This is a genomic window from Streptomyces sp. SID8352 (assembly GCF_009862265.1).
GTDB lineage: Bacteria > Actinomycetota > Actinomycetes > Streptomycetales > Streptomycetaceae > Streptomyces.
In genome coordinates this window covers 1-57671 of sequence record NZ_WWGX01000068.1, presented here as the reverse complement: position 1 = coordinate 57671, position 57671 = coordinate 1, and the positions used below count along the sequence as shown (strand labels likewise).

General features: G+C 75.2%; 42 protein-coding genes and 3 pseudogenes (1 of these 45 running past the window's edge). 21 read left to right on the top strand and 24 right to left on the bottom strand.

What is annotated here, in order from left to right; translation table 11 throughout:
* Window positions 1-1437, bottom strand: partial view of an alpha/beta hydrolase gene (locus GTY84_RS20980; protein WP_161227855.1) — the 5' portion only. Its footprint begins 171 nt before the window's first position; only the first 1437 of its 1608 coding nucleotides appear in the window; it begins with the start codon at window positions 1435-1437; its stop codon lies off the left edge, out of view.
* A 678-nt stretch (window positions 1438-2115) separates the two neighbouring features.
* Between GTY84_RS20980 and GTY84_RS20975 the strand changes: the two genes are divergently transcribed.
* Entirely contained in the window at window positions 2116-2730 is a 615-nt protein-coding gene (locus GTY84_RS20975; protein ID WP_345943492.1) for a YdeI/OmpD-associated family protein, read from the top strand.
* Between the two features lie 34 nt (window positions 2731-2764).
* Here the strand turns inward: GTY84_RS20975 and GTY84_RS34050 are convergent.
* From GTY84_RS34050 to zapE, 11 genes and pseudogenes are all read right to left on the bottom strand, one after another.
* Window positions 2765-3661 (bottom strand): annotated as a pseudogene (locus tag GTY84_RS34050) (WYL domain-containing protein); the annotation flags it as partial.
* Between the two features lie 117 nt (window positions 3662-3778).
* Window positions 3779-4333: a hypothetical protein gene (locus GTY84_RS20965; protein WP_161227853.1), complete on the bottom strand. Its 555-nt coding sequence runs from the start codon at window positions 4331-4333 to the stop codon at window positions 3779-3781.
* Window positions 4334-4454: 121 nt separating this feature from the next.
* Window positions 4455-6011 carry a DUF692 domain-containing protein gene (locus GTY84_RS20960; RefSeq protein WP_161227852.1) on the bottom strand — a complete coding sequence of 519 codons (1557 nt, stop codon included), beginning with the start codon at window positions 6009-6011 and terminating at the stop codon, window positions 4455-4457.
* A 434-nt stretch (window positions 6012-6445) separates the two neighbouring features.
* Window positions 6446-7168, bottom strand: a complete 723-nt coding sequence (locus GTY84_RS20955) for a peptidyl-tRNA hydrolase (protein WP_161227851.1) — start codon at window positions 7166-7168, stop codon at window positions 6446-6448.
* 268 nt (window positions 7169-7436) lie between these two features.
* The gene (locus GTY84_RS20950) at window positions 7437-7634 is read right to left on the bottom strand and encodes a hypothetical protein (protein ID WP_161227850.1); all 198 of its coding nucleotides are present in this window, start codon (window positions 7632-7634) and stop codon (window positions 7437-7439) included.
* 18 nt (window positions 7635-7652) lie between these two features.
* Complete coding sequence (locus GTY84_RS20945; RefSeq protein ID WP_161227849.1) at window positions 7653-8516, bottom strand: polysaccharide deacetylase family protein; 864 nt, start codon at window positions 8514-8516, stop codon at window positions 7653-7655.
* Window positions 8517-8872: 356 nt separating this feature from the next.
* Window positions 8873-9409: a GNAT family N-acetyltransferase gene (locus GTY84_RS20940; protein WP_161227848.1), complete on the bottom strand. Its 537-nt coding sequence runs from the start codon at window positions 9407-9409 to the stop codon at window positions 8873-8875.
* 430 nt (window positions 9410-9839) lie between these two features.
* The gene (locus GTY84_RS20935; protein WP_161227847.1) at window positions 9840-10391 is read right to left on the bottom strand and encodes a hypothetical protein; all 552 of its coding nucleotides are present in this window, start codon (window positions 10389-10391) and stop codon (window positions 9840-9842) included.
* Window positions 10392-10955: 564 nt separating this feature from the next.
* The gene (locus GTY84_RS20930) at window positions 10956-12335 is read right to left on the bottom strand and encodes an alkaline phosphatase PhoX (protein ID WP_161227846.1); all 1380 of its coding nucleotides are present in this window, start codon (window positions 12333-12335) and stop codon (window positions 10956-10958) included.
* 191 nt (window positions 12336-12526) lie between these two features.
* Complete coding sequence (locus GTY84_RS20925) at window positions 12527-13324, bottom strand: slipin family protein (protein WP_161227845.1); 798 nt, start codon at window positions 13322-13324, stop codon at window positions 12527-12529.
* Window positions 13325-13429: 105 nt separating this feature from the next.
* Window positions 13430-14536 (bottom strand): cell division protein ZapE, encoded by a 1107-nt coding sequence (gene zapE / locus GTY84_RS20920; RefSeq protein WP_161227844.1) that lies wholly within the window; start codon window positions 14534-14536, stop codon window positions 13430-13432.
* A 505-nt stretch (window positions 14537-15041) separates the two neighbouring features.
* Here zapE and GTY84_RS20915 point away from each other — a divergent pair.
* The 13 genes and pseudogenes from GTY84_RS20915 to GTY84_RS20855 all read left to right on the top strand — a co-directional run bounded on the left by GTY84_RS20915 (window position 15042) and on the right by GTY84_RS20855 (window position 30754).
* Window positions 15042-15818, top strand: coding sequence for a pyrimidine reductase family protein (locus tag GTY84_RS20915; protein ID WP_161227843.1), 777 nt, complete (start codon window positions 15042-15044; stop codon window positions 15816-15818).
* Between the two features lie 852 nt (window positions 15819-16670).
* Entirely contained in the window at window positions 16671-17144 is a 474-nt protein-coding gene (locus GTY84_RS20910; RefSeq protein ID WP_265294940.1) for an indole-3-glycerol phosphate synthase, read from the top strand.
* 122 nt (window positions 17145-17266) lie between these two features.
* A complete protein-coding gene (murC, locus tag GTY84_RS20905) occupies window positions 17267-18664 on the top strand; it encodes a UDP-N-acetylmuramate--L-alanine ligase (RefSeq protein WP_161227842.1) in 1398 nt (465 codons plus the stop codon).
* Between the two features lie 31 nt (window positions 18665-18695).
* Entirely contained in the window at window positions 18696-19103 is a 408-nt protein-coding gene (msrB, locus tag GTY84_RS20900) for a peptide-methionine (R)-S-oxide reductase MsrB (RefSeq protein WP_161227888.1), read from the top strand.
* 246 nt (window positions 19104-19349) lie between these two features.
* Window positions 19350-20450 (top strand): annotated as a pseudogene (locus GTY84_RS20895) (ABC transporter ATP-binding protein); the annotation flags it as partial.
* Window positions 20451-20770: 320 nt separating this feature from the next.
* On the top strand, window positions 20771-21475 hold the full coding sequence (locus GTY84_RS20890) for an ABC transporter permease subunit (RefSeq protein ID WP_161227841.1): 705 nt from the start codon (window positions 20771-20773) through the stop codon (window positions 21473-21475).
* Window positions 21472-22137, top strand: a complete 666-nt coding sequence (locus tag GTY84_RS20885) for an ABC transporter permease (RefSeq protein ID WP_161227840.1) — start codon at window positions 21472-21474, stop codon at window positions 22135-22137. The genes GTY84_RS20890 and GTY84_RS20885 overlap by 4 nt, the downstream gene beginning before the upstream one ends.
* 121 nt (window positions 22138-22258) lie before the next feature.
* Window positions 22259-23215, top strand: a complete 957-nt coding sequence (locus tag GTY84_RS20880; protein WP_161227839.1) for an ABC transporter substrate-binding protein — start codon at window positions 22259-22261, stop codon at window positions 23213-23215.
* Window positions 23216-23661: 446 nt separating this feature from the next.
* The gene (locus GTY84_RS20875; protein WP_161227838.1) at window positions 23662-24303 is read left to right on the top strand and encodes a ScbR family autoregulator-binding transcription factor; all 642 of its coding nucleotides are present in this window, start codon (window positions 23662-23664) and stop codon (window positions 24301-24303) included.
* A gap of 369 nt (window positions 24304-24672) precedes the next feature.
* Window positions 24673-26889, top strand: a complete 2217-nt coding sequence (gene cyc2, locus GTY84_RS20870; protein WP_161227837.1) for a germacradienol/geosmin synthase Cyc2 — start codon at window positions 24673-24675, stop codon at window positions 26887-26889.
* A gap of 87 nt (window positions 26890-26976) precedes the next feature.
* Window positions 26977-27606, top strand: coding sequence for a PDZ domain-containing protein (locus GTY84_RS20865; RefSeq protein WP_161227836.1), 630 nt, complete (start codon window positions 26977-26979; stop codon window positions 27604-27606).
* Window positions 27607-28504: 898 nt separating this feature from the next.
* Window positions 28505-29635 (top strand): aminopeptidase P family protein, encoded by a 1131-nt coding sequence (locus tag GTY84_RS20860; protein ID WP_161227835.1) that lies wholly within the window; start codon window positions 28505-28507, stop codon window positions 29633-29635.
* 51 nt (window positions 29636-29686) lie between these two features.
* The gene (locus tag GTY84_RS20855; RefSeq protein ID WP_161227834.1) at window positions 29687-30754 is read left to right on the top strand and encodes an aminoglycoside phosphotransferase family protein; all 1068 of its coding nucleotides are present in this window, start codon (window positions 29687-29689) and stop codon (window positions 30752-30754) included.
* A 114-nt stretch (window positions 30755-30868) separates the two neighbouring features.
* Here GTY84_RS20855 and treZ read toward each other — a convergent pair whose 3' ends face one another.
* Complete coding sequence (gene treZ / locus GTY84_RS20850; RefSeq protein ID WP_161227833.1) at window positions 30869-32614, bottom strand: malto-oligosyltrehalose trehalohydrolase; 1746 nt, start codon at window positions 32612-32614, stop codon at window positions 30869-30871.
* A 418-nt stretch (window positions 32615-33032) separates the two neighbouring features.
* Between treZ and GTY84_RS20845 the strand changes: the two genes are divergently transcribed.
* Complete coding sequence (locus GTY84_RS20845) at window positions 33033-33584, top strand: FHA domain-containing protein (protein WP_161227832.1); 552 nt, start codon at window positions 33033-33035, stop codon at window positions 33582-33584.
* A gap of 905 nt (window positions 33585-34489) precedes the next feature.
* Entirely contained in the window at window positions 34490-35815 is a 1326-nt protein-coding gene (locus GTY84_RS20840) for a M14 family zinc carboxypeptidase (RefSeq protein WP_161227887.1), read from the top strand.
* A gap of 298 nt (window positions 35816-36113) precedes the next feature.
* On the opposite strand, the gene lpdA is transcribed toward GTY84_RS20840, so the two are convergent.
* Window positions 36114-37553, bottom strand: a complete 1440-nt coding sequence (lpdA, locus tag GTY84_RS20835; protein WP_161227831.1) for a dihydrolipoyl dehydrogenase — start codon at window positions 37551-37553, stop codon at window positions 36114-36116.
* A 131-nt stretch (window positions 37554-37684) separates the two neighbouring features.
* On the opposite strand from lpdA, the gene GTY84_RS20830 reads away from it, so the two are divergent.
* A complete protein-coding gene (locus GTY84_RS20830) occupies window positions 37685-38644 on the top strand; it encodes a LysR family transcriptional regulator (RefSeq protein WP_161227830.1) in 960 nt (319 codons plus the stop codon).
* Between the two features lie 6 nt (window positions 38645-38650).
* On the opposite strand, the gene treY is transcribed toward GTY84_RS20830, so the two are convergent.
* Window positions 38651-41059 carry a malto-oligosyltrehalose synthase gene (treY, locus tag GTY84_RS20825; RefSeq protein ID WP_161227829.1) on the bottom strand — a complete coding sequence of 803 codons (2409 nt, stop codon included), beginning with the start codon at window positions 41057-41059 and terminating at the stop codon, window positions 38651-38653.
* A gap of 384 nt (window positions 41060-41443) precedes the next feature.
* Window positions 41444-43642 (bottom strand): glycogen debranching protein GlgX, encoded by a 2199-nt coding sequence (glgX, locus tag GTY84_RS20820; RefSeq protein WP_161227828.1) that lies wholly within the window; start codon window positions 43640-43642, stop codon window positions 41444-41446.
* Window positions 43643-43993: 351 nt separating this feature from the next.
* Here glgX and GTY84_RS20815 point away from each other — a divergent pair, with 351 nt between their 5' ends.
* Together GTY84_RS20815 and GTY84_RS20810 are read left to right on the top strand one after the other, a co-directional pair.
* Window positions 43994-45241 (top strand): SAV2148 family HEPN domain-containing protein, encoded by a 1248-nt coding sequence (locus GTY84_RS20815; protein WP_161227827.1) that lies wholly within the window; start codon window positions 43994-43996, stop codon window positions 45239-45241.
* 117 nt (window positions 45242-45358) lie between these two features.
* Complete coding sequence (locus GTY84_RS20810; protein ID WP_161227826.1) at window positions 45359-46081, top strand: 3'-5' exonuclease; 723 nt, start codon at window positions 45359-45361, stop codon at window positions 46079-46081.
* 42 nt (window positions 46082-46123) lie between these two features.
* Here the strand turns inward: GTY84_RS20810 and GTY84_RS20805 are convergent, their stop codons facing one another.
* The gene (locus GTY84_RS20805; RefSeq protein WP_161227825.1) at window positions 46124-46990 is read right to left on the bottom strand and encodes an aminoglycoside phosphotransferase family protein; all 867 of its coding nucleotides are present in this window, start codon (window positions 46988-46990) and stop codon (window positions 46124-46126) included.
* Window positions 46991-47217: 227 nt separating this feature from the next.
* On the opposite strand from GTY84_RS20805, the gene mgt reads away from it, so the two are divergent.
* Window positions 47218-48420: a macrolide-inactivating glycosyltransferase gene (mgt, locus tag GTY84_RS20800; protein ID WP_161227824.1), complete on the top strand. Its 1203-nt coding sequence runs from the start codon at window positions 47218-47220 to the stop codon at window positions 48418-48420.
* Between the two features lie 459 nt (window positions 48421-48879).
* Here the strand turns inward: mgt and GTY84_RS20795 are convergent, their stop codons facing one another.
* Window positions 48880-51141: an MMPL family transporter gene (locus GTY84_RS20795; protein ID WP_161227823.1), complete on the bottom strand. Its 2262-nt coding sequence runs from the start codon at window positions 51139-51141 to the stop codon at window positions 48880-48882.
* A gap of 430 nt (window positions 51142-51571) precedes the next feature.
* Here GTY84_RS20795 and GTY84_RS20790 point away from each other — a divergent pair, with 430 nt between their 5' ends.
* Window positions 51572-52120, top strand: coding sequence for a DUF1697 domain-containing protein (locus GTY84_RS20790; protein ID WP_161227822.1), 549 nt, complete (start codon window positions 51572-51574; stop codon window positions 52118-52120).
* A 283-nt stretch (window positions 52121-52403) separates the two neighbouring features.
* On the opposite strand, the gene GTY84_RS20785 is transcribed toward GTY84_RS20790, so the two are convergent.
* The 6 genes and pseudogenes from GTY84_RS20785 to GTY84_RS20755 form a co-directional block, all read right to left on the bottom strand.
* Window positions 52404-53150, bottom strand: coding sequence for a sirohydrochlorin chelatase (locus tag GTY84_RS20785; protein WP_161227821.1), 747 nt, complete (start codon window positions 53148-53150; stop codon window positions 52404-52406).
* Window positions 53151-53156: 6 nt separating this feature from the next.
* Window positions 53157-54068 carry an ABC transporter permease gene (locus tag GTY84_RS20780; RefSeq protein WP_161227820.1) on the bottom strand — a complete coding sequence of 304 codons (912 nt, stop codon included), beginning with the start codon at window positions 54066-54068 and terminating at the stop codon, window positions 53157-53159.
* Window positions 54055-54843 (bottom strand): ABC transporter ATP-binding protein, encoded by a 789-nt coding sequence (locus GTY84_RS20775; RefSeq protein ID WP_161227819.1) that lies wholly within the window; start codon window positions 54841-54843, stop codon window positions 54055-54057. The genes GTY84_RS20780 and GTY84_RS20775 overlap by 14 nt, the downstream gene beginning before the upstream one ends.
* A gap of 34 nt (window positions 54844-54877) precedes the next feature.
* Window positions 54878-55981 (bottom strand): aliphatic sulfonate ABC transporter substrate-binding protein, encoded by a 1104-nt coding sequence (locus tag GTY84_RS20770; protein WP_161227818.1) that lies wholly within the window; start codon window positions 55979-55981, stop codon window positions 54878-54880.
* 240 nt (window positions 55982-56221) lie between these two features.
* Window positions 56222-57553: a GTP-binding protein gene (locus GTY84_RS20760; RefSeq protein ID WP_161227817.1), complete on the bottom strand. Its 1332-nt coding sequence runs from the start codon at window positions 57551-57553 to the stop codon at window positions 56222-56224.
* Between the two features lie 2 nt (window positions 57554-57555).
* Window positions 57556-57671: pseudogene (locus GTY84_RS20755) on the bottom strand (sulfate adenylyltransferase small subunit); the annotation flags it as partial.

Genomic DNA, 57671 nt, shown 5'->3' with positions numbered 1-57671 from the left:
GGTCACCAGCACCGAGCCCGCCAGCCTCCGGCGCAGCTCCAGCGCCCCGGTGTACGGGGCGGCCGCGTCCCGCTCCGCCGCCAGGATCAGCGTCGGCGGCAGCTCACCGGGCGCGGTGCGCACGTCGAGGGGGAGCTGCCGGGGCGCCCGCCAGAAGGCGCACGGCAGGTTCGTCCACACGTTGTCCCAGGTCTCGAAGGGCGCGGTGCGGGCCAGCCGGGTGTTGTCCCGGTCCCAGACCCGGAAGTCCGTGGGCCAGGGCGCGTCGTTGCACTCGACGGCCGTGTAGACCGCGCCGGCGTTCTCCGCCCCGGCCGCCGCCTCCGGGGGCCGGGTCCCCGCCTGGTCGATCAGCGGCTGTGGATCCCCCCTCAGATACGCCGACAGCGCCTCGGCGCGGTGGGGCCAGTAGTCGTCGTAGTACCCGGCCCCGAGGAACGTGCCCTGCAACTGCGCCGGGCCGACCGTGCCGCCCGCGGGCTCCCGGGCCAGGGCCGCCGCCGCCCGCTCGTAGGAGCCCTGCACCTCGCGCGGGGTGTCGCCGAGCCCGTAGACCGCGTCGTGCCGGGCGATCCACCGCTTGACGTCGGACCAGCGGCGCTCGAAGGCGGCCGACTGGGCCAGGTTGACGCCGTACCAGACGTGCTCCGGGCGCGGGTCCACCGCCGAGTCGAACACCATCCGCCGCACCCGGGAGGGGAACAGTCCGGCGTAGAGGGTGCCCAGGTAGGTCCCGTAGGAGGCGCCCATGAAGGTCAGCCGCCGCTCGCCCAGCGCGGCCCGGATCACCTCCAGGTCGCGGGCGTTGTTCAGGGAGTGGTAGTGGCGCAGGGCGTCCCCGGCCCGCTCGGCGCAGTCCCGCGCGTACCGCTCCGCCTCGGCGGCCCGCTGCCGCTTGTACGCCGCCGAGGGATGCGCCGGGGCGGGGTGGGGCCCCTTGAAGTACTCCTCGGGCCGTTGGCAGGACAGCGGTGCGGACGGGGCGACCCCGCGCGGGGCGTAGCCGACGAGGTCGTAGGCGGCGGCGAGGCGCTTCCAGGCGGGCACCATCCCGGCCAGCGGGAAGTACAGCCCGGAGGCGCCGGGGCCGCCGGGGTTGAAGACGAGGGCGCCCTGGCCGGGGACCTCGCCCCCGCCGTCCGGGTCCCGGCCGGTCGCCGCCGCGCGGCTGACGGTGAGCCGGAGGCGCTCGCCGTCCGGGTGTGCGTAGTCCAGGGGCACGGTGACCGTGCCGCAGCGCACGGAGGCGGGCAGCCCCTCCGTCTCCGGGCAGTTCCCGAAGGCGATCCGGGCCGCCGCCGCGCGCCGTGCGGCCAGGGCGGTGCCGCGCGCCTCGGCGGCGCCCGGGGGCTCCTGGGCCCGGGCGGCGGGCGCGGCGACGAGGGAGGCCAGGAGCAGGAGGGCCGCGGTGGCCCGGCGGAGGACGGCGGCTCGCATCGCGGAGGGTCCCTTCGGTGCACGGCGGCGACACCAGGGATGGTTCGTGGGCGCGGAGGGCGGGGCAAGCACCGCCGGCGGGTGTCGCCCCGAGTGCGCCCGTACGCCCCCTGGGGCGGCCTCGGGGGTGGGGTGAGGGAGGCGGGGGCGGGGGTGCGCGGGTGCGCGGGGCGCGGCGGGCCGGTGGGACCGGTGCGCGGGGTGGACCGGGGTGGACCGGGGTCCGGCGGGCTCGGCGGGCGGTGCCGGACGGCCCCGTGGCTTGTCGACATTCCGTGGGCTGCCCCGAGCCCCCCTGAGTCCTCGGCCTCGGTACTGGTGGGCTCGCCCGCTCCACTGTCGCCAGTTCCGCCCGGGGCCCGGCCTGCTGGTGACCGTACGTGGTCGTCGGCGTAGCGACTCCGGTCTTCTCCGACCTCGGATGCGAGGCGGGTCGCGATGACGCCGCGGTGGCCGAGGGCGTCGACGACGACGGGGCGGGCATCCCCAGGACCCACTGTGGCGGATCGCTCCGGTCCGGGCGGCGGCTGCGGGGACGCCGAGGTCGTTGAGCCGACCGGAGAGGGCAGCCGTTCTTCACGGTGGCGTCGGCGAGGGCGAGCCGGGCCGACGCCGACGCCGCAGGCTCGACGAGTCACCCCGACAGGTCGCGACACCTGGTTGCGGCACTAACCTGCGGTGGTGACCGGAACCGAGCTGGATGAGTTGATCGTCGCCGACGGCGCGGCGCTGCGCGCGTGGCTGCTGGACAACCACACCGCCTCTCCTGGGGTGTGGCTCGCGCTGACCAGGAAGGGCGGCACCGTTACCACGCTGACCTGGCAGCAGGCGGTCGACGAGGCACTGTGCTTCGGCTGGATCGACGGGCAGGCCCGCAAGCGCGACGAGGAGAGCTCCTGGCGGCGGTTCACCCCGCGCCGGCCCCGCAGCATCTGGTCCCAGCGCAACGTCGCCAACGTGGCCCGGTTGGAGGCGGCCGGCCTGATGCGGCCCGCCGGCCGCGCCGCGGTCGACGCCGCGAAGGCCGACGGGCGGTGGACGGCCGCCTATGCGCCGTCATCGGAAGCGGAGGTGCCGGCCGACCTGCGCGTCGCGATCGCCGCCGACCCAGCGGCGCAGGCGATGTTCGAGGTACTCACCAAGACCAACCGCTTCGCCCTCATCAACCGGGTCAATGCGGTCAAGCGGGCCGAGACGCGAACCCGGAAGATCGCCGAGTGCGTGGCGATGCTGGTCCGGCACGAGACGATCCACCCGCAGAGAGCCAGGCCGGCGGACCCGACGGCGTCGTGACCGGGCTCCTGCCGGAACGGACGAACCCGGCCTATTTGACCTCCAGCGGCGTTCGTCTGCGATCGACCTCTTCGGCGATCTCATTCCAGCTCTCGGCAAGGTCGAAGTCCCCGGGTCGGTGCACAGGGTCGCCGGTCGGGTCGGCGGACGACACGCGGTCGATCCGGAAGATCCGTCGGCCGGCCTCGGTGTCGGAGACGAGGTACCACACAGGACCTTTGGCGACGATGCCCAGCGGGTGGACGGTCCTCCGGGTTTCGACGCCTTTGCTGTCGACGTGGCCGAGGGACACCTGGACGCCGCTGATCACCGCGTCCTGGAGCTCGTCGAGGAAGCGAGGCGGCTCACCAAGTCGTAGCGGCACGGCGTCACCCTCGCGGATGACGTCGTCAAGGGTGCGCCGGACGACGCAGCTCAGCGGTTGTGCGTGGAGGAGAACGATGACTCCGGCGACGCGGAGTCGCATCGGTATCTCCGTGTCGATCAGAAGTCTGCCCAGTGCGGCGAGGCGTTCGTCTTCGCTCAGTGCGGGCCGGCGGGAGATCTTCATTGCGGGGATGGCCGAGGAACGTCGGCAGTGACGGCTCTGCATGGCCCAGTTGAGGAAGCCTCTCAGCCGGGTGCGGGCGTTCTCGGCGAACCAGGCGTCGATGTCGACCTGGCCGCACGACGCGAGGGTGGTGTTCCGCTCGCCGGGCCATCGCAGGAAGGCGGCTGCGTACTTGGTCTGTTCGCTGGCGAAGCGGCGGATGCTGGGTGTGATGTGGCTCCGCTCGGCTCGGGCTCGTAGTCCGGGGAGGACGTGCCAGATCGCGAAGAGCCTGATCGTCTTGGTGTGCTCGGGTTCGGCGATGTCGGAGAGACGGCCGGGGAGCCAGCGCTGGAAGGAACGGATGTGCTTGTCGACCGCGGGCGGGACTCCGCAGGCCATGAGGAGCTCTTCCAGGAGGGAGGCCGCCCGCCAGGGCTGGAGTTCGTGGAACGCATCGTGGGTCAGCGGAATCTCGCCCAGGGCCGAGTCGACGAAGCAGCTGCGAGCGCCGCATGCTCAGTCGCGCCTGCTCGACGGAAGTGCTGTGTCGTCCAGGGCGGCCCGAGCCGCCGACGTGAAGCTGCCGAGGCGCTCGGAGACCATGGTCACCTCGACGGCGTGACGTTCGACGAAGTTGACGTTGCGATCGGGGGAGCCCGAGGAGTCCCGCCAGGCCAGGAGAGTCGTATGCATCGAGTGGAGCCCCAGGTGGACGCCGTGGGCGGCTTGCTCCACCGACTCGGGCCCCTCGACTGCGAGGCCGGCCCAAGCCGCCTGCACCAGAACCAACTGATCCTGCGCGATCCGGAGCCGCCGGTCGGCCTCCGCCACATCCGGGGCGTCGCCCACCAGCGCTCGGGCAGCCATCTTCAGAGCGCCGCGCGACTCGTTGGCCGGAGCGAGGAAGGCGCTGTACGCGTCTCGCCGCAGTTGTCTGCGCCACTGGGAGTGCTCAGCTTTGGCCTGCCCTTCCATCTGCCGCCGTGCCGATCCGCTGGAGATCGCCGACGCCACGACCGTGCCGACGACGCCCACCGTCGCACCCAGTAACGCAGCAAGTCCCTGGTCCATAAAGGTGATTGTCCTGCTCGTGGCCACGTACGGTCACCGGTGTGGCGGGCTTCACTGGGAACTTGCGGGAGTTGAACACGCGAGCCCGCCAGGACCAAGGGGGCTTCGCGGTCCGGCGGGTTCAGCGGCGGAGCAGGGCCCGGCGGGTCGCGCGGGCCAGCCGTGCCGCCGGGTGACGCCCAGGGGGGACCGGCCCCGACCGCTCCAGCCACCAGCGCCGCAGCTCCCGGCGGGTCCGCGGGTCGCCGGGGCCGCGGGAGAGCAGGTGGCCCGCGAAGTCCAGGGCGTCCCGGCGGTGGCTCCCGCGCATCGGGCGGCCACGGGCGTAGGCGGCGAAGGCGGACCGGTAGCCCGCGCCCAGGATCAGCGGCAGCTCCGGTGCGACTTTGGCGACGACGTCCGCCCGCTTCCCGGCGAGGGCCCGCGCCTGCACCCCCAGCCGGACACGGTCGAACCCCTCGGGCGCCGGCGTCCCGGCGACCAGCGCGGACAGCAGCGCGACCTGCGCGAGGGCGAGCCGCTGCCGCGCCCCGGCGGTCCCGTCGCCCGTGGGCTCCGCGTGGTCCGTGCGGTGCGTGGGCTCGGTGCCGTCCGCACCGTTCGTGGGCTCCGCGTCGTCCGTACCGTACGGGTTTCCGGCGTCGGCGTCTCCGCTGCCCGGGGTCCCGCCCTCCGCGGGCCCGCCGTCCGTGCCGTCCGTGCCGTCCGCGTCGAGGCCGGCCCTCGCCGTCCGGGTCCCGCCGCCGTCCGGGGCCGTCCCCGTCACCTTCCCGCCGGGAGCTTCGGCGGTGGCCGTCTCCGGGGCGGCGGCCGGGCCCGCCGCCGGGAAGCCCTCCGTGTCCGGGGCGCCCGCGCGGCCCTTCGCCACCGCGGTCCGGACCGCCTCCAGCTCCTCGCGCAGTTCCTCCTCCGCCGGGAAGTTCTCGTCCCGCTCCAGCAGGACGCCCGGCGGCGCCACCCGCGCGGCGAGGCCGGTGAGGATCTCCAGCACGGCGGAGGGCACGGGATGGGCGTGGCTGTCGTGCCAGACGCCGTCGCGCGCGAAGCCGCCCGCGACGTGCACGTAGGCCACGGCCTCCACCGGCAGCGCGGCCAGCGCCGCCGCGGCGTCCTCGCCCCGGTTGACCTGGTTGGTGTACAGGTTCGCCACGTCGACCAGCAGCCGCACGCCGGTCCGCTCGACCAGCTCGGTGAGGAACTGCCCCTCGGTCATCTCCTCGTCGGGCCAGGAGAGCAGCGCCGCGATGTTCTCCACCGCCAGCGGCACCGGCAGCGAGTCCTGGGCGACGCGGACGTTCTCGCAGAGCACGTCGAGGGCGTCCCGGGTGCGCGGCACGGGCAGCAGATGGCCCGCCTCCAGCCGGGCGGTGGCGGTCAGCGGCCCGCCCGCGCGGACGAACGCGATGTGCTCGGTGACCAGCGGCGACCCCAGTGCCTCCGCCCGCGCGGCCAGCGCCGACAGCCGCTCCGGGCCGGGCCGTTCGGCGCCGCCGAGGCCGAGGGAGACCCCGTGCGGCACGACGGTGACGCCGCGGGCGCGCAGCCGGAGCAGCGAGTCCGGCAGGTGGTCCGGGCAGAGGTTCTCCGAGACGGCCTCGACCCACTCGACGCCGGGCATCCGCTCCACGGCGTCCGCGATCTCCGGCCGCCAGCCGATGCCCGTCCCCAGTCGTCCCATGCCCGTACCCTCCCGTCGGCGCGCACCCGGCCAACCGCCCCCGCCGGGGATATGGCCGGTGCGGTCCCGGCCGAATCCCCTGGGGGCGTCTTCAGAGCTACATCTGAGGTTCGCGGCACCCCGGCGCGGCACCCCGGCGCGGCGCACCGCCCGCTCCGGCGCCGCCCGCTCCGGCGCCGCCCGCTCCGGTGGCGGGAACAGGAGCGCTGGGTGCCCGCGGAAGCCCCCCCCCGGCGCCGAAGCCGAGGGCCGCGGCCAGGTGCTCCAGGGATGGGACATCAGATGATGACCCCGACCCCGACCCCGACCCCGACCCCGGACCCCGGACCGCGGCCGGGCCCCGCCCGGGGACTTCCCTCCCGCGCCGGGCCCCGTCCGGGGCGGGGTGCCGCGGTCCCCGCCGCGACGCGGCCGGTCAGCGCAGCCCAGGGTGGTCAGCGCAGCGCCGGGTGGTCAGCGACGACGGTGCAGGAGCCGGGGGCGATCTCGGTGTACCCGGCGTCCCGTACGACGGGCAGGCCCCCGGTGGTGAGGGCGGTCCAGCGGGCCGGGTCGGCGGGGCGGACGGCGAGCGGGAACCCGGCGTCGCGCCAGGCGGCCCGCTCCCCGTCGGACAGCGCCCACCAGGCGAGCTGCGCGCCGTGCCCGGCCTGGGCCATGGCCTTGCCCGCCGACATGCCGAGGTCCGGGTTCAGCCAGAGCACGGGCGCCGAGGGGTCCGCCGCCGCCGGGGGCGCGGGGTCGTCCAGGTCGGTGCCGGAGACCTGGAGGCGAGCCAGGTCCTTGGGCCAGCCGTCCAGCGGAACCGGCGGGAAGACCCGCACCTCGGCGCCGCCCCCGGTGACCGTGATGCCCTCCAGGGCCTCCGCCCGCCGCCACTCGGCGCCGCGCGCCCGGCGGACCACCTTGCGGATGCGGGCGTCCTGCCAGTCGCGTACCGCCCGCGCCCAGACGCCGTCGCCGGTGGACCGCTCGTCGTCGAGCATCAGCAGCACCGCCCGCGCGGCCGTCTCCAGCGCGTCGGTGCGGGCGGGGGGCGCGGCCCGTTCGATGCGGACCACGAGGGGCAGCACGAACTGCGGGGCCAGGTCGCGGTCGTCGGGGGGCCGGGGAGCGGCGGGGGCGTCGGGGACGGGAGTCGTCGGATCGTTGCTCACGCGCACAGTCTGCCAACCCGCCGGCCCCGGCCCCGCCTCCCACGGGCGGTCGTTCCGCGGCCCCGATGGCACCGGCGGCACTCCTGGCCCCGGCGGCACCGGGGTCCGAGCGCGGGGTCCGTTCCCGAGGCCCGGTGGTCCGTCGCGTCGCCCTCCCGGCGTCGGGCGGGGCCCGTGGTGCTCGGTCGGGGGCCGTGGTGCCCCGCCCCGGCCGGTCCGCGGGGGAGGGACACCGCCCGTCGCTCCGCGTCCCGTCCCGGTGGCGGCGTCAGCCGGAGCAGGCGGTCCGCCGGGCCTCCAGCCACTCGCAGCGCGGGCAGAGCGTGATTCCCTCGTGGGACTCCGGGTGTTCCGTGGGCTCCCGGCACAACACGCACTCCGCGTCCTGCGGTCCGCCGGTCTCCGGCGGGCCCTCTTCGTGCGCCCCGGCCGCTCCGGCGGGGCAGTGGTGGCCGTCGTCGCTCATGCCCCCGGCGTGGATCCGTCAGGCACGGCCGCGGGCGGCGCCGATCAGTTCGGAGACCCGGACGAGGCGGTAGCCCTGGCGGCGCAGTTCGGGCACGACGGCGCGGACCGCCCGCTCGGTGGCGGGGGCGGCGCTGCGGGTGCAGTGCAGGACGACGACCGAGCCCGGCCGCACCCCGTCGAGGACCTGCCGCGCCACGGCGTCGGAGTCGGTGGCGAAGGCGTCTCCGCCCACCACGTCCCACTGCACGGCGGTGACGCCGGTGGCGGCCAGCGCCTTCAGGGCCGTGCGGTCGTAGCAGCCGCCGGGGAAGCGGAAGTACGGCATCGGGTCGGGCACCCCGGCCTTTCCGAAGGCGGAGTAGGCCCGCTCCAGGTCGGAGCGCATCCGGTCGCCGGGGACGGTCGGCAGCCCGTAGCAGTCGTCGGTGTAGGCGTAGTGGCTGTAGGAGTGGTTGGCGATCTCGAACAGGGGGTCGCGGCCGATGGACCGCGCCTCCTCGGGGTACTCCTCGGCCCAGCGCCCGGTCATGAACACGGTGGCCGGTACCTTCAGCCGCCGCAGCGTCGCGATCAGCTCGGGGTTGTCGAACCGCTCCCCGGCCGCCGCGCGCGGCCCCTCGTCGGCGGTCATGTCGGCGTCGAAGGTCAGCGCGACGGTCCGGTCCTCGCCGGTGCGCGGTCCGTGCTCGAAGACGGGGGTGAGCCCGGCGGGGCCCGGGGCGAGCGTGGGAGGCGGGGAGGGCGCGGCGGCGGCCGGGGAGGCGGGGGTGGCCGACGGGCCGGGGCCGGGTGCCCGGGGGGAGGACCCGGTGGTGCCGCAGGCGGCGAGGGCGGCGCCCAGGGCGCACAGGACGGTGGCACGGCGTACGAGAGCGATCACCGCACGAACGTATGAGTGGAATGTCCTACTTAGATGGGTGCGCGGGGTGACGTGCCGGGGGCGTCACCCGGCCGGGCCAGGCCGCGTCCCGCGCCGCGAGCGCGCCCCCGGCCGGGGGTGGGGCGTTCAAGCGCCGGTGGTGTGGACGGGAGACCGCCCGTCGGCCGGGGGCGGGCGCTCCGGGGCGGGATGCCTTCGTCGGCGGCCGCTTCCCGGCGGAGCGGGCGGCCGGTGCCTGGGCGCCCTTCTGGCAGGTGGGCGGCCCGGGTGCCATCGACGGGGCCTCCGCCGCACTGTCCGTGGAGGGTGCAGGCGGGCCGTCGCTTTCCTCGTCCGCCTCCGGTTCCGGCCCGGGATCAGTGGGGCGTGCCGTCGCCCGGGTGCTGGGTGTCGCCGAGTTCGCGGCGCATGCACATGCGGGGCCAGCGGTCCAGACCGTGCTCGGCCTCGGCCCTGCGCAGCGCGCGCAGCCCCGGGGTGACCTCCGTGTCCGGCAGCCGCCGGAACCCGAGGCGCAGGTAGTACGGCCCGTTCCACGGCACCTCGGTGAAGGTGGTGAGGGTGAGCGCGGCTGCTCCGCTCCGGGCCGCCCACGCGTCGACGTGGTCGACGAGGCGCGCGCCGAGGCGGCGGCGGGCGTGGTCGGGCCGGACGGAGAGCTGCTCGATGTGCGCGCACCCGTCGATCGGGTCGACGAGCACATAGGCGACCGGCGCCCCCTCGTGGTCGTGGACCCAGGCCCGCCCGTCCCGGACGTAGCCGCGCAGGGTCCCGGCGGACGGCGGCTCGTCCTCGGCGACCTCTCGCATGCCGATCTCCGCGAACGCCGCTCCGGCCCGTCGTTCGATGTCCCGCAGGGCCGGGATGTCCCGCTCCTGTGCCGGACGAATCATGCCGCCCCCTCGGTCCGGCGCGTGTTCCGTTCCCTGCCCGTGCGACCGCGCGGCCGTGAGTCCGGTTCCGCTCGGGCGTTCCCGGATGGTACCGCCCGCCGTTCCGGGCGCGCGGGGGCGGGGCGGCCGCCTCCGCCGTCTCCGCCCGGACGCCGCTTCCGCCCGGACGCCGTCTCCGCACGGACGGTGGCGGTGACGGTGCCGACTCCGGGGCCGACCCGCGCGGACGACTCGGGCGGTGGCGGTGACGACGGGCCCCACCACCATCGTCACCGCCCCGCCCCGCCCCCGCCTCCGCTTTCGCCCCCGCCTCCGCTTCGGGACCGCCGTCCCGTCGGAGTCACGGACTGGCGGGCTGCCGCGCTGCCGGACCGCCGTCCCGTCGGAGTACCGGATCGCCGGGCCGGTGGGCGGGGCCGCGCCGTGGTGGTTACAGCAGGGCGATCGAGCTGGCCCGGTCGTTCATCGCGTCCCCGACGTACGAGGTCGACTGCTGGTACTCCTGGTGGGTGCCGGAGGTGTTGGGCGCGTCCCACAGCTCCAGCCAGCAGGCCAGTGTGGTCAGCGAGCTGACGGAGTTGTTGAAGACGCCGTCGAGATTGACCTGGCTGTCCCGGCCGTTGCCGCTCAGGCAGCCGCGCTCGCCGGTCAGGACGAGGGTGGAGCCGCCGTAGTTGGAGTCCGTGTAGACGACGCCGAGTTGCACGGACAGTGTCCCCGTGGGGGCCGGCGACTCCATCAGGCGGTCGGCCAGCCTCCGGTCGATGTGCTTCCCCGACAGCGGGGCGTCGGTGATCCGGCCGTCGGTGGAGGCGGCGATGGCCTCGCGGAACGTGCCGAAGCACTGTGTGCTGCCGGAGTCGACGTCGAGCACACAGTTCCTCGGGGCGGCGGGCGCCGCGCTCGCCGTGGCGGCGCCCGCCCCCAGTACGAGCATGGTGGCTGTCGTGGCGACCGCGATGCGTGAGGTGCGAGAGAACATGGACCATCCCTGTCTCGTGGGTGTTTCGCCGACACCGTGGATGCTTCCGTCCCGGTCCGGGGGGAGCCAGGGGCTCATCCGGCCATGTCGGTGTATGAGACACGCGTTTCCGTGCCGGCGCGGGCGGACCCGCCCCGCCGTCCGCCGTGGCTGACCTGCCCGGGCCCGCGCGATGACTTGCGGACAGGACCTGTGAAAGGCACCCCGGGAGGCGACGCGAACTGTTCGGAACCGCGCCCTCCCGACTCGCACGCCCCCGGCCCGTGCCCTCACCGGCCCGCCCCGGTGCGCGACCGGCGGACAGCCCCGCGGTCGGGCCGATCGGGGCGGGGGCTCACTCAACCGGCGTCGTGCCGTCGCCCCTCGCCCCGCCGTCGTCCGGGCCCCGGGGCAGGGGGCGGACCGGGGCCTCTCGTTCGGATCGTGCCGGGCCCGCGGGCCCTGGCGCCGCACCTCGCCGCGTTGTCCTCGGTCGCCGGGGCTCCGCCCTGACTCCCTCCTCCGCCTTGCGACGCACGGCGCCGGACCCCGCTCCCTGATCCGGCCTGATCCGGACGAAAGACCCTAGCCGGTCCAGGGGCCGGTGACGGCGAAGGTGGTGCCCGGCATGTAGCAGTTGACGTACAGGGTGGTGCCGTCGGGGGAGAGGGTGACCCCGGCGAACTCGCCCCACTCCGGCCGCTCGGGCGTGCCGATGTTCTGCCGCCCCCGGGCCATCGCGTACACCTCGCCGCCCCGGGTCAGGCCGAAGACGTGCTGGGCGCCCTCGCCGTCCTCGCAGACCATCAGCCCGCCGCCGGGCGCCAGGCAGATGTTGTCGGGGGCCTCCCCGGGCAGTCGTACATCGGTGTCCGGGCCGAAGGCGATCACCAGGGTCAGCCGCCGCGCCTCGGGGTCGTAGCGCCAGACCTGCCCCTGGTGGTCGGCCCCGGAACCCTCCGCGCTGCGGGCGAAGGACGACACGAAGTAGACGCACCGCCCGCCCCAGTAGCAGCCCTCCAGCTTCTGCGCGTGGGTGATCCCGGCGGGGCCGAAGTCCTGGTGGCGGACGGGGACGGTGGCGGCCGACGGGTCGGGGACGTCGATCCACTCGACGCCGTCGAAGCGGGTTCCGGTCTCCCGCACCGTGGACAGGTCGCGCACCCCGGGCACCCGCATCGCCTGGAGCCGCCCGCCCGCGCGCAGCGAGCCGGTGCCGCCCAGCGGCCTGTCGGGCAGGAAGCGGTAGAAGAGGCCGAAGGGCCGCTCGAAGGCGTCCTCGGTCTCGTAGAGCACCCCCCGCACCGGGTCCACGGCGACGGCCTCGTGCTGGAAGCGGCCCAGCGCGGTCAGTGGGACGGCGCCGGTGCGGTGCGGGTCGGCGGGGTCGACCTCGAAGACGAAGCCGTGGTCCTTCCCGTATCCGTTGGTGCCGGCCCGGTCCTCGGTCTCCTCGCAGGTCAGCCAGGTGTGCCAGGGGGTGGGGCCGCCCGCGCAGTTCCACGCCGTGCCCGCGAGGGCGACCCGCTCGGACAGCACCCCGCCGTCGGCGTCCAGCGCCAGGACGGTGCAGCCGCCCTTGCCTCCGGGGTCGTACGTCAGCCCCTCGACGTGGGGGACGGGGAGCCGGGCGTCGGCGCGGTTCTCGTGGTTGCGGACCAGGAAGGTGTGGGCCGGGTGGCCGGGGCGGGCCGGGAAGGCCGACATCCCGTCATGGCGGGAGGGGACCCGGCCCTCGCCCGAGCGCAGCGCGTCGCCCTCCCGGGACAGCACCCGGTAGCGGAAGCCCCGGGGCAGGTCGAGCAGGCCGTCCGGGTCGGGGACCAGGGGCCCGTACCCGGCGTTCCCCAGGGTCCGGGCGGCGGGGGAGTCGGCGAGGAACAGCTCGCCCAGCGCCCCGGTGAAGACGAGGGCCGCGCCGAGGGCTCCGGTACGGGTGAGGACCTGACGTCGGGTCGCGGGCATCGGGCGGGCCCTCCTGCTGGGGGGACAGGACAGTGACCCGCCGTGTCTATCACCTGCCGGGTGCGCCCGGAACGACGTCCGCCGACGTGTCCCGGCCCGGGCCGACCAGGGCCGTCTTCCGGGCGCGCCCGGCGCCGGACCCGTCCGCCGCCGGGCGGGGGTGCGGAGGACGCCCCCCGGCGCGCCCCGCCCTATTCCGGACGTGGGGCGTTGCCCTTCGCCGGGCCACCGCCCTGCGCCCGCTCCAGGAAGCGCAGCAGCTCCACCGGGAAGGGGAGCACCAGGGTGGAGTTCTTCTCGGCCGCGACCGCGACCATGGTCTGGAGCAGCCGCAGTTGCAGCGCGGCAGGCTGCTGGGACATCTCGGCCGCCGCGCCCGCGAGCTTCTTGGACGCCTGCAACTCGGCGTCGGCGTTGATGATCCGGGCCCGCCGCTCACGGTCGGCCTCGGCCTGCCGGGCCATCGACCGCTTCATCGTGTCGGGGAGCGACACGTCCTTGATCTCGACCCGGTCGATCTGCACGCCCCAGCCCACCGCCGGGCTGTCGATCATCAGCTCCAGCCCTTCGTTGAGCTTCTCGCGGTTGGAGAGCAGGTCGTCCAGGTCGCTCTTGCCGATGATGGAGCGCAGCGAGGTCTGCGCCATCTGGGAGACGGCGAACCGGTAGTCCTCGACCTTGACCAGCGCGCTGGCCGCGTCGACGACCCGGAAGTAGACCACCGCGTCCACCCGGACCGTGACGTTGTCGCGGGTGATGCCCTCCTGGGCGGGCACCGGGAGCGTGACGATCTGGAGGTTCACCTTGTGCAGGCGGTCCATGAAGGGGACCACCAGGGTGAGGCCCGGTGGGCGGGCCCCGCCCGCGAGCCGCCCGAGCCGGAAGACCACCCCGCGTTCGTACTGCTTGACGATCCGCGCCGCCGAGACGACGTAGAGCAAACCGGCACCGATCGCGGCGGCGATCACGATCAGGAGGATCTGGAGCATCGCGGCCCCCTCGCTCAGAGGTTCGTTCCGTCCGCTCTTCTCACGATATGCCCGATCGCGGGGACGGGGCCACGGCCGCGCCTCCGCACCCCCGCGCGGGGCGGATCAGGGGGCGCCGACCAGGCGGGCCGCGTCGCGGGCGAGGGCGGTGAGGCGGGAGATCGCCCGGAAGTACTTCTTGCGGTAGCCGCCCTTCAGCATCTCCTCGCCGAACAGCTGGTCGAAGGGCACGCCGGAGGCCAGCACGGGCACCTCGCGGTCGTAGAGCCGGTCCGCGAGGACCACCAGCCGCAGCGCCGTGGACTGGTCGGGCACCGGGCGGACCCCGGTCAGGCAGACCGCCGTGAGGTCGTCGGTCAGGGCGCCGTAGCGGCTGGGGTGGACCCGGGCGAGGTGGTCGAGGAGCCCGGTGAAGTCGTCCAGCGAGGCGCCCCAGGTGGCGGCGGCGGTGCGGGCCACCTGCTCGTCGGAGTACGGCTCGGGCGCCTTCGGCAGACCGCGGTGGCGGTAGTCCTCGCCGTCGATCCGCAGGGCGCGGAAGTGGGCCGACAGTCCCTGGATCTCGCGCAGGAAGTCGGCCGCGGCGAAGCGGCCCTCGCCCAGCTTGCCGGGCAGCGTGTTGGAGGTGGCGGCGAGCGCCACGCCGGCGTCCACCAGGCGGCCGAGCAGGGTGGAGACGAGCACGGTGTCGCCCGGGTCGTCCAGCTCAAACTCGTCGATGCAGAGCAGGCGGTGCCCGGACAGGGTCCGCACGGTCTGCTGGAAGCCGAGGGCGCCGACGAGGTTGGTCAGCTCCACGAAGGTGCCGAAGGCCTTGCGGGACGGCTCCGCCGGGGTGGCGTGCCAGAGCGAGGCCAGCAGATGGGTCTTGCCGACGCCGTAGCCGCCGTCGAGGTAGACGCCGCGCGGTCCGGCGGGGGTCTTGGGCGCCCTGCTCCGGCCCAGGCCGAGGAAGCCGCGCTTCGCGCCTGCGGCGGGGGCGCCGTCGAGTCCGGCCGCGAAGCCCTCCAGTACCCGTACGGCCTCGCTCTGGCTCGGCTGGTTCGGGTCCGGGAGGTAGGTGCCGAACCGGACCGAGTCGAAGCGGGGCGGCGGCACCATCTCGGCCACCAGCCGGTCCGCGGGCACGTGCGGCTCGCGCGCGCACAGGGACGACGGGGCCGCGGCCGTGGCTATCGGGGCGCTGCGGGGGGCAGGGGAGGAGGACGACACGGTGCCCAATGGTAGGCCCTCGGCCCCGGCCCCCCGGAGGGCAGCCGGTCCCGTGGAAGCGGTGGGGCGGAGGACGCGGGCCCGGGGCGGGCTGACGGCGTCCCCGGGCACGGGGGGCGCGGGACCGCTGCGGTGGAGTGCGCCGGGGCCGCGGAGGCGGGGGCGGTGGTCGTCCGCCCCGGGGCGCGGAAGCCGCCGGGGCGAGGCGGTAGAGGGCTGCTGGTGCCCTGGTGCCCTGGTGCCCCTGGGGCCGCGGAGGTGCGGGGCGCGGTGGGCGGGCACGGGGGCGGCGGTGCTCCCGGGGGGTGCGGAGGCCGTGGGGCCGACGGATTCCGGGGGAGAGGGCGCGGGAGGGGCCGGTCGGAGCCGGGGGCGCGGGGACGGTGGCGGCTCCGGGGCGCGGTGGCCGCGGGGCAGGCGGGAAACCGGGGCGGGCCGCGCGGCGGTGGTGCCGGAGGGGCCGGTGCCGGAGGGGCGCGGGGTCCGCGGTGGGAGACTGAGGAGTATGCGACGCCTGTTTCCTGTGAGCGAGCCGACCGCCGACGACGGGTCCGGACACGAGTGGAGCCTCGACGAGTTGGCCACCGCCTACGCCTACCCGGAGCCGGACGGCCGCGCCGGGGCCTGGCTGCGTGCCAACATGGTCTCCACGCTCGACGGGGCCGCCCAGCACGACGGCCGCTCCCAGCCCATCTCCGGCGCGGCCGACATGCGGATCTTCGGCACCCTGCGGGGACTGGCGGACGTGATCGTCGCCGGTGCCGAGACGGTGCGCCGCGAGGGGTACCGCCCGGCCCGCGCCCGCGCCGAGTTCGCCGCCCGCCGGGAGGCCGCCAGGCAGGGGCCCGCGCCGGTGATCGCGGTGGTCAGCGCGAGCCTGGACCTGGATCTCACCCTTCCGCTGTTCACCTCGCCGCTGGTGCCGACGCTGCTACTGACTGGCGCCGCGGCCGATCCCGCCCGGGTGGCCGCCGCCGAGCGGGCCGGGGCCCGGGTGGTCGTCGCCGGGGACGGCGCCGGGGTGGACCCGGCCCGCGCCGTGAGCGCCCTGGCCGGGCTCGGCCACACCCGGCTGCTCACGGAGGGCGGTCCCCGGCTGCTCGGCCAGTTCATCGCGGCCGGCGTCCTGGACGAGATGTGCCTGACCCTCGCGCCGGTGCTGACCGGGGGCGCCGCGCAGCGCATCGCGGGCGGCCCCCCGGTGGAGGTGCCCCGGCGGTTCGTCCTGTCGTCGCTCCTGGAGGAGCAGGGCTTCCTCTTCAGCCGCTACCGGCGCGTCTGACCGGCCCCGTGCCCCGGGGAGGGCGGGGCGCCGCGCCCACCCCGGGGTCCCGCCGTTCCGCCGCCCGCCGTCCCGCCATTCGTCACCCGTCACCCGTCACCCGGCCCAGGGCCCGATCCGGGGCCGCCCTGGCCCCCTCGGACCTCCTGGGCCGCCCCGGCCCCCGGGCCGCGAGGGGACCTCCCGGCCCTCCCGTACGTCGGGGCCCGGCCCCTGGCGCCGCCCGCCCCGGCCCTCACCCGCCCCCCGGCTCCCGCCCGGGGCTCACCTCTGCCCCGTTCCCTGCCCCGGCCCCCCGACCCGGTCGGCCCCGCCCGGTGGCGGCTCCGCACGCCTCGTTCCCGTGCCCGGTCCCGCACGACGGCCTCGGGAGCCCGTGCCGGGCGGGGCACGGCCTCGGGAGCCCGTACCCCGCCCCGCTCCCACCGCCCGGTGCCGACCGCCGTAGGACCCGCGCCCGCGCCGCACGCCACCCCCGGTCCCACCGTCCCGTGCCGCCGCACGACCCGCGTGCGTCGCACGCCCGACTCCGCCCGGCCGCCCCGTGACCCCGGCCCCCACCCGTACGCCCGGGTGGGCCCCGACCCGTTCGCCCCGGCGCTCCCCACCCCGTACGCCCGCACCCGACCCCGCGTTCCGCCCCAGGTCGCACGGCGGGGTCCGGACGCGGGTTCGGGTGGTACCGCACTTCCGGTTATGAAGGCGGAATCTATCGTTCCGTTTAAGTCGCGCCGGGCACACTGAATCAGGCAGTACCCGTGCGATCACGGGGAAAAATGGTTTCCGCAGGTCTGTGCGCCACGGCTTGCGGAGAGCGGGCCCACGGGCCCCGGAAGCAGAAGGGGGCGTCTGGTGTTCACCAGCGTTCTGATGATCGAGAAGGCCCTGACCTCCGTCGACGTGGAGTTCGTCACCACCCTGCACGGGGACGAGCCGGTCGCCTTCCACGTCCTGCTCCAGCCGCGCGGCGACCAGGCCGACCGGCTGCTCAGAGCCATCGACGACGTCGCCCTCGGTGAACTGGACGAGGCCGTCCGCGAGGGCGGCACCCCCGAGGGCGAGGAGGCCCTGAGCATCGGCCGCCGCGCGCTGGAGGTCTCGCTCGCCGCGCTGCGCGCCGCCGGGGCCGACGCCGAGGGCCGGCTGATCGAGGACCACCCCCTGGACGCCCTCAAGAGCCTCGTCCAGGAGACCCGCGCCGACGAGGTGATCGTCCTCACCGACCCCCACTACGTGGAGGAGTTCTTCCACCGGGACTGGGCCTCCCGCGCCCGCCACGAGGTCGGGGTGCCGGTCCTGAAACTCTTCTCCCACAGCAAGGCATAGGGTGGGGCCGCGCTCCCGCGCGGGGCGCGCCCACCCGCCGTACCGCCGCCGGGGCCCCGTCGCACCGGCGGCCGGCGGCGCCACCGTCGCAGCAGCGACCGCACCACTGGGGAGAACAGCGCATGGCACCCGGCCTTCCTGCCGCCATGGACCGACCGCACTTCATCGGCATCGGCGGCGCCGGGATGTCGGGCATCGCCAAGATCCTCGCCCAGCGCGGCGCCCGGGTGGCCGGCAGCGACGCCCGGGACTCCGCCACCGCCGAGGCGCTGCGCGCCCTGGGCGCCACCGTGCACATCGGCCACGCCGCCGGGCACCTGGCCGACGACGCGAGCTGTGTGGTCGTCTCCTCCGCCATCCGCGAGGACAACCCGGAGCTGGCCCGCGCCGCCGAGCTGGGCATCCCCGTCGTGCACCGCTCCGACGCGCTGGCCGCCCTGATGGACGGGCTGCGCCCGATCGCCGTCGCCGGAACGCACGGCAAGACCACCACCACCTCCATGCTGGCGGTCACCCTCGACGCGCTGGGCCGCTCCCCCTCGTACGCCATCGGCGGCGACCTGGACGCCCCCGGCTCCAACGCCCTGCACGGCGACGGTGAGATCTTCGTCGCGGAGGCCGACGAGAGCGACCGCAGCTTCCACAAGTACGCCCCCGAGGTCGCCGTCGTCCTCAACGTCGAACTCGACCACCACGCCAACTACGCCTCCATGGACGAGATCCACGCGTCCTTCGAGACCTTCGCCGGGCGGATCGTCCCCGGCGGCACCCTGGTGGTCTCCGCCGACCACGAGGGCGCCCGCGAACTGACCCGGCGACTGGCCGGCTCGGTGCGCACGGTCACGTACGGGGAGTCCGAGGACGCCGACGTGCGCATCCTCTCGGTCGTCCCGCAGGGCCTCCGCAGCGAGGTCACCGTGCTGATCGACGGCGAGGAGCTGACCTTCGGCGTCTCCGTCCCCGGCCGCCACTACGCCCACAACGCCGTCGCCGCGCTCGCAGCCGCCGCGGCCCTCGGCATCCCGGCCGCCGAGACGGCCCCCGCGCTGGCCGCCTACACCGGGGTCAAGCGCCGCCTCCAGCTCAAGGGCGAGGCGGCCGGGGTCCAGGTCGTCGACTCCTACGCCCACCACCCGTCCGAGATGACCGCCGACCTGGAGGCCATGCGCCCCGCCGCCGGCGACGCCCGCATCCTCGTCCTCTTCCAGCCGCACCTCTTCTCCCGCACCCGGGAACTGGGCAAGGAGATGGGCACCGCCCTGGCCCTGGCCGACGCCTCCGTCGTCCTCGACATCTACCCGGCCCGCGAGGACCCGATCCCCGGCGTCACCAGCGCCGTGATCGTCGAGGCGGCCCGCGCGGCCGGCGCCGACGTCACCGCCGTCCACGACAAGGAGGCGGCCCCCGTCGTCGTCGCGGGAATGGCGAAGCCCGGCGATCTCGTTCTCACCATGGGCGCGGGCGACGTCACCGACCTCGGACCGCGCATCCTGGACCGGCTGTCGGACACGGCGGAATAAGCGGAACAACGCGGACAAGAGGCTGATGACCATGGCGTACGACGTCGAGAAAACGGACGAGCAGTGGCGCGCGGAGCTGACCCCGGGCGAGTACGCCGTCCTGCGCCGGGCGGGCACCGAACCGGCCTTCACCGGTGAGTACACGGACACCAGCACCGCGGGGGTGTACGCCTGCCGGGCCTGCGGCGCCGAACTGTTCACCTCGGAGACGAAGTTCGCCTCCCACTGCGGCTGGCCGTCCTTCTTCGACCCCAAGGACACCGACGCGGTCGAGCTGATCGAGGACCGCTCGCACGGCATGGTCCGCACCGAGGTGCGCTGCGCCCGCTGCGGCTCCCACCTGGGGCACGTCTTCGAGGGCGAGGGCTATCCGACCCCGACCGACCAGCGGTACTGCATCAACAGCGTCTCCCTGCGGCTGACGCCGACGGGCGACTGACCGGGCCCCGCCCGGCACCGACCCCCACCACCTCGCCCCCCCCCGCGGCCCCGGCTCCGACGCCGGGGCCGCGCCCGTCGCAAGGCCGGTGTGAACGGCCGGACAGGGGGAAGGAGAGGCCCCGAACAGCGGGCCCGGCCCGCAGCAGGCCCGCCCCCTCGGCCGCCGTTCGCGCCCGGCCGGAGACGGCCCGCGGACCGGGGCCGGAGCGGGCGGCTCCCGCCAGACCGAAGGGCACCCCGCGTCTTGATACGGATCGCGTCAGTCACCAAGCGGTACCCGGACGGCACGGTCGCCGTGGACCGCCTGTCCCTGGAGATACCCGACCGCTCCATCACCGTCCTCGTCGGCCCCTCCGGCTGCGGCAAGACGACGACCCTGCGCATGATCAACCGGATGACCGACCCCACCGAGGGCAGCATCCTCCTCGACGGCGCCGACATCCGGGACCGCCCCGTCACCGAGCTGCGCCGGTCCATGGGCTACGTCATCCAGAACGCCGGACTCTTCCCGCACCGCACCGTGCTCGACAACATCGCCACCGTGCCCCGCATGCTCGGCTGGGGGCGCCGCGCGTACCGGGCGCGGGCGGCGGAACTCATGGAGCGCGTCGGCCTGGACGCCTCGCTCGCCCGGCGCTACCCGTACCAGCTCTCCGGGGGGCAGCAGCAGCGCGTCGGCGTGGCACGGGCGCTGGCCGCCGATCCGCCGGTGCTCTTGATGGACGAGCCGTTCTCGGCCGTCGACCCCGTGGTGCGCAAGGGGCTCCAGGACGAACTGCTCCGCCTCCAGGGCGAGTTGGGCAAGACCATCGTCTTCGTCACCCATGACATCGACGAGGCCGTCAAGCTGGGCACCCGGGTCGCGGTGATGCGCACCGGCGGCCGGCTCGCCCAGTTCGCCACCCCCGCCGACCTGCTGTCCGACCCGGTCGACGCCTTCGTCGAGGACTTCCTCGGCGCCGACCGGGGCATCCGGCGGCTGTCCTTCTTCTCCTCGGCCGCCCTGGAGCCGACCACCGCCCCGGTCGTCCGGGCCGGTGCCGTCCCGCCGCCGGTGGCCGGGGCCGCCGCGGTGGGCGGCCACCTGCTGGTCACCGACGCCGAGGGGTGCCCGCTCGGCTGGGCCGGCCCGGACGCGACGGCCGCCGGGGCCGTAGCGGCGGACCGGCTGCTGCCCCACGGTCGGCCGTTCCGGCCCGGCACCGACTCGCTGCGGGCCGCCCTGGACTCCGCGGTGCTCTCGCCGACCGGCTGGGCCGTCGCGGTGGACGACGCGGGCCGGGTGACCGGCGTGGTCTCCCAGGAGGCCATCGGCGAGGCCGTCCGCGGGGCACACGCCGCCGGACGGGCCGGGGACGGGCGCACCGGCGCGGGGGCGGAGGCGGTGGCGGGCCGCGACGGCGACGGCCCGGACCGCGACGGGCCGGACGGCGACGGCCGGGACCGCGACGGGCCGGACGGCGACGGCCGGGACCGCGACGGGCCGGACGGCGACGGCCGGGACCGCGACGGGCCGGACGGCGACGGCCGGGACCGCGACGGGCCGGACGGCGACGGCCGGGACCGCGACGGGCCGGACGGCGACGGCCGGGACGGTGCCGCCGTCCGGGCGGGCGGGGCCGGGGGCTCCGGCGCCGGGGGCGCCGACGGGGCGGGGGTCGCCCCGTGAACGGCTTCTTCGACATCCCCAGCGACCTCCAGAACACCTACGCCGGGCTGATCGGCCTGCACCTGCGCGAGGCCCTGCTGCCGGTCCTGGCCGGGCTGCTGCTCGCGCTGCCGCTGGCCCAGCTCTGTGTGCGGCTGCGCTGGCTGTACCCGCCGGTGCTGGGCGTGACGACGGTGTTCTACGCCGTCCCGTCCCTGGCCGTGTTCGTCGTCCTCATCGACTACACCGGCCAGACCGAACTGACGGTGATGATCCCGCTGGCCGTCTACAGCCTGGTGGTGCTGGTGCCCGCCATCGTCGACGGGGTGCGCTCGGTGCCCCGGGAGACCCTGGCCGCGGCCACCGCGCTCGGCCTCGGTCCGCTGCGGCGCTATCTCCAGGTGCAGTTGCCCATCGCGGTGCCCGCGATCCTCGCCGGGCTGCGGGTGGCCACCGCCTCCAGCATCTCGCTGGTCAGCGTCGGCGCCCTGATCGGCAACCAGGGCGCGCTCGGCAACCTGCTCGCCGACGCCCAGAAGTACGACCGGCCCGAACTGGCCGTCAACTCCGTGCTCACCACCGCCGTCCTGGCCATCGCCTGCGACGCGGTCCTGGTGCTGGCCCGCACACTGCTGACGCCGTGGATGCCGCGCGCTGCCCGCCGACCCGGGACGGGCGCCGCGCGGCCGGACGCGGCCGGGGCGAGGGGAGCCACCCGGTGAACGTCCTGAACTTCGTCGGCGCCTTCCTCGGCGACGCCGCCCACTGGCAGGGCTACGACGGCATCCCGAACCGCCTGCTGGAGCACGTGGGGTACACGCTGCTCGCGCTCGTCCTGGCGGCGGCGATCGGGCTGCCCGCGGGCCTGCTCACCGGCCACACCGGGCGCGGCGGCAACGTGGTCGCCCTCGTGGCCACCGCCGCGCGGGCGCTGCCCAGCTTCGGGCTGCTGGTGCTGATCGCCGTCGTGGTGGGCATCGGCCTGCTGCCGGTGATGATCCCGCTGGTGGTGCTGGCCGTGCCGCCGATCCTCGTCACCACCTACGAGGCGGTGCGCTCCGTCGACCCGGCGCCGGTGGACGCCGCGCGGGGCCTCGGCATGCGCGAGAGCCGCGTCCTGCTCCAGGTGGAACTGCCGGTCGCGCTGCCGCTGATCCTCGGCGGACTGCGCTCGGCGGCTGTCCAGGTCGTCTCGACGGCCACCATCGCCGCCTACGTCAGCCTGGGGGGCCTCGGCCGGTACATCATCGACGGCCTCTACCAGCGCGACTACGAGAAGGTCGTCGGCGGTGCCGCCCTGGTCGCCGCACTGGCCCTGGTCACCCTCGCCCTGTTCTGGGCGGTCGGCCGGGCGGCGGTGTCGCCGGGGGTGCGCGGGCGGTGAGGCGGGGGACGGCGGCGCGGGGGACGGTGACGCGGCGGGAGGGGCGTCCTGGGTGCCCGGGACGGGCGGGCGCGGGGGACGGGGCTTGACTGACGGAGCGCCGGATCGTTTGGATCGGTGGATGACACCTTCCGCGAAGCGCAGCAGGACCAGCACCAGGCACACCGGCGTGGCGGCCGCCGTCGCGCTCACCGCCGCGACGGCGCTCCTCGCGGGCTGCTCCTCCTCCGACACCTCCGACCCCCTGGCCGGCGACAAGGCGGCGAAGGGCACCGTCGTCGTCGGCTCCAACAACTTCGCCGAGAGCACCCTCCTCGCCGACATCTACGGCGAGGCACTCCGGGCCAAGGGAATCAAGGTCGACTACAAGCACAACATAGGCAGCCGCGAGACGACCTACGCCATGATGAAGAACGGCGCCGTCACCGTGCTGCCGGAGTACAACGGCTCCCTGCTGGCCCATCTCGACCCCAAGGCCGCCCAGGACTCCGCCGAGGCCGTGAACGAGGCCGTCCTCGCCAAGCTGGACAAGGAGCTGACGCTGCTCACCTCCTCCCCGGCCGAGGACAAGGACTCGGTCGCCGTCAACGCGGCCACCGCGAAGAAGCACGGCCTCACCTCCGAGTCGAGCCTCGCCGACCTCAAGGACATCGCCCCCGGGCTGGTGATCGGGGGTTCGCCCGAGTTCCAGACCCGCAGGCAGGGCCTCAAGGGACTGGAGTCCGTCTACGGGCTCACGTTCAAGTCGTTCAAGGCGCTCGACGCGGGCGGCCCGCTGACCCAGTCCGCGCTGACGAAGAACACCGTCCAGGCGGCGGACGTCTTCACCACCGACCCGGCCATCGTCAAGGAGGGCTTCGTGGTCCTCAAGGACCCGGAGAACCTCTTCGGCTTCGCCCAGGTGACCCCGCTGGTCCGCAAGGACGGACTGCCGCCCGAGGGAGCCGCCGCGCTCAACGACGTATCGGCCAAGCTGGACACCGAGACGCTGCGCGAGCTGGACGCCCGGGTGCAGTTGGAGAAGAAGGATCCGCTGGACGTGGCCAAGGAGTGGCTGAAGTCGGTCGGCCTGGACTGATTCCGTACCCGCACCGGCACAGTCGTCCGCACTCGCACTCGCACTCGCACTCGCACTCGCACCCGCACCAGTCCCGGACCCGGACCCGGACCCGGAGGACAGCGTTCCCCGGGCCGGGGCCGGGGCCGGGGCCGGGAGCGCCGCGCCGGTCGGGGCGGGCGCGGGCGCCGGCGCGTCGCTCCGACCCGGGCCCCTGCGCCTTGCTCCCGTTCCGGGCCCCGGCCTCCGCCCCGTCCGGCGGGCGCACCCCCCATGCAGGGGGGTGGCGGCCGTCGTCAACGGGGGCCGCGCGCAAGGCCGTACCGAGGTCCGGGGCACCCCGGCCGGGGCGGACGGCGGACGAACACCGGGCGATCTGAGAGTTCATCGGATGGTGAGTTATCGTGTACGGGGGGTCAACGCGACCGGCACCGAGTGCCGGGTCCCAGCTCAGGAGTGTTCAGCCGATGGCGAGGCAGTTACGCGCCGAGCAGACGCGCGCCACGATCGTCCGGGCCGCCGCCGATCTGTTCGACCGTCACGGTTACGAGTCGACCAGTCTGGGCGAGATCGTGGAGCACGCGGGCGTCACCAAGGGCGCCCTGTACTTCCACTTCGCGGCCAAGGAGGACCTGGCCCACGCCATCCTGGAGCTCCAGGCCACCACCTCGCGCCGGCTGGCGACCGAGCTGGACGGCAGGGGCTACACCTCCCTGGAGGCGCTGATGCGCCTCACCTTCGGGGTCACCCGGCTCGCCGCCGAGGGCCCGGTCCTGCGCGCCGGACTGCGGCTCGCCACCCAGGGGGTGGGCGTACGGCCCCCGCTGCGCCATCCGTTCACGGAGTGGCTGGACCTCACCTCCGCGCGACTCGTCGACGCCGTACGGCAGTCCGACGTCCATCCCGACATCGACGTGGACTCCGTGGCCCACACCCTCGTCTGCTCCTTCGTCGGCACCCGCGTGGTGGGCCGGTCCCTGGAGCCGGTGACGCGGCAGCCGCGCCGGATGGCCGAGATGTGGCACCTCCTGATCCGCGGCCTCGTCCCCGTGACCCGCCGCGCCCGCTACCTCACCCTGGCGGCACGGCTCGAACGGGAGATGCCGTAGCGGCGCTTCCTCAAGTCCCCGCATCCTCAAAGGACTTCGCTCGTTGGTGGTGAGGGCGGGAATTCGTGGCCGCGTGCCCCCGCCCCGCTCCCCGGGGCCTCTTGGGCGCTCCCGTGCCGGTGCATCCGTCCGCCGCCCCCGGTGCGTCCGCACCCGGGCGGGCCCGGCCGGTTCCGCGCCCGTCCGCGCGGGGTGGTTCGGACGCCGGGGTCCCGGGTGAACACCCGAGCGAGGGGCTCCGGTTGGGGAACTCGTGAGTACGAGTGCGCGGGCCGCGAAAGTTCCCGGTTTCCCGCATGATTCACGCGATGGTGTGATCATGTGCCTCCCGGCGGATGCGCGGGGAAACCCCTGGGTAGTGCCCCGCACATGACGCAACAGCCCTTCGAACTCCCGCACTTCTACATGCCGCACCCCGCGCGGCTGAATCCCCATCTCGACGAGGCCCGCGCCCATTCCACCGCGTGGGCGCGCGAGATGGGCATGCTGGAGGGGTCCGGGGTCTGGGAGCAGTCCGATCTCGACGCGCACGACTACGGTCTGCTCTGCGCCTACACCCATCCCGACTGCGACGGACCGGCCCTCTCCCTGATCACCGACTGGTACGTGTGGGTCTTCTTCTTCGACGACCACTTCCTGGAGAAGTTCAAGCGCTCCCAGGACCGGGTCGCCGGGAAGGCCCACCTGGACCGGCTGCCCCTGTTCATGCCGCTCGACCTCGGCGCCGGGATGCCCGAGCCGGAGAACCCGGTCGAGGCCGGTCTCGCCGACCTCTGGACGCGCACGGTCCCGGCGATGTCGGCCGACTGGCGGCGCCGCTTCGCCGTCGCCACGGAGCACCTGCTCAACGAGTCCCTCTGGGAGCTGTCCAACATCAACGAGGGGCGGATCGCCAACCCCGTCGAGTACATCGAGATGCGCCGCAAGGTCGGTGGCGCCCCCTGGTCGGCGGGGCTCGTGGAGTACGCGGCCTCCGAGGTGCCGGCCTCCGTCGCGGAGTCCCGGCCGCTGCGGGTCCTGATGGAGACCTTCTCCGACGCCGTCCATCTGCGCAACGACCTGTTCTCCTACCAGCGGGAGGTGGAGGACGAGGGCGAGCTGAGCAACGGCGTGCTGGTGCTGGAGACCTTCTTCGGCTGCACCACCCAGGAGGCCGCCGACACCGTCAACGACGTACTGACCTCCCGGCTGCACCAGTTCGAGCACACCGCCCTCACCGAGGTGCCCGCCGTGGCCCTGGAGAACGGGCTGGCGCCCGCCGAGGTCGCCGCCGTCGCGGAGTACGCCAAGGGCCTCCAGGACTGGCAGGCCGGCGGCCACGAGTGGCACATGCGCTCCAGCCGCTACATGAACAAGGGCGCCCGCTCCGGCTCCCCCTGGGAGAGCCCCTCCGGCCCCGGGACCTCCGCCGCCGACGTGGGCGCGCTGCTCACCGCCGCCGGTGCCCGCCGGGTCCGCGCCCACACCCAGGTCCCGTACCCCGAGGTCGGCCCCTCGATCATCCCCGAGATCCGCATGCCCTACCCCCTCACGCTCAGCCCCGCGCTCGACGGCTCCCGGCGGCACCTGCTGGAGTGGTCGCACCGCATGGGCATCCTCGCCGAGGGGGTCTGGGACGAGGACAAACTGGCCAGTTGCGACCTGCCGCTGTGCGCGGCGGGCCTCGACCCGGACGCCACCCAGGACCAGCTCGACCTCGCCTCCGACTGGCTGGCCTTCGGCACCTACGGCGACGACTACTACCCGCTGGTCTACGGCCACCGCCGCGACCTGGCCGCCGCCCGGCTGACCACCGCCCGCCTCTCCGCCTGCATGCCGCTCGACGGGGAGCCGGTCCCTCCGCCCGCCAACGCCATGGAGCGCTCGCTGATCGACCTGTGGGAGCGCACCACGGCGGGCATGACGCCCGAGCAGCGGCGCCCCCTGCGGGCCGCGGTCGACGTGATGACCGAGGCGTGGGTGTGGGAGCTGTCCAACCAGATCCAGCACCGGGTGCCGGACCCGGTGGACTACCTGGAGATGCGCCGAGCCACCTTCGGCTCCGACCTCACCCTGGGCCTGTGCCGCGCGGGACACGGCCCGGCCGTGCCGCCCGACGTGTACCGCAGCGGCCCCGTCCGCTCCCTGGAGAACGCGGCGATCGACTTCGCCTGCCTGCTCAACGACGTGTTCTCGTACCAGAAGGAGATCCAGTACGAGGGCGAGGTGCACAACGCGGTCCTGGTCGTGCAGAACTTCTTCGGCATCGACTATCCGACCGCCCTTCCCGTCGTGCAGGACCTGATGAACCAGCGCATGCGGCAGTTCGAGCACGTCGTGGCGCATGAACTGCCCGTCGTCTACGACGACTTCCAGCTCTCGCAGGAGGCGCGGGCGGTCATGGCGGGCTATGTGACCGATCTGCAGAACTGGATGGCGGGCATCCTCAACTGGCACCGCAGCGTGCCCCGGTACACGGCCGAGTACCTGGCCGGGCGCACCCACCGGTTCCTGCCGGACCGCGCGCCCGCGGTGCCCGTGCCGTCGGCGGGGTTCCGGATTCCGGGTCCCCCGGCGGGGATGGTCCCGGTGCTGTCGCACGGCTGACCCGGCGCACCCGGGAACCGGCGGTCTCACTCGTTCGTGGCTCGTCGCACCCCGGTGCGCAGGGTAGAGCACTGGCGGAGGCGAACCATGGAACACAGTGGACTGCGACCCGAGCCGACGCCGGGCCGGGACCCGGGCAGCGCCACCGTGCCCGGCCCGTACCCGGAGGCCGGACCGGAGCCGTGCCCGTGCACCGGCCGGGAGCGTCGGCGCCGGGTCACCGGGGTGCTGTGCGGGCTGCTCGCCGCGGCGGTGCTGCTCCTCGCGGGTGTCGGGCTCGGCACGCTGGGCGTCACCCACACCGGGCTCCGGGGACCGGAGCACCGGGCGGCGGCCCCGGCGGCCGGACCCCCCGAGTCGGCGGAGGCCGCGGGGGCGACGGGGCTGCCGGGGCCCCCGGCGGACGCCCGTGCCGCCGTGACGCCGCCCGGGACCCCGGCACCGGCGGCGACCGCCGCCGCGCTCGGCGTGGAGGTGGTGGACGACGAGAAGCCGGGCGCGCTGGTGGTCGGCGTCCATGTGCCCGGCCCGGGCCACTCGGCTGGGCTGGTCCGGGGCGACGTCCTGCTGACACTCGGCGGGGACCGCATCGACACGGCCGCCGACCTCGCCCACGCCGTCGCCCGCGCCAGACCGGGGGACGAGGTCACCCTGACGGTGCGCCATCCCAGCGGCGTCTACCAGCAGGTGAGGGCCGTCCCCGGGGTCATCGTCTGACGGAACGCGGCACGGTGGGACGGCTGTTCGGCGGGCTGCCGTCCGGTCGGGCCGCTGTCCGTGGGGCTGCCGTCCGGGTGGGGCTGGTGTCCGGGTGGGGCTGCCGCCCCGTGGAGCCGCTGTCACGTGGGCCCGTCCGGTGCGCCTCGTCCGGCCGGATCGCCGTCCGATCGGATCGCGGTCCCTCCTGGTCGCCTTCGGCGGGACCTCGCCCCGGGAGACCGCCGGTCCCGACGGGGACGCGGATTCCACGCGGCCCCCGCCACCGCCCGTGCTCCCGGTCAGGGCCGGGGCGGTTGCGGCCGGTCGGGGCCGCGCCACGGAGTCGGCCGGGGGAGGGCCGGGACCGGGGCATGACCGGCGCGGGCGCCCCTGGGCCGGGCCCACCAGGACATGGCCGGGGCGGGCCGGGGGACGGGGCCCGTCGGGGGAACCCGTACCCGGGTCCGGGCGTCGGTGCGCGGTCGGGGCGGATCGGTCCGGGTGCCCCGCACGGCCCCGGGCGGACCAGGGGCGAGCCGGGCCGTGGCCGGAGGAGCGGTTCCCGGGCCGGGGCCGATGCGGGCGCCCCGGGGCTTCCCGGCTCCGGCCGTGCGGGACCGTGCCCGGCTGGTGGAGCCGCCGTGACCGGGACCGGCCCCGGCGGCCGTGCCGGACCGGGTGGGCCCATGGGCCCGTGGCGGGCGTCGGCGCGGGCCGCGGGGCTGTGGGCCTGGGGGAGCGGTGCGGGTGTTGCTCCGCCCCCACGGCGGCGTCCCCTGTTCGGTCTCCTTCGATCGGGGGAGGCCCGGAGGGATCGGGGCGGCGCGCGGCCCCGGTGCGGCGACCGGCTCGCGGCGGTCGCGGCGGACGGGCAGGATGCTGCCCGTAGGCCCTCTTCCCCGTCAGGAGGCTCCGGATGACCGGCAGCACGCCCGTCGCCCCCTTCACCGCCGCCGACTACGCGGCCCGTATGGAGCGCGCCGCGCGGGCCGCCGCCGACGCCGGGCTCGGCGGACTGCTGGTGGCGCCCGGGCCCGATCTGGTCTGGCTCACCGGCTACGCGCCCACCGCCGTCACGGAGCGGCTCACCCTGCTGGTCCTGGTCCCCGAACGGGCCCCCGTCCTCGTCGTCCCCGCCCTGGAGGCGCCCGACGCCGCCAAGGCCGCCGGGGCGCCGGCCCTGACCCTGCGGGACTGGACCGACGGCAGGGACCCGTACGCCGGGACGGCCGAGCTGCTCGACCGCTCCGGGCGGTTCGGGGTCAGCGACAACGCCTGGGCGTTGCACCTGCTGAGCCTCCAACGGGCCCTGCCGGACACCTCGTACGCCGCGCTCACCGACGCCCTGCCGATGCTGCGCGCCGTCAAGGACGCGGCCGAGCTGGAACTGCTGGCCGCGGCGGGCGCGGCGGCCGACGCGGCCTTCGAGGAGATCCGCCGGGTCCGCTTCGGCGGCCGTCGGGAGTCCGAGGTCGCCGCCGACCTGGCCGCCCTGCTGCTGCGCTTCGGGCACTCCCAGGTCGACTTCACCATCGTCGCCTCCGGTCCCAACGGGGCCAACCCGCACCACGAGGTCGGCGACCGGGTCATCGAGGACGGCGACATGATCGTCCTCGACTTCGGCGGCCTCAAGGACGGCTACGGCTCCGACACCTCCCGCACCGTCCACGTCGGCGAGCCCACCGAGGAGGAACGCCGGGTGCACGACGTCGTGCGCGAGGCGCAGGAGGCGGGGTTCCGGGCGGTGCGGCCCGGCGTCGCCTGCCAGGAGGTGGACCGGGCCGCCCGCGCGGTCATCGACGCCGCCGGGTACGGGGAGTACTTCATCCACCGCACCGGCCACGGCATCGGCGTCACCACCCATGAGCCCCCGTACATGATCGAGGGCGAGGAGCAGCCCCTGGTGCCCGGCATGTGCTTCTCCGTCGAGCCGGGGGTGTACCTGCCGGGCCGCTTCGGGGTGCGGATCGAGGACATCGTCACCGTCACCGGGGACGGCGGGCGCCGCCTGAACGGGACCACCCGGGAGCTGGTCGTCGTGGAGTGACGCGCCCCGGCCCGCCCCCGCCCCCGAGCACCGAAGGACGACGGCACGACCATGGTCCAGCCACCCGAACCCACCGCGGACACCGTCCGCCGGCTGGTCCGTTCCCTCCTCGCGGACGGACCGGCGGGCGGGGACGCGCCGGGCGGCGCGGCGACCGCGCGGGGCGGGCCGGTGGCGGGGGAGGCGGACGACGCGGACTCCGCGGGCGTGGCCGGCGGCGCCGCTGGGACGGGGGAGGCGGCGGCCGGGGGCGACGGGCCCGAGGTCCGGCCCGCGCGCGGGGGCGACGGACCGGCCGCCACTTGGTTGGTCGGCCCGCGCCATGTGCTGCGTCTGGCCCTCGACCGGGAGACCGCCGTGCTCCGGCGGCGCGAACTGCGGCTGCGGGAGCTGGTCCGGCCGCACCTCCCGGTCGGGGTGCCGACGAGTGTCGCGCACGGCGAGTGGGCGCCCGGCCTGCCGTACACGCTGGACACCGTGCTGCCCGGCGGCACGGCCGAGGAGCATTCCGTCTCCGCCGTCGGGGAGGCCGACCTGGCGGCCCTGCTCACCGGGCTGCGCGAGGTGCCGGTCCACCGGGCCGCGACCCTCGGCGTGCCGCTCACCGCGCCGCGCTCCCTGGAAGTGCTGCGCCGGTCCGCCGAGCAGGCCTCCGGGCGGCTGGCCGAGACCGACGAGTTCGACGCCGCCCACCGGGAGCGGCTGGGCAGGGTGGCGACGGCGCAGCTCGGGACCCCGCCGGGCACCGCCGTCCTGGTCCACCGGGCGCTGTCGGGCGAGCACCTCGTGGTCCGTGCCGACGGCCGGGTGCGCGGGGTCCTCGGCTGGGCCGACGCCGTGCTGGGCGACCCGGCGGAGGACATCGCCGGGCTCGCCGCCTCCGTCGGGTCGCCCGCCGCCGTCCGCGCCGCCACGCTGGCGGGCTACGGCGCCCGTTCGTGTCTGCGCGGGCTGTGGCTGGCCCGCTGCGACACCGTGGTCCAGCTCGCGGACGCCCTGGCCGAGGGCCCCGCCGCCGCCCCGCCCCGGCCGAGGGCCCGGCTGCGCCGCGCCTGGGAACCGATCCTGCTGGAACGGGTGACCGAGCCGAGCGAGGGGGAGAACGGGGACGGGCCGTAGTGCCTCCGGCGGAGGAGGAGTGGGCGGGCCGCGCGTGGGAGCCTCCGGCGGTGGGGAGACAGGGGGGGCGTGGGAGCCTGCGGCGGGGGAGCCGGGCCCGCGGTGGGGCGGGGGTCACTCCTGGAGCAGTACCGCGCTCGACTCGCCCGGCATCCGCAGCATCCCGTCCTCGTCCGGCCCCCCTGCCGGCTCCCACGCGGCGAGCACCGCCGCGGGCCTGCTGCCCAGGGGGACGGTGGCCTCGTCGGGGCCCAGGTTGACGACGACCCGGACGTCGCCGCGCCGGAAGGCCAGCCAGCGGGCCCCGGGACCGTAGGCCACCCTGGTGTCCGCGAGGTCCGGGTTGCCGAGGTCCGGCTGTTCGTGGCGCAGGGCGATCAGTCGCCGGTACCAGGCCAGCATCCGCGCGTGCGGCTCGCGCTCCGGCTCCGACCAGTCGAGGACGGAGCGGTCGCGCGTCGCCGGGTCCTGCGGGTCGGGCACCTCGTCCCCGGTCCAGCCGTGCGCGGCGAACTCCCGCCGCCTGCCCCGCCGCACCGCCTCGGCCAGCGCGGGATCGGTGTGGTCGGTGAAGTACTGCCAGGGGGTGCCGGCCGCCCACTCCTCGCCCATGAACAGCATCGGCGTGAACGGCGCCGTCAGCATCAGCGTCGCCGCGCACGCCGCCAGCCCGAGGGGAACCAGGGCGGAAAGCCGTTCGCCCCGGGCCCGGTTGCCGATCTGGTCGTGGGTCTGGGCGTAGCCCGTCAGCCGGTGCGCGGCCACCACGCCCCGGTCCAGCGGACGTCCGTGGTGGCGGCCCCGGAAGGAGGAGTAGGTGCCGTCGTGGAAGAAGCCCCGGGAGAGCGTCTTGGCCAGCGCCGCCATCGGGTCCCGCGCGAAGTCCGCGTAGTAGCCCTGTGATTCGCCGGTCAGCGCGGTGTGCAGGGCGTGGTGGAAGTCGTCGTTCCACTGGGCGTGCACGCCCAGGCCGCCGTAGCCGCGGGGGGTGATGATCCGGGGGTCGTTCCGATCGGACTCCGCGATCAGGAACAGCGGGCGGCGCAGTTCGGCGGAGAGGCCGTCGACGGCCGTCGACAGCTCCTCCAGGAAGTGCACGGCGCGGGTGTCGGCGAGGGCGTGCACGGCGTCCAGGCGCAGCCCGTCGAGGCGGTGGTCGCGCAGCCAGGAGAGCGCGCTCTCCACGAGGTAGGCCCGCACCTCGTCGGAGCCGGGCGCGTCCAGGTTGACGGCGGCGCCCCAGGGCGTCCGGTGGGTGTCCGTGAAGTACGGTCCGAAGGCGGGCAGATGGTTGCCCGACGGCCCCAGGTGGTTGTGGACCACGTCCAGGACGACGCCGAGGCCCAGCTCGTGCGCCCGGTCGACGAAGCGCTTCAACGCCGCGGGCCCGCCGTAGGGTTCGTGCACGGCCCACGGCGACACCCCGTCGTACCCCCAGCCGTGGCGGCCGGGGAAGGGGCACAGCGGCATCAGCTCGACGTGGGTGACGCCCAGTTCGGCGAGGTGGCCGAGGCGCTCGGCCGCGCTGTCCAGGGTGCCGCCGGGCGTGAAGGTGCCCACGTGCAGCTCGTAGAGGACCGCGCCCCGGAGCGGCCGTCCGGCCCACTCGGTGCGCCAGGTGTGGTGGCCCCGGTCGACGACCGCGCTCAGCCCGTCGGGGCCGTCCGGCTGCCGCCGCGAGCGCGGGTCGGGCAGCACCGGGCCGCCGTCCACCGAGAAGCCGTAGCGCGAGCCGTCCCGTGCCGGGGCCCGGCCGCACCACCAGCCGGGGCGCTCCGGATCGCGCTCCAGGGCGTACCCGGTCCCGTCGCACGCCAGCGTCACGCGGTCGGCCCGCGGTGCCCACACCTCGAACTGCACGGACGGTTCCCCTTCGGCCGCTCACCGTGGTCTCGTCCGTCCATGGTCCTGCACCCCGGGGTGATCCGCCTTCGAATGCCGCCGTTCGCGCGGCGCACCGGGCCGGACGCGGTACCGGAGGGGCGGGCCGGGGGAGCGCGGGGCGTTCCGGGGTGCGGTGCGCCGGTGCGGGGGCCGGGGGCGGTACGCGGGCCCCGGTGGCGGGTCGGCGACCGCCCGGTGGAGGGTGGCGGGGCGGCCGGGTGGCGGGACGGGGGGAGGGACGGCGGCGGGACGGGGAGGGACAACGGGGCGGTGGGACGGTCGGGGACCGGTGGCGGGGGGCGCGTGGTGGTGGGGCGCGGGCGCGGGGCGGCGGGAGGGGCGCTGTTCTCCGGTCTTCTGGACACCCCGCCGCGGCTGACCGAGAATCACCAGGGTGACGTCGTCCTTCGAGTTCAACACGTACCCCGCGCGCCTGTCCGACGCGGAGCGGGACAAGGCGCTGAAGGCGTTGCGGGACGGCGTCGCCATGGGCCGTCTGTCGCACGACACCTTCATCCGCCGGATGGAACTGGCCCTGTCCGCACACCACTCCCACGAGTTGGCCGCGCTCACCGCCGACCTGCCCCGGGAGCGGCGTCTGTCGCGGCTGGTGCTCGGGGGCGTCGAGGCGGTCTCCGGCTTCACCGTGCGGCTGCGCAGGGCGTGGCAGGCCGAACGGCTGCCGAAGCTGCTGCTGCCGCACCCTGGCACCGGCCGGGCGCTGCGCATAGGGCGTGATCCGGCCAACGGGCTGCGGCTGACCCACGAGACGGTCTCCCGGGTGCACGCCGAACTCTCCCTCCAAGGAGGGATGTGGGTGCTGCGGGACCTCGGCTCGACCAACGGCACGACGGTGAACGGCCGTCGGGTGATCGGCGCGGCGGTGGTGCGAGAAGGTGACCAGATCGGGTTCGGGCGGATGGCCTTCCGCCTCTCCGCGGGCTGACCCGGAGCGGTGGGGCCCCGCCGCGCCCTTTTCCGCCCGGCGCTCGCCCGGTACGGTCCGCCGCCGGCGTCCGGCCGACACGCTCCCCGCCCGGCACTCGCCCGGTACGGCCCTTCCCGATCCGCCCGGGTCCGGCCACTGCCCGGCTCCTCCCTGTGCGTGCGCCCGCGTGCGCGGGTCTCGATCACGGTCGTCGGTTCCGTGACCGGTACCCTGCGCGTGCGCCCGCGTGCGCGTGTCTCGGCCCCGTACGGGTGGCCTCCGCCGGGTCGTGTGTCTCCACCCGGATGCCTTCCGCACGTACGCGTGCCCCGTCACGTACGCGTGCCCCGTCCGGCCGGGGGCGGAGACCGGCCGGTGCGTTCCGCCGCACCTGTGACGTGAGCACCGGTCCGTCCCGGGGGCCGAACCGGCCGTCCGCCCGTCACGCCTGGGCCCGCCCGCCGGTCCTCCGCCCGCCCGCCGGTCCTCCGCCCGCCGGGCGCGTCCGGCCCCGGTCGGGAGCGGTACCGGCGGCCCCGCCCGCAGGCCCGAGTCCGCCGGGATGCCCGGCCCCGGTCCGAGCCGCACCGGCGGCCCCGTCCGTCGGGGCTCCGGCACCGGTGCGAGCGCCCGCGCAGCGCCCCCTGCGCGCGCCGGCGGACGCCGGACCCGTCCGTCCGCTCCGGCCCTACCGGGGTTCGTGCCCGCCCCGTTCCCGCCGTGCCCCTCCGGAACCGTCCGCTCCCCACCCCGGGGGTTCCAGGGGGCCCGGTCCGGCCGCGCTGGCATATGACCCTTTGCCTTTCAAGGTGTTGACGCGCCTGCCGAGTCGTGACTGACTGTGCGTACACCGAGCACACCAGGTGACCCGACGGCACGCATCGTGGAGGTGTGCTCTGCCGCCGATCCTGCGCTATCCGACCGTGGACGAGCTGGGCGACCGTGCCGCCGACCTCGTCGAACGCCATCCCCGGCAGGCCCGGCTGCGCCGTGTGGGCACCTCCCGGGCCGGCTCCCCGATGCTGCTGCTCTCCGTGGGCTGCGGCAGCCGCCAGGTGCTCGTCGTCGCCGGGCCGCACGCCAACGAACCCGTGGGCGGCGCGACCGTGCTGCGGCTGGCCGAACGCGCGCTGGAGGATCCCCGGCTCACCGAGGGCGCCGACGCCACGTGGAACCTGCTGCTGTGCGCCGACCCCGACGGGCTGCGCCGCAACGAGGGCTGGCTGACCGGCCCGTACACCCTCGGCCGCTACGCCCGGAACTTCTACCGCCCCGGCTTCCTGGAGCAGCCCGAGTGGCTGCCCGACGGCCCCGACCGCGCGACCCTGCCCGAGACCCGGACCCTGCTGCGGCTCCAGGCGGAGCTGCGGCCGTTCCTCCAGTGCTCGCTGCACGGCGTCGACGTGGGCGGCGGCTTCGCCGAGCTGACCCACGACCTGCCCGGTCTCGCGGACCGCATGGCCCTCGCTGCGGCCCGCCTCGGCATCCCCCGTGAGCTGGGCTCCTACGACACCCTGTACTGGCCCTGTCTCGGCCCCGCCCTGTACCGCATCCCGCTGCCCCGCCAGGGCGACTTCACCGCCGCGATCACCGAGGCGGCCGTCGACTCGACGTGGTGCCACCCGCGTCGCTACGGCACCGTCACCGCCGTCGTCGAGGCCCCGATGTGGGGCGTGGCGGCGGTGGGGGACGGATCGCCCCCGGACGACCGGGACGCGCAGCTGCGCACCGTCAGCGACGCCCTGCGCCGCGACACCCGGCGGCTGCACCGGCTCCTCGCCCGGCTGCGGCCGCACGTCCCGCCCGGACCGGACGCCGCCCGGCTGCTCGCGCCGGTCGACGACTACCTGCTGGTCTCCCCCCGGCTGGCGGACGCCTGGGACCCCGGTACCGACGACGGGACGGGCCGCGCGCTGCCCCCGATGACCACCGCCCACCTGGTCGCGCTGCGGCTCGCCGGGCGGCGGCTGGCGCTGCGCACGGCGGGGCTGCTGCACCAGTTGGTGACCCGGACCGGACCCGACCCGGCGGCGGTGCTGCCCGAACTGGACGCGGCCGTCGACGAGTGGTGCGCCGACTACCACGACGGCTGCGGCGCCCGCTGGATACCGGTCGCGCGGCAGGTCGAGTACCAGAGCCGGGTCGTCCTCGCCGCCTTCGAACTCGCCGCCCGCCGCGGGCGGGAACCGTCCCCGACGGGGAGTCCCGGCCGGGGGCCCGGTGCCGCGGTGCCGCTGAGCATGGAATGATCCCGGCCCGGCCTCCGGGGAGGGGCGGCCCTCTCCGGGGGATCCGTAGGGGGTGCGGGTACGCCGACCCACCTGCCGCCTCCGGGGCGTCCCCCACGGCCCTACGGGACCCATGGGCCCCAAGGGGTTCCGTTCCGCGGGGCCCATGGCCCTGCGGGCCTTACGGGGCCTACGGGCCTTGCCGGGCCTACGGGACCCGTGGCCCTGCGGGACCCACGGGGCACACGGCCCTGCGGGGCCCGAGGGCCCTACGGGACCCACGGGACCTACGGAGCCACGGGCCCGGTGACCGGTCGGGTCACTGCTGGTGGAGTCCGCGCCCCGCCAGGGTCAGGAACACCTCGCCGACCGCCTCGGACAGCGTGGGGTGCGGATGGATGTGCCGGGCCACGTCACCGGGCTCGGCGTCCCAGCCGACGATGAGCTGGCTCTCGGCGATCATCTCCGACACGTGCGGGCCCACCAGGTGCACGCCCAGCACCCGGCCGCCGCCCGCCTCCGTGACGACCTTCACCACACCGCCCTGCCCGTGCACCATCCCCTTGGCGACCGCCGTCAGCGGCATGGTGTTCACCTCGGGCTCGTGGCCCCGGGCGCGCGCCTCCTCCTCACTCAGCCCCACCGCCGCCGTCTGCGGCGCCGAGTACGTCACGCGCGGGACCGCCGCGTAGTCCACGGGCGGCGAGGGGACGCCCGCCAGCGTCTCCGCCACCAGCAGGCCCTCCGCGAAGGAGGCGTGGGCCAGACCCAGCGACGGCGGGGGCAGCAGGTCGCCCACCACGTGCACGCCGGGCAGCGCGGTCTCCAGCCGGGCCCAGTCGGCCGGCGCCACGAAGCCCCGCTCGTCGGTGGCCAGCCCCGCCGCCTCCAGCCCCAGCCCGTCGGTGACCGGCACCCGGCCCACCGCCACCAGCAGCCGCTCCGCCTCGACGGTGACGGTCTCGCCCCGGGCGGTGCGCACCCGGGCGCGCACGCCGTCGGCGAGCACCTCGGCGTCCACCATCCGGGCACCCGCGCGCACGTCGACACCGCGCTTCTTCAGGCCCCGCGTCAGATGCCGGCTCACGTCCGCGTCCTCCAGCGGCACGATCCGGTCGGCGGCCTCCAGCAGGGTGACCTCCGCGCCCATGGAGCGGTGGAAGGAGGCGTACTCCACCCCGATGGCGCCCCCGCCCAGCACCAGGACCGACGCGGGCAGTCCCGGCGCGAACAGCGCGTCGTCACTGGTGACCACGCGCCGCCCGTCCGGCTCCAGGCCCGGCAGGACGCGTGGGCGCGAACCGGTGGCCAGCACGATGCCCCGGCGCGCCACGAGGGGGACCGGCGCACCGGTCCCGGGGACGCCGTCGGCGCCCGCGACGCCCTCGACCGCGACCGAGCGCGTGCCCGTCAGCCGCGCGCTGCCCCGCACCACCCGCACCCCGGCGTGGGCGAGATGCGCCTCGACGCCCTTGTGGTTGCGGTCCACGATGCCGTCCCGGGTGGCGACGAGGGCCGCCCAGTCCACGCCCTCCAGGCCGGCCTTCACGCCCCAGCGCTCGCGGGCCTCCGCGATGCCGTCGACGAGTTCCGCCGCGTGCAGCATCGCCTTGCTGGGGATGCAGCCCCGGTGCAGACAGGTTCCGCCGACCTTGTCCCGCTCGACCAGGACCACGTCCAGACCCAGCGCGGCGGCCCGCAGCGCGGTGCTGTAGCCGCCGGTTCCGCCGCCGATGACGATCACGTCATGTGTGTTCATGGCCCCAGCCTCCGCCCCTTCCTTGTCATGAGTCCAAGACAATGTTCTTGTGGTCCCGATGAGGGATGTTCATGGCGCGCGCTCCCGGCCCGCCGCGACGGCCGCGTGCACGGGGAAGGCGGGGAACGGGGATGAGCCTGCGGCAGATGGAGTACTTCCTGACGGTCGTCGAGGAGGCGTCGTTCACCCGCGCGGCCGAGTCCCTGCACGTCACCCAGTCCGCGCTGTCCCATCAGATCAAGGCGTTGGAACGCACGGTCGGCGGCGACCTGCTGGAGCGCCTGCCGCGCGGCGTGCGGCTGACGCCGATGGGCCGCGCCTTCCGCCCGCACGCCGAACTCGCCGTCCGCAGCGCCGCGCAGGCCCACCGCGCCGCCCGCGCGGCGGCCGGCGCCGAGGGCGGGGAACTGCACGTCGCGGCCGTGCACGCGGTGGCCGTCGGCATCCTGCCCGACGTGTTCGCCCGCTGGCACGCCGCCCACCCCGGGGTCGTGCTGCACCTCCACGAGTACGCCACGACCGAGGAGTTGGAGGAGCGGGTGGAGCGGGGCACCGCCGACCTCGCGATCGGCCCGGCGCCCCGGGACTGGCCCGGCACCGTCGTCCCCCTCGGCGACGAGGAGATGGTCCTGGTGGTCCCCTTCGACGACCGGTTCGCGGGCCGTACGACGGTGACGCTGCGCGAACTCGCGGACCGGCCCTGGGTGCGCTGCGCGATGGAGCCCGTCGTCGGGGGCGAGCGCTTCCTCGACCGGGCCTGCGGCCGGGCCGGCTTCCGGCCGCGCACGGCCGCGTTCACCGGGCACACCTCGACGGCGGTGCGGATGGCCGCCGCCGGGGTGGGGGTGTGCACGGCCCCCTCGTACCTGGTGCGGGGCGCGGTCGGGGAGGACTGCGTGGTGCTCGCCCCCGACCCGCCGTGGCGGCGCCCCCTGGCCGCCTTCTCGCGCCTGGCGCCGACCGGTGCCGCGGAGGTCTTCACCCGCCTGCTGCGCACGGCCTGGCCCCCGGCCGCCGCGCCCGCGTCACCCGGGACCCGCGTTCTCGGCCAACCCGGGCCTCCGGCACGACCCTTGAGGTGTCCGACATGAACTCCCCTACTCGAAAGCCCCGTTGCGCTCCAGCAGGGCCACCGGAAGATCCGCGAACAGCTCCGCCAGGGGTACGGAGCCGGTGAACTCCCGTCCGGGGGACAGCACGTCGCACCACCGGCCCGGCGGCAGCGGCAGTTCCGTGTCCCGCCAGCCGCCCGTCTCCGCCAGCCGCAGCGAGAGCCGGGTCACCGCCGTCACCGCCTCCGACGACCGGCCGAACGCCACGCAGTGCTCCGCCGCCGGGCCCCGCGCCGCCAGCGGCGTGTACCCGCCCCCGGGCCCGAAGGCACCGGGGCGCCGGGCGCGCAGGGCCAGGGCCGCCCGCGTCACGGCCTCCTTGGCCCCGTCCCCGGCGGTGGCCCGGGTGCCCGGGGTCCCGGGGTCGGACGGTACGGGCGGGAAGTGCGCCGGGCCGCGGTTGTCCGGGTCGACCAGCGCCCGGTACTCGCCCTCCGTGCCCTGGTACAGGTCCGGCACGCCCGGCATCGTCAGGTGGACCAGTGCCGTGCCCAGCACATTGGCCCGGATGTGCGGCCCCAACTCCTCCCGCAGCGCGGCCACCCGCGCCCCGGGCGGCCCGCACGGCCCCGCCGCCACGAAGCGGTCCACGGCCTCCTCGTACGACGGCCGACGCTCGGTCCACCCGGTGCGCAGCCCGGCCTCCCGGACGTGCTTCAGCAGCGCCCGGCGCACCCGCTCCCCGTCGGCCGGCCCGAGCCCGAACACCGTCTGCCAGGCCGCCCAGGCCACCTGCCGGTCCGGCGCCCCGGGCGCGCCGCCGTCCAGCTCCGCCACGAGGTCCGTCCACCGCCGGGGGCACTGGGTGAGCACCGACAGGGCGGCGCGCACATCGGCGCTGCGCTTGGTGTCGTGGGTGGAGACGACGGTGCCGGTCGCCGGCCGGTCCCGGGCCAGCCGCGCGGCGTGGGCGTGGAACCGCTCCGGGGACAGCGCGGGCGAGCCCGGTGCGCCGCCCACCTCGGTCGCGGAGAGCAGCGCCGCGTGCCGGTAGAACGCCCTGTCCTCCACGGACTTGGCGCGCAACGCCGACGCGGTCTGCGCGAACCGCGCCCGGAAGTCGGCGTGCTCCGGCCCGTCCCCGGCGGTGCCGACCACCAGCGAGCGGACGGCGTCCACCGCGTCGGCCTCCTCGGGCACGGCGAAGGCCTCCCGGGCCCCGGCCGCCGCCTTCTCGGTGACGACGTCCGCCGCGTCGCGCGGGGTGTACGGTCGGTAGACCTCCAGCCGGACCAGCAGTTCCCGCAGCGCGGTCCGCAGCGCCCACGGCGCCCGGTCGCGCAGCGCAGGGTCCGGCGCCGCGACGCAGAGGCGGTGCGCCACCCGGGTCAGCCGGTCCAGCTCCGCCGCGAGTTCGTCCGCGAGCACCTCGTACGCCGCCGCGCGGGCCGTCGCCGCCCAGTCCCCGCCCCGGTCCGGGGCCGGGGCGGCGAAGCCCCGGTAGCCGGTGAGGAGGACGCGGTGGCCGTCGGGGTCGGTGAAGAGGCCGTCGAGGTGCCGCAGGGTGTCGTAGCCGGTGGTGCCCGCCACGGGCCAGGAGGAGGGCAGTTCCTCCCCGTCCGCGAGGATCTTCTCCACCACCGTCCACCGGCCGCCGCCCGCCTCGTGCAGCCGCCGCAGATAGGCGCCGGGGTCGGCCAGCCCGTCCGGATGGTCGACGCGCAGTCCGCCGATCACGCCCTCGCGCAGCAGGCGAAGGACGGCGGCGTGGGTGGCCTCGAAGACCTCCGGGTCCTCCACCCGCACCCCGATCAGCTCCGAGACGCTGAAGAAGCGCCGGTAGTTCAGCTCGGTGCGGGCCAGCCGCCACCACACGGGGCGGTACCACTGGGCGTCCAGGAGCTGCGGCAGCGGCAGCCCCTCGGTGCCCTCGCGGAGCGGCAGGGCTTGGTCGTGGTAGCGCAGGACGCCGCCGTCGGCCCTCAGGTCGTCCAGCGCCTCGCCGACGGGGGTGCCGAGCACCGGCAGCAGCACCTGGCCGCCGCCCGCCTCCCAGTCGATGTCGAACCACCGCGCGTACGGCGAGCCCGGACCGTCCCGCAGCACCTCCCACAGGGCCCGGTTGTACCGGGGGGCCATCGCCATGTGGTTGGGGACGATGTCCACCACCAGGCCCAGGCCGTGCTCCCGCGCGGTGCGGGACAGGGCCCGCAGCCCCTCCTCGCCGCCGAGTTCGGCGCGGATGCGGGAGTGGTCCACCACGTCGTAGCCGTGCGGTGAGCCCGGGACGGCCTCCAGCACCGGGGACAGATGCAGATGGGAGACGCCGAGCGCGGCCAGGTACGGCACGGCCGCCGCGGCGGCGGCGAAGGGGAACGCGGGCTGGAGCTGGAGCCGGTAGGTGGCCGAGGGGACGGCCGGGGGCGGCGGCGGGCCGGGACGCTCAGGGGTCATGGAACCTGCGTACCCTCCCGGTCGGCCCCGCCCGTGCCACCGGTGCGCCGCACGGACGATCCACCCCCCGAACGGGTGAAACGGGCGCGCGCCGGGTGGCGGGCGCCGCCTTCAGGGGGCCCGCGCCGCGCGCACGCCGGAGCGCCGCCGGACCCGTTCCGCGCGCCGGGGCGAGCGTGCCGTCCGCACGCCGGGGGCGGCTACAGGCCGCCCGCGCGCGGGGGCGCCTGTGCCACCGCCCGGCCGCCGGGTACGGCTCGCCCCCGCCCGCGCCGCCCGCCGCGAACGGCCCGCGTCCAGCGACCCGCGCCCGAGGCCCCCGCCCGAGGCCCGCGCGCCCAATTGCCCCGGCCGCCGCCTCCCTCACACCGGCCGCCGCCTCCCTCACACCGGCCGCCGCAGCACCGCCACGCTCCGGTCGGCCAGCCGCAGCACCGTGCCCTCCGTCGCCTCGGCGCCCCCGTCCCGGGGGAGGCCGCCGGGGAGGGCGGTGTCGACGACCACCCGCCAGTGCCGCCCGTGGCCCGTCGGCACCACGAAGTCCACGGGCTTCGGCGAGGCGTTGAACAGCAGCAGGAACGAGTCGTCGGTGACGCGCTCCCCGCGCGGGCCCGGTTCGGAGATCGCGTCGCCGTTGAGGAAGACCGTCAGCGCCGCGGCACGCGCCGCGTGCCAGTCCCGGCGGGTCATCTCCGTACCCCGGGGGGTGAACCAGGCGATGTCCGAGGGCCGGTCGCGGGCCGTCCGCGGGGGCCGCCCCCGGAAGAACCGCCGCCGCCGGAAGACCGGGTGGTCCGCGCGCAGCCGCACCATCGCCCGGGTGAACTCCAGCAGCCCCGCGCCGGGCTCCGCGTCCGCACTGGGCTCCGCGTCCGCGCCGGGCTCGCCCCCGCCCGGCTCCGCGCCGCCCGCCCCTGACCCCTCCCCGTCCCCGGCGTCCGGCCAGGCCACCCACGCCGTCTCGTTGTCCTGGCAGTACGCGTTGTTGTTGCCGTGCTGGGTGCGGGCGAACTCGTCGCCGTGGGCGAGCATCGGCACGCCCTGGGAGAGCAGGAGCGTGGCGACGAGGTTCCGCATCTGCCGCTCCCGCAGCTCCCGCACGGCGGGGTCGTCGGTCTCGCCCTCGGCGCCGCAGTTCCAGGACCGGTTGTGGTCCTCGCCGTCCCGGTCGTCCTCGCCGTTCGCGCCGTTGCGCTTGTGGTGGTACGAGACGAGGTCGCGCAGGGTGAAGCCGTCGTGGCAGGTGACGAAGTTGACCGAGGCCAGCGGGCGCCGCCCGTCGCCCTGGTAGAGGTCGGAGGAGCCGGTCAGCCGTGAGGCGAACTCCGCGAGGGTGCGCGGCTCGCCGCGCCACAGGTCCCGCACGGTGTCCCGGTACTTCCCGTTCCACTCGGTCCACAGCGGCGGGAAGTTGCCCACCTGGTAGCCGCCCTCGCCCAGGTCCCAGGGCTCCGCGATCAGTTTCACCCGCGAGACCACCGGGTCCTGCTGCACCAGGTCGAAGAAGGCCGACAGCCGGTCCACCTCGTGGAACTGCCGGGCCAGGGTCGCCGCCAGGTCGAAGCGGAAGCCGTCGACGTGCATCTCGGTCACCCAGTAGCGGAGCGAGTCCATGATCATCTGAAGCACGTGCGGGGACCGCATCAGCAGCGAGTTCCCGGTGCCGGTGGTGTCCGTGTAGTACCGGCGGTCGTCGGCCAGCCGGTAGTACGAGGCGTTGTCCAGGCCCTTGAAGGACAGGGTCGGGCCCAGGTGGTTTCCCTCGGCCGTGTGGTTGTAGACCACGTCGAGGATCACCTCGATGCCGGCCGCGTGCAGCGCCTTCACCGCCGACTTGAACTCCAGCACCTGCTGGCCCCGGTCGCCCCAGGAGGCGTAGCCGTTGTGCGGGGCGAAGAAGCCGATGGTGTTGTAGCCCCAGTAGTTGCGCAGCCCCAGGTCGGCCAGCCGGTGGTCGTGGACGAACTGGTGCACCGGCATCAGCTCCAGCGCCGTCACCCCCAGATCGGTCAGGTGTCCGAGCACCGCCGGGTGCGCCAGCGCCGCGTAGGTGCCGCGCAGTTCCTCCGGGACCGCCGGGTGCCGCATCGTCAGGCCCTTCACATGGGCCTCGTAGATCACGGTGCGGTGGTACTCCGTTCGGGGGCTCCGGTCGTCGCCCCAGTCGAAGTACGGGTTGACGACGACCGAGGACATCGTGTGCGCCGCCGAGTCCAGGTCGTTGCGCCGTTCGGGTGCGTCGGCGCGGTGGCCGTAGACCTCCTCGCCCCACCGCACCGAGCCGCTGACCGCACGGGCGTACGGGTCCAGGAGCAGCTTCGCGGAGTTGCAGCGCGCCCCGCGCTCGGGGGCGTACGGGCCGTGCGCGCGGAAGCCGTAGCGCTGCCCCGGCATCACGCCCGGCACGTAGGCGTGCCGCACGAACGCGTCGTTCTCCCGCAGCTCGACGGCGGTCTCCGAGCCGTCGTCGTGCAGCAGGCACAGGTCCACCCGGTCGGCGGCCCCGGTGAAGACCGCGAAGTTGGTGCCGGCGCCGTCGTACGCGGCGCCCAGCGGATACGACTGTCCGGGCCAGAGCAGCATGGGGCCGACTCTCGCAGGTGGACGGCACCGGTGCGGACGACCCGGTTCCGTGCCCGCCCGGCCCGGGGGCCGCCCGGCGCCGCAGTGTCCCCTACCCGCCTTCGGCCGCCCCCGCCACCCGTGCGCCGGGCGGGGCGCCGGGGCGCGCGGACCGGGCGCGGCGGGCCGCCGCTATGAATCCGCTCACTCGGCACCTCCCCGACGGCCCGGGAACGGCACAGTGGATCAAGGAGGTTGGCAAAACCTGGCGATCCATCGGGCTGCACCGCGCACCCCTCCCGGAGTACCCTTCCTTGATCGTTGGGACGGGGAAGCCCCGGGAGTGCTCGGGGAGCGGAAGGCGGTGCGCGGGTGGGCTCGGGAGGGCTGGAGCTGCCCCCTGGTGACGACGGACAGGAGGGGACCTCCCCGGACGTCCCGCCCGGTGCGGTGTCCCTGGCACGGCCGATGGACGTGGGCGCCATCGGACCGGAGCTGGACTGGGACGCGCGGGACTGGCACGAGGTGCGCACCCGCGCCCAGCGGGCCGGTCGCGCCTACATCTGGCTGAACCTCGTCGAGCAGCGGCTGCGCGCGGTCGTCGCCGCCGTGCTGCGGCCCGTCTACGAGCCGGTCCACGGCGACGAGTGGGTGATCGCGGCGGCCGGTCCCGCCGGGCAGGAGTGGGTGCAGCGGGCGGTGGCCGTCCGCGAGGTCAGCCGCCGCAAGGGCTATCTGCTCGACCCGGCCGACGACAACGTGCTGAGCTTCCTCACCCTGCCGCAGCTCCGCGAGCTGATGGTCCAGCACTGGCCCTGCTTCGAGCCCTACCTCGACGAGCGCCGGGACGTCGAGCTGGCCCTCGACGAGCTGGAGGTGACCCGCAACGTGGTCTCCCGCAACCGGGCCCTGTCGGAGGCGGTGCTGAACCAGGCGGAGCGGGCCTCGGCGCGGCTGCTGGAGGTGCTCGGCGCGGGTGGCGACGTGCCCTCGGCCCGGCGGCTGCCGGTGGACGCGGTGGAGGACCTCGTCGGCGACCGTTACGCCGACGTGGTCGCCGTGCACTCCGACCGGGTCCGGCTGCTGCGCCAGTTCCCGGCCGAGGACCTGTTCGGCGGCGCCCGCCGCCTCGACGCCCTGGGCATCGGGCTCAACCTGCTGGTGCAGAACTTCTCCGGCCGCCGGCTGATCCGGCTGGCCGAGGCCGGGGGGCGGGTGCGGCTGCTGTTCCTCAACCCGGCCTCCAGCGCCATCAAGCGCCGGGAACGGGAACTGGGCATCAAGCGGGGCGAGTTGAGTCGGGCGGTGGAGATGAACATCCTGCACATGCGCCGGGTGCGGGCCCGGCTGCGGGACCCGGGGGCGTTCGGGATCCAGGTCTTCGACGAGACGCCCCGCTTCACCGCCTACCTGGTCGACGGGGACGGTGCCGACGGCATGGCCGTGGTGCAGTCCTATCTGCGCCGGACGCGCGGCATGGAGGCCCCGGTGCTGGTGCTGCGCAACGGCCGTGACGGGACCAAGGTGGTCAAGTCCGGCCAGATGGAGGAAGTAGGACTCTTTCCGACATATCGCGAGGAGTTCGAGCTGATGTGGGCGGATTCGCGCCCGGTCTCCTGAGCGCGCCCGGGTGCGGAGGGCCGCGCGGATGAACGGACGGCGGCCCACCGGATGTCAGTGGCGCGTGCGATGGTGGAGACCACTGGGGGAGAGCACCACCGAGGAGGGGGACCGCCCATGGGCTGGCACCGGCAGCTTCTGATCGGCTTCGACCTGGAGACGACGGGCACCGATCCGCGCGAGGCGCGCATCGTCACGGGTGCCGTGATCGAGGTGAGGGACGGCCGGCCGCTGGGCCGCCGGGAGTGGCTGGCCGACCCCGGGGTGGAGATCCCCGCCGAGGCCATCGCGGTGCACGGGATAAGCACCGAGCGGGCCGCCGCCGAGGGCAGCCCGGCCGACCGGGTCGCGGACGCCATCGCCCGGGTCCTCGTCTCCCACTGGACGGCGGGGGTGCCGGTCGTCGCGTACAACGCGGCCTTCGACCTGACCCTGCTCTCCGCCGAGCTGCGGCGGCACGGGCTGCCGTCGCTGCGCGAGCGCATGGGCGGGCAGGACCCGGCCCCCGTAGTCGACCCGTACACCATCGACCGGGCCGTCGACCGCTACCGGCGCGGCAAGCGCACGCTCGAAGCCGTCTGCGCCGAGTACGGCGTCCCGCTCGACGGGGCGCACGAGGCGGGGGCCGACGCGCTGGCCGCGGCCCGGCTGGCCTGCGCGATAGCCGACCGCCACCCCAAGGTGGCGGCCCTCGGTCCGGCGGAGCTGCACCGCCGTCAGATCGAGTGGCACGCCGCCTGGGCGGCGGACTTCCAGGGCTTCCTGCGCCGCAAGGGCGACGCGACGGCCGTGATCGACGGCGCCTGGCCGCTCCGCGAGCCGGTCGGGGAGCACGTCTGAGCGGTCGGCGCTCCGGTGCCGCCCCGGCCGGGCGGCGGCCCGTCAGAAGGGGTACCAGCGGACCGCCGGGTCCTCGTCGCGCAGGGAGGCCACCCGGCGGCGGAACTCGGTGAGTGCCTTGGGGTTGCCGGGCGCGTGCTGGGCGACCCAGGCGCAACTGGCGGTCTCCCGGGCGCCCCGCAGCACCGCGCAGCCGTCCCACTCGCGCACGTCCCAGCCGTAAGTCGAGGTGAAGGCGTCGTACGCCTCGGCGGGCAGCCCGTAGCGGTCGCGGCTGAGCGCCATGACGACGAGGTCGTGCTCGCGCAGATCCGAGGAGAAGGTCTCCAGGTCGACCAGGACCGGGCCGTCCGGGCCGATGTGCACGTTGCGGGGCAGCGCGTCGCCGTGGATCGGGCCCGGCGCCAGACGCGGGGTGAGCGCGGCGGCGGCCGCGGCGAAGCCGTCCCGGCGGGCGCGCAGATAGGCGGCGTCCTCCGGGTCGACGGTGTCGCCCGCCAGCCGCAGCCAGCGCTCCACCCCGTCCAGCAGTTCGCGCGGCGGCAGGGCGAAGCCGGGGGCGGGCAGGGCGTGCACCAGCCGCAGCAGCGCGGCCACGTCGCGGGGTTCGGTGGGGCGGACCGGGTCGGCCAGCCGGTGCCAGACGGTCACCGGATGTCCGCCCACCAGCAGCGCCTCCGGCTCGGCCGCCCGCACCGCGGGTACGCCCTCCGCGGCCAGCCAGGCGGAGACGGCCAGCTCCCGGCGGGCGCGGAGCAGGAGTTCGGCGTCCCGGCCCACCTTGACCGCCAGGTCCCCGGCCGCGAACACGGCGTTCTCGCCCAGGGCCAGCAGCCGCGCCCCCCGCACCGCCGGGCCCGGCAGCACCCCCGCCGCGTCCAGTACCTCCCGTGCCCGTGCCTCGTCCATCGCCCGCCTCCGTGTCCATGTGTCCGTGTCCGGCCCCGTGGGTCCCCGGGGCCGGGGCCGCGGTCCCCCGCTGCCCCCGGTCCGTGGGCCCTCCGGGTCCCCGTGGTCCGCGGGCCAGTGTCGCATTGGCACTGGTGGGGACGTGTGCGCGGTGGCCGGGGCGAGGCCCCTCGGAAGGGCGGGAAATTGATTTGAACGAGACGTCTCGTCTCGAATATCGTGGGCGCATGACCGCTCCCGCTCACATCGCCATGTTCTCCATCGCCGCCCACGGCCACGTGAACCCCAGTCTGGAGGTGATCCGCGAACTGGTCGCGCGGGGGCACCGGGTGACCTACGCGATCCCGCCGCACTTCGCGGAGAAGGTGGCCGGCACCGGCGCCGAGCCCCGGCCGTGGAACAGCACCCTGCCCGGCCCGGACGCCGACCCGGAGGCGTGGGGGAGCACCCTGCTGGACAACGTCGAGCCGTTCCTGGCGGACGCGATCCAGGCGCTCCCGCAACTCGTCGAGGCCTACCGGGGCGATGAGCCGGACCTCGTGCTGCACGACATCACCTCCTACCCCGCCCGGGTCCTGGCCCACCGCTGGGGCGTGCCCGCCGTCTCGCTCTCCCCGAACCTCGTCGCCTGGGAGGGCTACGAGAAGGAGGTCGGCGAGCCGATGTGGGAGGAGCCGCTGCGCACCGAGCGCGGCCGGGCCTACTACGCCCGCTTCCACGCCTGGCTGGAGGAGAACGGCATCACGACCCACCCGGACCCCTTCGTGGGCCGGCCCCGCCGCTCCCTGGTGCTGATCCCCAAGGCGCTCCAGCCGCACGCCGACCGGGTGGACGAGACCACGTACACCTTCGTCGGCGCCTGCCAGGGCGGCCGCGCCACCGAGGGCGACTGGCGGCGTCCCGAGGGCGCGGAGAAGGTGGTCCTGGTGTCACTGGGCTCCTCCTTCACCAAGCAGCCCGCCTTCTACCGCGCCTGTGTGCGGGCGTTCGCCGGTCTGCCCGGCTGGCACGTGGTGCTCCAGGTCGGCCGGCACGTGACCGCCGACGACCTGGGCGATCTCCCGGCCAACGTCGAAGTGCGCTCCTGGGTACCGCAGTTGGCGGTCCTCAGGCAGGCCGACCTGTTCGTCACCCACGCGGGCGCGGGCGGCAGCCAGGAGGGGCTGGCGACAGCCACCCCGATGATCGCCGTACCCCAGGCGGTGGACCAGTTCGGCAACGCCGACATGCTCCAGGCGCTCGGCGTCGCCCGGCACCTGCCCGCCGGGGAGGCCACCGCCGAGGCGCTGCGCGCCGCCGCCCTCGCCCTGGTGGACGACCCCGAGGTGGCCCGGCGGCTGGCGGAGGTCCGCGACGGGATGGCCGGGGAGGACGGTACCCCGATGGCGGCCGACCTGATCGAGGCCGAACTCGACGCGGCGCGGGCGTGAGCGAGGGCCCGTCGGTCCCCCCGTAACCGACGGGCCCTCGCCCGGCCTTGGACCACCGGGGCCCGGGTCTCCCGGCCTTGCGGCCTTGCGGCCCTCCCGGCCTCCCGGTCTCCTCGGGTCGGTCGTCAGGTCTCCGGGCTTCCCCGGTTTCCCGGGCTTCCCCGGTTTCCCGGGCTTCCTCGGTCTCCGGGTCTCCCAGCCGTCCTCCGTCTCTCAGGGTGAGGCCCGCCTGGGTGGCGTTGGCGAGGAGTCACCTCGGCCCACCGGCCGTCCGGTCTCCCGGCCGCCCGAGCGTCCGGTCCGGCAGCCTCGTCCGGTCACTCGGGCGGCCGGTGCGCCGTCCCCAAGGGTTCCGGGGCGCGGTCGCCCACCGCGCCCCGCCGAGGAGCCGGCCGTCAACCCGGAGCCCCGTCCCCATGAGGCGCCCGACGGGTCAACCCCCGCTCACCGCACCGGGGTTCACACCCCGATCCGCTCGCCCTCCCCGGCGCGCACCGCCGGACGCGCGGGCTCTGCCACCGGCTCGGGGGACTCGTCGTGCGTCAGGTCCGGCAGCCGGCGCATCCACCGGGGGAAGTACCAGTTGCGCTCGCCCAGCAGCGCCATCACGGACGGCAGCAGCACTCCCCGGATGATCGTCGCGTCGATCAGGACCGCCGCCGCGAGACCCACGCCCATCTGCTTCATCGACTGCATCGACAGCGTTCCGAAGATCGCGAACACGGCGACCATGATGACGGCGGCGCTGGTGACGACACCGGCCGTGGTGACCACGCCGTGCTGGATGGCGTCCCGCGTCGACCGGCCGCGCATCCGCGCCTCCCGGATCCGGGAGACCACGAACACGTGGTAGTCCATCGACAGGCCGAACAGGATCACGAACAGGAACAGCGGCAGCCAGGTGATGATCGCCCCGACCCCCTCCGCGCCCACCAGCGAGGCACCCCAGCCGTGCTGGAAGACCGCGACGAGGATCCCGTACGCGGCGCCCACCGACAGCAGGTTCAGCAGGATCGAGGTCAGCGCCACCGTCAGCGAGCGGAAGGACAGCAGCATCAGCACGAAGGCGAAGACCACCACGAAGGCGAAGACCGGCACGACCGACCCGACCATGCGGTCGTTGAAGTCCTTGTTCCCGGCCACCTGACCGGTGATCGGCGCCTGGAGCCCCTCGACCGTGCCCAGCGTCCGGGGCCGCACCTCGTCGCGCAGCTTCGTCAGGCTCTCGCCCGCCCTGTCCTGGTCGGAGCCGCCCACCAGCGGGACGGAGACCACCGCGACGTTCTGCGCGTCGTGCAGCGTGATCTCGACCGGGCCGCGCGAGGCACCCGAGGAGACCGCCTGCTCACGGAAGCCGGCCAGCGCCGCCTTCACCTCGGGGGAGTTGATGTCGTCGGCCCTGACGACCACCCGGGCCGGGTCGGAACCGCCCGGGAAGGCCTCGTTGAGCCGGTTGTAGGTCTGCACGATGGGCAGTGAGTCGCCGAACTCCTGGTCCAGCGTGAGGTTCTCGGTCTTCATGCCGATCGCGGGCGCCGCCACGGCCAGCAGGGCACCGGTCGCCGCCACGGCGGAGAGCACCGGCCGCGCCAGCACCCGCTTGAGCACGGCCGTCCAGAACCGGCTGCCCTGCGTGCCGCCGGTGGGACGCCGCCGGTTCAGGAAGGGCACCCTGCCCTTCTCCACCCGCTCGCCCAGCAGGGACAGCAGCGCCGGGAGCACCGTCACCGAGCCGACCATCGCCACCGCGACGACCATCAGCGAGGCCAGGCCCATCGCCTTGAACTCCGCGATACCGGTGAACAGCATCCCGGCCATCGCCACGCACACCGTCACGCCGGAGACCACCACGGCCCGGCCGCTGGTCGCGGCGGCGATCCGCAGCGCGGTCTCCGGGTCCCGTCCCGCGGCCCGCTCCTCGCGCTCGCGGCGCAGATAGAACAGGCAGTAGTCGACGCCGACGGCCAGACCGACCAGCAGCATCACGGAGTTGGCGGTGTCGCTCATCGGCTGGAGATGACTGACCAGCCCCATCAGCCCCATCGTCGCCATGATCGCGGTGATCGCCAGCGCCACCGGCAGCAGCGCCGCCACCAGCGCGCCGAACGCGATCAGCAGGATGCCCAGCGCCACCGGCACGGCGGAGTACTCGGCCTTCTTGAAGTCGTCGCCGAAGGCGTCGGAGAAGGTCTTGGTCATGCTGGCCTCGCCGATCTCGCCGATGCGCAGCTTCCCGTGCTCGTCCTGGACCCCGGCGACCGCCCTCAGCACCGGCTCGACCCGGTCGCCCGCGGTGTCCGCCGCACCCCGCATGTCGAACTGGACCAGGGCGCTGTGCCCGTCCTCGGAGATGGTCCCGGTGTCGTACGGCGAGGTGATCCCGGTGGCCCGGCCGGTCTCCCGCACCGCCGCGACCACCGCGTCGACGGCCGCCCGGAACTCCGGGTCCCGCGCCGTCAGCTTCCCGTCCCGCGCCTGGACGAGGACGGTCTCGCCGGCCGGCTCCCGGATGCCCGCGTCCTCGATGATCCGGGCGGCGGTGCGGGTCTCGCCCCCCATCTGCTCGCTCTCCTTGACATCGACCCGGCCCGCGGCCGAACCGAGCCCCATCGCCAGAGCGACGAACAGCACCCAGATGCCGACGGCAGCCCATCGGTGCCGGGCACTCCAGCCGCCGGCCCGGGCGGCCAGCCCCCGCACCCGTGTATCTCCGTTCCCCATGACGGGCATGCCCCCTCGTGCGCGGTGGCGACCCCCTGCCGCCACCTTCCGCAACGACGCTACGGGCCCGGCGGGGCCGTCCCCTCGTACTGACCGGTGAACTGCGGGCGCCCCGGCTCCTCCCGCCGGAGCGGCGGCGTCACCGCTGAGGAGGACACCGGCCCCCTACACCTATCGGGGCTCCTCGGGGGCGGGTCTCAGGGTCGGGGAGCGCTTGCCAAGGGGTTCTACAGGGTTGTTGCATAAGTCACAGGGGCGTGTAGCGGTTGAACGCCGGGCGGGCTTCCGCCAGAGTGGCGCGCGCGGCCGTCGCGCCCACCCCCACGGGGCGCGACGGCCGGCCTCGGGGTCATGGGCGCTGCCGTCCGGACGACGCGTCGGAACGCCCCGCCTCAAGGGCCGGACCCCGCCGGGGGCCTAGGCTTGCCGCATGACGACGATGTACGCGGCGCTCCTGCGCGGGATCAACGTGGGCGGTGCGAAGAAGGTCCCGATGGCGGAGCTGCGCGCACTGGTCGAGGGCCTGGGCCACGGAGCCGTGCGCACCCATCTGCAGAGCGGGCAGGTCGTGTTCGCCGCGGAGCGGGGCGATGAGGCCTCCCTGGCCGCCGAGTTGGCCGGAGCGGTGGCGGAGCGCTTCGGGTTCGCGGTGGACGTGATCGTGCGCGACCACGCCTACCTCCGGGGCATCGTGGACGCCTGCCCGTTCCCGGCCACGGACCTGGAGCCGAGGCAGTTGCACGTCACGTACTTCTCCGGGCCCGTCGACGAGGAGCGCTTCGCGGGCGTCGACCGCGCCGCCCATGCGCCCGAGGAGTTCCGGCTGGGCGACCGCGCCCTGTACCTCTACGCCCCGGACGGCCTGGGCCGCTCCAAGCTGGCGGAGGCGCTGTCGCGGCCCCGGGTCACCAAGGGACTCGTCGCCACCAGCCGCAACTGGAACACCGTGGTCGGACTGGCCGAGCTGACCCGAACCTGACCGGCCCACGGGCGGTGCCGTCCGGGGCAGTTGGGCGGAGGACCCGGGACGTCGGCCCTGGCCGGGAGCGCCGCAGGCGTCGTGCGTCCGCGTGGTTGCACGGTTGCACGGTTGCACGGCCGTGCGAGCCGCTCGGGCGATCGGCCGTTGCCTCCGGGCTGCGGGCGCCACGGCTACGCGGCTCCTCCGGGCTTCCGGGACTACGAGCCTCCGGCCTCCGGGCCGCGGCCCCACCGACGCGTCCGAACGGCACCGGCACCCACGGCACTCCGGCCGGACGGCGTCAGGCGCCGACCGCCACCGGTACCGCCGTCCGCGCCCCGTCGTACCGCTCCAGCAGCAGCCGCGCCACCTCCGGCGCGGGGCCGAGCACCCCGGCGAGGACGTCCGCGTCGGCCGCGCCGCGCGCGATGCGGTCCGGCAGGAAGCCGGGCGCCAGCACATACGGCGCGACCGCGACACGGGCGCAGCCCAGCGCCCGCAGCTCCCGCACCGCGTCCTCGGTGCGGGGCAGGGAAGCGGAGGCGAACGCAGGCCGCACGGCGCACCAACCGGTGAGCCGCCACTCCCGCGCGATTTCAGCGATCACTGCGATCGCCTCCGGGTCGGAGGACCCCGCCGAGGCCAGTACGACCCCGGTCGAGGACTTGTCGGCGGGCGTCAACCCCGCCTCGTACAGGCGCCGTTCCAGTGCGGACAGCAGCAGTGGGGAGGGGCCGAGCACCTCCGCCTGCCGGACGCGCAGCCGCGCCGGTGCCTCGGCGAGGACGGCCGGGATGTCGGCCTTGGCGTGGAAGGCGCGGGTCAGCAGCAGCGGCAGCGCCACCACGTCCTGTACGCCCTGTGCCGCCAGGGACTCCAGGACGCCCCGCACCGAGGGCACGCTGAACTCCAGGAACCCCGTCTCGACCCGCAGGCCCGGGCGCTGCGCCCGGACCCGGCGGACCAGCGCGTCGACGGTCGAGGCGTGCCTCGGGTCGCGGCTGCCGTGGGCGATGACCAGCAGCACGGGGCAGTGCGGGCGGTGCACGGTGTCTCAGCCCCTCACCAGCAGACCGCGGCTGCGCAGGACCCACCGCTCCAACGGGCTGAAGATCAGCAGGTCGATCGCGATGCCGACGATCAGGATGAGCAGGATCGCCTCGAACACCATGGCCATGTCGCTGGCGTTGCGGCCGTTCTCCAGGAGCTGGCCGAGGCCCACTCCGAGGTCGGGGAAGGACGCGATGATCTCGGCGGCCATCAGGGACCGCCAGGAGAACGCCCAGCCCTGCTTCAGCCCGGCCACGTAGCCCGGAAGCGCGGCCGGCAGCACGATGTGCCAGGTGCCCTTGACGCCCGTCGCCCCGAGGGTCCGGCCGGCCCGCAGGAACAGCGGCGGCACCTGGTCGACGCCGGACACCAGCCCGTTGGCGATGGAGGGGACCGCGCCGAGCAGGATGACGGCGTACATCATCGAGTTGTTCAGGCCAAGCCAGATCACGGCCGGGGGCACCCAGGCCACCGACGGCAGCGACTGGAGCCCGGACAGGATCGGGCCGATGGCGGCGCGCACGAACCTCACCCGCGCAACCAGGAGCCCCAGCGGGGTCCCGATCAGCAGCGCGAGGCAGAAGCCGAGCAGGCCGCGCGAGACACTCGTCCAGATGTAGCCGAGCAACTCGCCCCGCAGCCAAGCCTGCTGGACGACGTGCCAGACGTCGGCCGGGGCGGGCAGCTTGGTCGGGTCGTCGACGATCCCGAAGGAGACGAGCCCCTGCCAGATCGCGAGGACCAGCAGCACGGCGACGGTCGGCGGCAGGATCTTCTCGACGAAGGTCTGCCGGAACGGCGTGCGTCCCTGCTGCACCGTCTCCAGCGCGTCCAGGCCGGCCTCCAGCCCGGCCAGGTCGCCGCCGTCCCGGGCCTCCGCGCTCTTCGCGGGCGTCGGCGTGTCAGTGCTGGCCATGGCGGCGGATCTCCCCACGCAGTTCTTCGGTGATCGCGACGGACAGTTCGGCCACGTCCTTGTCCTCGATGCGGCGGGGGTGCGGGATGCCCACGGTCCACTCCCGGGCGATCCGCCCGGGGCGGGAGGAGAGCAGCACCACGCGCTCCGCGAGCCGCACCGCCTCACGGACGTTGTGCGTGACGAACAGGACCGACAGCCGCGTCTCGCGCCAGATGCGGGTCAGTTCGTCGTGCAGCACGTCCCGGGTGATGGCGTCCAGCGCCGCGAACGGCTCGTCCATCAGCAGGATGCGGCTCTCCTGCGCCAGCGCGCGCGCCATCGCGACCCGCTGGCGCATGCCGCCGGACAGTTCGTGCACCCGCTTGCCGTAGGCGCCCTTCAGCCGGACCAGTTCGAGGAGTTCCTCGGCCTTGTCGCGGCGCTCGGACTTGGCCACGCCCCGCAGCCGCAGGGCGAGTTCGATGTTCTTGCCCGCGGTGAGCCAGGGGAACAGGGCGTGCTCCTGGAACATCAGTGCGGGCCGCCCGTCGGTGGTGATGGTGCCGGAGCTGGGCCGGTCCAGTCCGGCCACCAGGTTGAGCAGGGTGGACTTGCCGCACCCGGAGGCCCCCAGGAGGGTGACGAACTCGCCGGGTGCGACATCGAGGCTGATGTCGTCGAGTACCAACTGCTGTCCGGACGGGCCCGCGAACGACTTCGAGACGTGCTCGATCCGGGCGGCACGAGGGGCCGTCGCGGTGCCGTCGGCGGCCCTGGCGAGGGTCGTGGCCATGGTCGTCACCTCCTGAGGATGATCGGTTTGCGGGCTACTTGACGCCGAGACCGGCGTCGTCGACCGCGGGCTCGCCCTTGGCCTTGAGGACCTTGTTGAGCAGCGTCAGGTCGTAGATGCCGTTCAGGTCGGGCTTCTCCAGCAGACCGGCCTTGACGGCGTGCTCCGCCTGGGCGTCGAGGGTGGCGGCCAGCGGGTCGTCGATCAGGGTGATCGACTCCCACGCCGGGTCCAGGACCCCGGCGGGCAGGGCCTTGCCGGTGTCGGCCTCCAACTGCTTGTTGGCCGCCGCCTTGGCCTCCTCCGGATTGGCGCCGATCCACTCGTTGGTGTCGACGGACGCCTTCAGCACGGCCTCGACGGCCTTGGGGTGCTCCTTGAGGAACTTCTGCGACACGATGATGTTCGTGATCACGAACTTCTTGTCCGGCCACAGCGTCGACTCGTCCAGCAGCACCTTGCCGCCCTCGGCGACGAGCTTGGAGGCGGTCGGCTCGGGAACCCACGCGCCGTCCAGGGAACCGGACTTGTAGGCGTCGGGGGTGACCTTGTTGTCGCTGCGGACGACGGTCACGTCGCCCCGGCCGCTCTGCGCGTCGACCTTCCAGCCCTGCTCCGCTATCCAGTTGAGGAACGCCACGTCCTGGGTGTTGCCGAGCTGCGGGGTCGCGATCCGCTTGCCCTTGACGTCGTCGAGGGTCTTGATCTTCTCGGGGTTGACCACCAGCTTCACCCCGCCGGAGGCGGAGCCGCCGATGATGCGCAGGTTCTTGCCCTTGGACTTGGCGAAGCCGTTGATGGCCGGGGAGGGGCCGATCCAGCCGATGTCGATGGAGCCCGAGTTCAGGGCCTCGATCTCGGACGGACCGGCGTTGAAGACCGCGTACTTGGCCCGGGTGGCGCCCAGCTCCTTCTGGAAGAAGCCCTTCTGGTGGGCCACCAGCGCCGTGGCGTGGGTGACGTTGCCGAAGTAGCCGATGCGGAGGGAGTCGAGTCCGTCGATCTTATCGGCGCCGGCGGCGACCTCGGCGGTGTCGTCGCCCTCGGCCTCGGAACCGTAGCCGCAGGCGGCGAGGGCGAGCAGGGGCAGGGCGGCGGCGGCCGCCAGGGTACGGCGCAGGGCGGTGGTGGCAGGCACGGGAGGCTTTCCTCTCGTTGGCCCGGCGGTCACGCCTGTCGGTTGGTCCGAGTGGTCAGGTCGTGGCCGGGAGGTCGGCTGGCTCTTCGGCGGTGCGGGTGGGGGGAGTGGGCGCGCGAGCGGTGCGCGTACGTCAGCGCGCACATCGCGCCACTCCGCCCTGCCCGCTGCCGAGCGCGCCGCTGCCGACGCGGCCGCCCTCCTTGGCGAACGTGGAGTAGAAGTCAGGGGAGGACATGCTCAGAAGTCCCACCCGTCGTCGTCGGCCGGGTCCTTGACGGGCTCGGGGGCGGCGAAGGACTCGCCGACCATGCCGGCGGTCAGGGTGGTGCCGTCGCTGGGGTCGATCAGGATGAACGACCCGGTGCGCCGCGAGTCGGCGTAGGAGTCGACCGGCAGCGGCTCGGCCGTGCGCAGCTTGACGCGGCCGATGTCGTTGGCGGCGAGCTGCCCGGGGTGCGGGCGCAGCGCCAGGGTGTCCAGCATCAGCCGGGCGGGGATGTCCTTGACGATCGCCTTGACGGTGCGGGTGCCGTGCTTGATGAGGACCCGGTGGCCGACGGTGAGGGGCTGGTCCGCGACGTGGCAGACGGTGGCCTCGACGTCCTGGGTGGTGGGCGGGGCGTCCTGGCTGGGCACGATCAGGTCGCCGCGGGAGACGTCGATGTCGTCGTCGAGCAGCAGCGTCACGGACTGCGGCGTCCAGGCCGCGTCGACGGGCTCACCGAGCAGGTCGATGCCGGACAGCCGCGAGGTGCGGCCGGAGGGCAGCACGGTGACCTCGTCGCCGACGCGGAAGGTCCCGGCGGCGATCTGGCCCGCGTAGCCCCGGTAGTCGGGGTGGTCGGCGGTCTGCGGCCGGATCACGTACTGCACGGGCAGCCGGGCGTGGCAGTGCGCCAGGTCGTGGCTGACCGGGACGGTCTCCAGGTGCTCCAGGACGGTGGGGCCGCCGTACCAGTCCATGGTCGACGAGGGCTCCACCACGTTGTCCCCGGCCAGCGCCGAGATGGGGATGGTGGTGACCTCGGGGATGCCCAGCTCCTGCGCGTACGCCGTGAACTCCTCGGCGATGGCGGCGAACACCGGCTCCCGGTATCCGACGAGGTCCATCTTGTTGACGGCGAGGACGACGTGGGGGACGCGGAGGAGGGCGGCGATGGCGGCGTGGCGGCGGGTCTGTTCGACGACGCCGTTGCGGGCGTCGACGAGGATGACGGTGAGTTCGGCGGTGGAGGCGCCGGTGACCATGTTGCGGGTGTACTGCACGTGGCCGGGGGTGTCGGCGAGGATGAACCGGCGGCGGGGGGTGGCGAAGTAGCGGTAGGCCACGTCGATGGTGATGCCCTGTTCGCGTTCGGCGCGCAGTCCGTCGGTGAGGAGGGCGAGGTCGGGGGTGTCCTGGCCGCGGTGGGCGGAGGCGCGTTCGACGGCTTCGAGCTGGTCGGTGAGGACGGACTTGGAGTCGTGCAGGAGGCGGCCGACGAGGGTGGACTTGCCGTCGTCGACGGAGCCGGCGGTGGCGAACCGCAGGAGGGTGGTCTCGGCCNGGGNNCCGGTGGTGGTGCTCATCTCTAGAAGTACCCCTCGCGCTTGCGGTCTTCCATCGCGGCCTCGGAGAGCTTGTCGTCGGCGCGGGTGGCGCCGCGTTCGGTGAGGCGGGAGGCGGCGATCTCGGCGATGACCTTCT

What these genes read in the sequence shown, in the direction of transcription:
- GTY84_RS20810 (WP_161227826.1), top strand. Translation starts at nt 45,359, where the DNA reads ATGGGCTGGCACCGGCAGCTTCTGATCGGCTTCGACCTGGAGACGACG.
- treY (WP_161227829.1), bottom strand. Translation starts at nt 41,059, where the DNA reads ATGACCCCTGAGCGTCCCGGCCCGCCGCCGCCCCCGGCCGTCCCCTCG.
- GTY84_RS20775 (WP_161227819.1), bottom strand. Translation starts at nt 54,843, where the DNA reads ATGGCCACGACCCTCGCCAGGGCCGCCGACGGCACCGCGACGGCCCCT.
- GTY84_RS20960 (WP_161227852.1), bottom strand. Translation starts at nt 6,011, where the DNA reads ATGGGACGACTGGGGACGGGCATCGGCTGGCGGCCGGAGATCGCGGAC.
- glgX (WP_161227828.1), bottom strand. Translation starts at nt 43,642, where the DNA reads ATGCTGCTCTGGCCCGGACAGTCGTATCCGCTGGGCGCCGCGTACGAC.
- GTY84_RS20935 (WP_161227847.1), bottom strand. Translation starts at nt 10,391, where the DNA reads ATGTTCTCTCGCACCTCACGCATCGCGGTCGCCACGACAGCCACCATG.
- GTY84_RS20940 (WP_161227848.1), bottom strand. Translation starts at nt 9,409, where the DNA reads ATGATTCGTCCGGCACAGGAGCGGGACATCCCGGCCCTGCGGGACATC.
- mgt (WP_161227824.1), top strand. Translation starts at nt 47,218, where the DNA reads ATGACCGCTCCCGCTCACATCGCCATGTTCTCCATCGCCGCCCACGGC.
- GTY84_RS20795 (WP_161227823.1), bottom strand. Translation starts at nt 51,141, where the DNA reads ATGGGGAACGGAGATACACGGGTGCGGGGGCTGGCCGCCCGGGCCGGC.
- GTY84_RS20950 (WP_161227850.1), bottom strand. Translation starts at nt 7,634, where the DNA reads ATGAGCGACGACGGCCACCACTGCCCCGCCGGAGCGGCCGGGGCGCAC.
- msrB (WP_161227888.1), top strand. Translation starts at nt 18,696, where the DNA reads ATGGCGTACGACGTCGAGAAAACGGACGAGCAGTGGCGCGCGGAGCTG.
- GTY84_RS20780 (WP_161227820.1), bottom strand. Translation starts at nt 54,068, where the DNA reads ATGGCCAGCACTGACACGCCGACGCCCGCGAAGAGCGCGGAGGCCCGG.
- GTY84_RS20855 (WP_161227834.1), top strand. Translation starts at nt 29,687, where the DNA reads ATGGTCCAGCCACCCGAACCCACCGCGGACACCGTCCGCCGGCTGGTC.
- lpdA (WP_161227831.1), bottom strand. Translation starts at nt 37,553, where the DNA reads ATGAACACACATGACGTGATCGTCATCGGCGGCGGAACCGGCGGCTAC.
- GTY84_RS20805 (WP_161227825.1), bottom strand. Translation starts at nt 46,990, where the DNA reads ATGGACGAGGCACGGGCACGGGAGGTACTGGACGCGGCGGGGGTGCTG.
- cyc2 (WP_161227837.1), top strand. Translation starts at nt 24,673, where the DNA reads ATGACGCAACAGCCCTTCGAACTCCCGCACTTCTACATGCCGCACCCC.
- GTY84_RS20880 (WP_161227839.1), top strand. Translation starts at nt 22,259, where the DNA reads ATGACACCTTCCGCGAAGCGCAGCAGGACCAGCACCAGGCACACCGGC.
- GTY84_RS20790 (WP_161227822.1), top strand. Translation starts at nt 51,572, where the DNA reads ATGACGACGATGTACGCGGCGCTCCTGCGCGGGATCAACGTGGGCGGT.
- GTY84_RS20930 (WP_161227846.1), bottom strand. Translation starts at nt 12,335, where the DNA reads ATGCCCGCGACCCGACGTCAGGTCCTCACCCGTACCGGAGCCCTCGGC.
- GTY84_RS20860 (WP_161227835.1), top strand. Translation starts at nt 28,505, where the DNA reads ATGACCGGCAGCACGCCCGTCGCCCCCTTCACCGCCGCCGACTACGCG.
- GTY84_RS20830 (WP_161227830.1), top strand. Translation starts at nt 37,685, where the DNA reads ATGAGCCTGCGGCAGATGGAGTACTTCCTGACGGTCGTCGAGGAGGCG.
- murC (WP_161227842.1), top strand. Translation starts at nt 17,267, where the DNA reads ATGGCACCCGGCCTTCCTGCCGCCATGGACCGACCGCACTTCATCGGC.
- GTY84_RS20865 (WP_161227836.1), top strand. Translation starts at nt 26,977, where the DNA reads ATGGAACACAGTGGACTGCGACCCGAGCCGACGCCGGGCCGGGACCCG.
- GTY84_RS20875 (WP_161227838.1), top strand. Translation starts at nt 23,662, where the DNA reads ATGGCGAGGCAGTTACGCGCCGAGCAGACGCGCGCCACGATCGTCCGG.
- GTY84_RS20965 (WP_161227853.1), bottom strand. Translation starts at nt 4,333, where the DNA reads ATGGACCAGGGACTTGCTGCGTTACTGGGTGCGACGGTGGGCGTCGTC.
- GTY84_RS20915 (WP_161227843.1), top strand. Translation starts at nt 15,042, where the DNA reads ATGCGACGCCTGTTTCCTGTGAGCGAGCCGACCGCCGACGACGGGTCC.
- GTY84_RS20925 (WP_161227845.1), bottom strand. Translation starts at nt 13,324, where the DNA reads ATGCTCCAGATCCTCCTGATCGTGATCGCCGCCGCGATCGGTGCCGGT.